A 40,791-nucleotide genomic window follows, 5' to 3' on the forward strand; every position below is an offset into this window, starting at 1 on the left:
ACATTCAGCGCAAGTGAACGCCGTCAGCGGAGGGTCGGCGGCAAGGGCGTCAGAGCGGGGGAGCCTGGCACCACGAGATCGACGAGCCGTTGAGGGCGACGACGGGTTCGCCGTCGGCGACCTGGAGGATGCGCGTCTCCGGGCGCTCGGGGAGCGGCAGCTGGTAGGTGTCGTAGCGGTTGCCCACGGCATCCGGCGCCATCAGCACCGCGACATAGCGCGCGCTGGGCGAGACGCAGACCTGGATCACGGCGTCCGTGTCGGCGGTCTCGGTGAGCACCGTCGCCGCGCCGTCCGCCGCCACCCGGGCGATCGACGTTCGCCCGGTCGGTATCCCGTCGGCGTCGAGCACCGCGGCCGTGCGGATCGTGGAACCGTCCGGGAGGGGTGTGACCGAGCTCGTGCCGCCCAGGTCGGGGTCGGGCGTCACCAGCGGCTGCTCGCTCGCGTCGGTGAGGTCGATGACCGCAGGCTGGTCGACCCGGTCGACGACGGCCTCGCTCGACCCGCGCGCGATGCCGTTGATGGCGATGGCCGCACCCAGGGCTGTCGCCCCCTCGCCGGCGGATCCGGTCAGCAGCAGCGACCCGTCGAACGACAGCAGCAGGATGCTGTCGGTGTCGGGCACGAACCGCCACTCGGCCACGCGCGGGTCGGCCCCCTCGACCTCGATGGCCACGGCGTCTGCCTCGGGGTCTCCGAGCGAGGCCGTGAACAGGCGGCTCTCACGGCCGGAATCGGCGTCGAGCTGCGCGTCCGAGAACGTGTAGCCGATGCGCTCGCCCCGGTCGGCCGTCTGCAGATTGGAGACGTACCCATCGCCGCCGTCTTCTACCGGCAGCGGCAGATCCTGCGGGTTCTCGCCATCGAGATCGGTGACGATGAGCCCCGCCCGGTCCTCGTCGGTGCGCACCGACATCACCAGGTGATCGGCGGTGGCGCGGAAGTCCTCGATGTGCGGGTGACGGAACACCGGCACGGCATTCTGTCCTGTGAGATCGGTGCGGTAGACCAGGTCACCGTCATTGGCGCCGCGCTGCAGCAGGAAGACGTGCGTCGACGGCGTGCGGAATGTCTCGGTGATCGTCGCGGTGGGGCCCCCGCCGAGCGATCCGACGCCGTCGATGGTGACCGTGTATTCGGTGTCGTCCCACAGCGGCAGCGTGAACCGCACGCCGACGCTGCGGCCCGAGGTGTCGACCACGAACGGCGTCGCCGGCGTGATCGTCACCTGCGACGCGTCGACCTCGGCGAGCGACTGCGTCGTCGTCACGATCAGACGGGACCCGGATGCCGCAGCCGCCGCCTCCGGATCCACCGACGTCTCGGTGACCCGCGGCCCCTGCGCGACGCTCGCCGCCGCTCCGGCCAGGCCGAGCACCGCGAGCAGTCCCACGACGATGCCGAACGTGGCGACGAACGCGCGGCTGCGACGGCGCCCCGACCGCGTACGGCGCGTGGCGGCGTCAGTACTCATACGGGTCCTCGGGCTCCGCGATCTCCTCGACGGCGGCCGCGTCGACGACGAGACGCCCGTCCGACGAAGAGCGCACGGTGCCCGTGATCGTCACCCACTGCCCGGTGCCCGGCGACGCGACGGCGCCGACGATGGGCAGGCTCGCCGGCTGCGCGTCGATCACGCAGTGCGTGATGACCAGGCGCGTGAGGTCGAAGGCGCTGTCGGCCGCGGCGGCATCCGCGGGGGTGACGAAGCCTGTCAGCTCGATCGTGTCGCCGTCGAACGCCTCCGGATTGGTCGCCGTCGCGAACACCGTCGCCCAGTCACCGACGCCGAACGACGCGGTGTCGCCGGTCGAGGCCAGCTGCACCGTGTCGGCGCCGCCGAAGAGGGGCGTCGCCCCGACGTCGCGCGACATGGCGAGCTCGGCCGAGAGCGACGCCGGCGGCAGCACCAGCGTCAGCACGACCACGCCGGACGCCGCGACCCCGCCGAGCACGGTGGCCGCCACCGCCGCGGGGTGGCGGGCGTCGTGGTCGTGGTCGTGCGTCGGCGCGGGCGTTTCGTCTCGCTCGTTCCTCGCTCGCTCAACGACCGGACCTCCGGTGGTCGAGCGAGCGGAGCGAGACGAAACGTCCCCGCCTCCGGTCGTTGTGCGAGCGAAGCGAGACGAAAAGCCCGGAGCCTCCGCGGAACCGTGGTCGTGGCCGTGGTCGGCCTCGGCGCCCAGCGGCAGCGCGAACGACGCCACGGCGCCGACGAGCACCAGCACGGCCATCGACACTGCGAACCAGGTGGAGTCGGGGTTGATGTACAGCGCGAGCCGATCGGTGATCGCGAGCGAGATGGTGACCACGGCGAGCGCGGCGGCGAGCCCGACGCCCAGCCACCGCGTGCCCACGAATCCGGCGTTACGCAAGGAGGTTCACCGCCGTCCCGATGACGAAGGCCGACAGCAGCACCACGACGACGATGCCGCCGAGCGTCCGCCACGTGAACGTCGTGCGCATGAGGGCGAGCATCTTGACGTCGACGAGCGGGCCGACGAGCAGGAACGCCACGATCGACCCCGGCGTGAACGTCGAGGCGAACGACAGTGCGAAGAACGCGTCGACGTTCGAGCAGATCGACACCACCATCGCGAGGGCCATCATCGCCACGATCGACAGGGCGGGGTTCGAGCCGATGGCGAGCAGCGCCTCGCGCGGAATCAGCACCTGCACCGCCCCTGCCAGCGCCGAGCCGATGACGAGCGCCGGCATCACCGCGCGCAGCTCGATCACGAACTGCGCCAGCGTGCGGCGCCACTTGCCTCCCGGCTCGTGGGTGACGAGCTCGCACGTGTCGCGGAAGCGATCGGTGAGCAGGGCGTCGGGAGACGGATGCCGCGAGTACAGCCATCCGATGAGGTTGGCGATCGCGTACCCGCCGAGGATGCGGGCGACGAGGATGCCGTCGCTGAAGCCGAACGCCTGGTGCGTCGTGAGGATCACGATGGGGTTCACGATCGGCGCCGCGATGAGGAACGTCAGCGTCTCGGGCACCGAGAAGCCCCGCATCAACAGGCCGCGTGCGAACGGCACGTTGCCGCACTCGCAGACCGGCACGATCATGCCGAGCAGCGACAGCACCGCGCGGCGCGCCCACGCGCGGCGCGGCATCCATCGCTCGATGACCCCCGGCGGCACCCACACCTGCACGACGATCGACAGCACGACGCCGAGCGCGACGAACGGGAGCGACTCGATGAGCACGCTGATCGCGAGCGTGAGCCCGTCCTGGGCACGGGTGGGGAGGGATGCCGTGAACAGCGTGGGGGCGAGCCAGTCGATGAGGAACAGGCCGGCCACGAGGGCGAGCCCCACGCCGAGCCACAGCAGCGTGCGCGCCCGTGCGGACGGCCGCGGCGCGGCATCCGTCATCGTCGCGTGATCGTGCCCCGCAGAGCGCGCCCGCGTCGTCGGGTCAGATCGCGTCACGCTCGGCGTCACGCTTGTCGTCGGCGGCCGCCGCACACGACCCGCAGAGCCCGAAGATGTCGACGACGTGCTCGGCGTCGCGGAATCCGTGGCGCTCGGCCGTGTGCTTCGCCCACTGCTCGACGTCGGTCGCCTCGATCTCGACGGTCAGCCCGCAGGAGCGGCAGATCAGGTGGTGATGATGGCCGGTGCTCGTGCAGGCGCGGTAGAGCGCCTCGCCCTCGGGGCTCTGCAGCGAATCGGCGTCGCCCTGGGCGGCGAGCCCGGCGAGCGTGCGGTACACGGTCGCCAGCCCGATGCCGGTGTTCTCGTCGCGGAGCGCGGCGTGCAGCGACTGCGCGCTCACGAATCCGCGGGCGTCCGAGAGCGCTTCGCGCACGCGCTCGCGCTGCCACGTGTTGCGCTGGACCATGCCGGCGATTCTACCGACGGGGCCTGGACGTCGGCCGGACGCGGCCCGCGATCACGCGGCCGCCCTCGTCACGCGGTCGCGGCGGGCTCCGATGACCCGGCACACGACGTAGATGGCGAACGAGATCGTCGTGATGTACGGGCTCACGGGGAGCGTCCCCATGATCGCGAGCAGGATGCCGCCCACCGCCGACACGAAGCCGAACAGCGCCGAGAGCAGGGGCACCGACAGCGGTCCCGACGCGATCCGCATGGCCGCCGCGGCAGGGGTCACGAGCAGGGCCATGACGAGCAGCGCGCCGATGATGTGCACCGCGACGGCCACGATGAGCCCCAGCAGCAGCATGAACGCGAGCGAGACGGCCGTGGTCGGCACACCGCGCGCGGCGGCCGACTGCGGGTCGAGCGAGTCGAACCGCAGCGGCCGCCAGATCAGCAGCAGACCCAGCAGCACGACGGCGCCGATGCCGATCAGCCAGCCGAGCTGATCGGACTGCACCGACACGATCTGTCCGGTGAGCAGGCTGAAGCGGTTGGCGCTGCGGCCGTCGTAGAGCGAGAGGAACAGGATGCCGAGCCCCAGCCCGAACGGCATCAGCACGCCGATGATCGAATTGCGGTCGCGGGCCTTCGCCCCGAGCACTCCGATGATCGCCGCGGCGATGAGGGACCCGACGATCGACCCGGTGACGACGTCCCATCCGATGAGGAGCGCCGCGGCGGCGCCCGCGAACGACAGCTCGCTGATGCCGTGGACGGCGAACGCCATGTCGCGCTGCATGACGAACACGCCGACGAGCCCGCCGACGAGCCCCAGCACGGCACCCGCCCACACCGAGTTCGACACCAGTCCGAGGATCTCGCCGTAGAAGGGCAGCCCGCCGAACATCGCGTCCGCGATGTCTTCCCAGTTCATTCGTGCACCCCGCTCACTCGTGCACCGGGCCCTCGTGGTGGTGATGGGATGCCTCGGCATCCGGTGCGCCGACCACCACGAGCCGGTCGCCGGCGCGCAGCACGAAGACGTGCGCGCCGTAGAGCGCGGTGAGCACGTCGGAGCGCAGCACCTCCTGCGGCGTCCCCAGCGTGAAGCGGCCGTTGGCGATGTACAGGATGCGGTCGACCTTGCCGAGCACCGGGTTGATGTCGTGCGTCACGAGCAGGACCGCGGCATCCTTCTCGCGGCGATGGCGGTCGATGAGCCCGATGACGGCCTGCTGGTTGGCGAGGTCGAGGCTCGTGAGCGGCTCGTCGCACAGCAGCAGCGGCGGATCGTCGGCGAGGGCCTGGCCCGCGCGCAGGCGCTGCTGCTCGCCGCCCGAGAGGAGCCCGACCGGCCGGTCGGCGAACTCGCGCGCGCCGACGGCGTCGATGAGCGCCTCGACGCGGGCGCGGTCGCCCCGTCGCGGGATCGGAGGGCCGAAGCGGTGGCCGTCGATCCCGAGGGCGATGAGGTCTCGCCCGCGCAGCGAGGTGTCGCGCGGCAGCGGCCGGGCCTGCGGGATGTAGCCGATGCGCCGGTTGCCGCGGCTCGAGACCTTCTCCGGTGGTTGACCCTGTCGAAACCCGACGGTGATCTCGCCGCGCGAGAGCGGCTCGAGTCCCAGGATCGCCCGCAGCAGGGTGGTCTTGCCCGAGCCGCTGGGCCCGAGGACGGCGACCATCTCGCCGGCGTGCACGTCGAGGTCGAGTCCCGACCACAGCTCGCGATCGCCGCGCTGCAGCGCGGCATCCCTGATGCTCAGCACCACGGGGGTACTCGGCGCGACGGGCCGAGCGGGGTGCGCAGAAGCGGGTGTCACGCCTGCAGCGCCGTGTTCAGCGCCTCGATGTTCGCCTGCATCCACGAGATGTAAGTCTCCCCCTCGGGCAGCGTTTCCGAAAACGCGATCACCGGGATGCCGAGCCCATCGGCCTCGTCGACGATCTCCTGTGTCTCGGCGCCGCCGGTCTGCGCGTTCGTGATCACGACGCTGACGTCGCCGCCCCGCACGAGCGCGAGCGATTCGAGCAGAGTCGCGGGCGCGACATCCTGCCCCTCCTCGACGGCCTCGCTGAACGCCTCGGGGGTCGTGTTCTCGAGCCCGGCGGCCTCCATCAGGTACACCGGCACCGGCTCGGTGACGAACACCTTCTCACCGCCGTGCGCGGCGCCGATGTCGCCGAGCGTGGCCTCGAGCGTCTCGACCTCGGTGCCGAACGCCTCGGCGTGGGCGATGAACGTCTCGGCGTCGGCCGGGCTCAGCGCGCCGAGCTCGTCGGCGATCGCGGAGGCGACGTGCGCGATCGTGTGCGGGTCGTACCAGACGTGCTCGTTGAAGCCCTCGACGTGCTCGTGGTCGTGCTCGTCCGCCTCGTGCCCGTCGGCCTCTTCGGTCGCGGCATCCGTCTCGGCCGCGTGCTCGTCCGCTGCGTGGTCATCCGCCTCGCCGGCGGGCGGGTCGGCGTGGCCGGCGTTGTCGGGCCAGTCGTGCGAGTACTCGACGGCGGTGACGACAGGGGCCTCGGTGCCGCTCGACTCGATGAGCGCGTCGATGAACGCGTCGTAGCCGCCGCCGTTCTCGATGATGAGGTCGGCCTTCGACACCGCGAGCTGGTCGCGCGCGCTCGGCTCGAACGAATGCGGGTCCTGCGACTCGTTGGTGACGATCGACGTGACGTCCACGAGGTCGCCGCCGACCTCCGCCGCGATCTGCCCGTAGACGTTCGTCGACGCGACGACCGCGAGCTTTCCATCCGCGTCATCGCCCGCCCCCGCGGTGCCCGCGCATCCGGCCAGGACGAGGGCGGATGCCGCCCCCAGGCCGAGCACGGGCAAGAGGCGTCGCAGCGAAGTCATGTGAGCGACTCTAACGCTAATGAGAATCGTTCTCAAATCAGCCGCGAAGCATCCGGGGGAGCGCGCAACGCAGCCCGCGTCGATGGCGCTGATATCGTCGGGCCGTGAATCTGCAGGCCGTCCGCCGCTCGATGCTGCTCGCCCTCCCGTTCCAGGCGGGAGCCCTCATCGTGGCCCTCGCGCTCTGGGCGGCCGGTCTGCCTGCCCAGGTGCTGCTCACGGTGCTCCTCGCGCTGTCCATGTGGGCGCCCGCGGCCGCCGAGCTCGTCTTCCGCACGACACTGCCCCGCGCGCTGCAGCTGCACTACCTGATCTTCATCACCCTCGGCCCCTACGCGGGGAGCGCGCTGAACGTCTACGTCGCGATCGCCGACTGGGACACCCTCATCCACTTCGACTCGGGGGTCATGCTCGCCTGGCTCGGGATGCTGTGGGTGCGGCGCATCGAGGAGCGCTCCAGCATCTCGCTCCCGGCGTGGTTCTCGCTGACAGTCATCCAGCTGACCGCCATGGCGTTCGCCGCCGCATGGGAGATCTGCGAGTTCGCGAGCGACCAGCTCATCGGAACCGTGTCACAGGGGAGTCTGGAAGACACCATGGCCGACATCATGGCGGGCACGATGGGCGGCCTCTTCGCGATCACGCTGCTGCTGATCCTCGGGCGCCCGCGCTCGATCGCGCCCGCCTCGCTCCTGCGCGACGCGCACCGCGCGGCAGTCCGCAACGGCCGCTGACGACTGAGGAACGGGGGCACTCCCGTTCGGGGGATGCCGGAGCGGTAGCTCGCGGCATCCACCGCGTCAACCCCGGCGGCCGCACGAGCGACCGGACCTACGGTGGCCCGCATGTCGGATCCGTCGCTCACGAGCGGGCTGCCCTGCCGACGGCAGCTCGCGGTGACGTGGGGAATCCCCGACCGCTACGGCGGCATGACGGCGGCGCTCCTGCACCGCTCCCGGCTGTTCGCACGCGCGGGCGCGAGAGCCGATGTCGTGACCTTCGAGTCACGGCCCGACTACGACGTCGTCCGCGCCGTCCTCGAGGAGCGCGGCGAGCTCGCCGGCGGGGTCGTGCTGCGCAACATCTATGAGGACTTCCGCGCGGACAGCCGCACCCCGATGCGGGCGCCTTCGCGGCCGTCCCCGCCGCCCGCCGCGCGGCCGCCCGACGACGACGTCGTCAGCGCCGCGGGCACGGTGCGTCGCTGGAGGACCGGCGACGTGCTGGTGCGGGTCGAGCACCTCCGCGCCGACGGCACCCTCGCGGTGCTCGAGGAGCTGCCCCACCCGGATGCTCCGACCCGCGCCGTGACCGCCGTCGACGTCGAAGGCCGCATCACGGGCCGGTGGTCGTCGCTGCGGCGCTTCCGCCTCGCGTGGCTGGACCAGGTGCTCGCCGGCGAGCCCGCGGTGGCGGTCGTCGACAGCAAAGTCGCGGCCCGCTCGCTGCAGCACTACCGCCGCGCGAACGTCGCTTGCGTCCACCTGGTGCACGGCGCGCATCACGACGCCGCGGGGCGGCCGACGGAATCGCGTCGCGAGCTGTTCGAGCACCTCGACCGGTGGGATGCGGTCTGCTTCCTCACCGAGCGCCAGCGCGCCACGGCGATCGCCGCGCTCGGTGACACCGGCGGACTCCACGTCGTCCACAACCCGGTGAGGGTACCGGATCGGATGCCGCCGCTGCCGCCCGACCGGCTGCACGGCGTGATCGTGTCGCGGCTCAGCCGCCTCAAGCGCCTCGACCAGGCCCTGGAGGTGATGGCGCGCGTGCGGGCGCTCGGCGTGCCGGTCACCGCCGAGATCGTCGGTGACGGCCCGGACCGCCGGCGTCTCGAGAAGGAGGCGATGCGGCTCGGGCTCGACGGTGCCGTGCGGTTCACCGGGTATTCGCCGGACGCCGCGGAGCGCTTCGCGGACGGCGCGTGGACGCTCCTGACCAGCAGATCGGAGGGCGAGTCGCTGTCGCTCCTCGAGGCGATGGGCGCCGGCTGCGTGCCGGTCGCGTACGACATCCCCTACGGCCCTGCCGAACTGATCCGGCCCGGCCGCACAGGTCACCTCGTGGCGGACGGCGACATCGCCGGCGCGACCGCGGCGCTCGTCGAGCTCTGCACGCTCGACGACGACGCCTTCGCCGAGCTGCGGCGCAGCGCGCGGCGCGTGGCGGAGGTGGGTCACAGCGATGACGCGGCACTCGCCCGGTGGGCCGAGGTCGAGCGCGCCGCGATCCGGCGGCACCACGAGAACCACCGGCGGGCCCGCCGCTCGCTCGTGCGCCGCGCGGTCGGTCGCGCGGTGCGTGTCAGTCGAGGAGCAGTGCGGGCTCTTCGAGGATCGACGCCACATCCGCGATGAATCGCGACATCCCGTCGCCGTCGACCACCCGGTGGTCGAACGAGCCGGCGACCGTGGTCACCCAGCGCGGACGCACCTCGCCGTCGACGACCCACGGCTTCTGGCGGATCGTGCCCAGCGCCACGATGCCGGCCTCGCCCGGGTTGATGATCGGGGTGCCTGCGTCCATGCCGAAGACGCCGATGTTGGTGATGGTGATCGTGCCGCCGTGCTGGTCGGCCGGGGTGGTCTTCCCCTCGCGCGCGGTCAGCGTGAGCTTCTCCAGCGCCCGGGCGAGTTCGCGCATCGAGAGGTCCTGCGCGTCCTTGATGTTCGGCACCAGGAGCCCGCGCGGGGTCGCCGCGGCGATCCCGAGGTTGACGTAGCGCCGGACGCGGATCTCTGCGCCGCCCTCGGCATCCACCCACGCGGCATTGACCATGGGGGTGCGCCGCGCGGCCCAGATCACGGCGCGCGCCATGATGAGCAGCGGCGAGACCTTGACGTCGGCGAAGTCCGGCGAGGTCTTGAGCCGCTTGACAAGCTCCATCGTGCGACTGGCGTCGACGTCGGTCCACACCGAGACGTGCGGAGCCGAGTACGCCGACTGCACCATCGCCGACGACGTGGCCTTGCGCACGCCCTTGACCGCGATGGTCTCCTCGCGGCCGGCGGCGTCGGGAGCGGGCGTCGACGGCGCGACCTCCGCGGGGCCCGGCGCCGGGCGGGCGGCGGTCGCCGGCGCCGCGACCGAGATGGTCTCTTCGCGCACGTCGCCCCACTCGGGCGTCTCGATGTTGCGGAACACGCTCGCCTGCGATGCGTGGCGCACGACGTCGTCGCGGGTCACCTCGCCGGCCGGGCCGCTCGGCGCGACCGCGGCCAGCTCCACCCCGAGATCGCGGGCGAGCTTGCGGATCGGGGGCTTCGCGATGATGCCGACGGATGCCGCGACCCGCTCGGCCGCTGGCACCGCGGGCCTGCGCCGGCGCGACTGGACGTGACCGCCCGTGCCGTACCCGACGAGCACGGCGCCCGCACCCTCGGCCGCTTCGGCGGGTTCGCCATGCTCGGACTGCCCCACGGTCGCCGGGGATGCGGCATCCGTTGTCGAGGCGATGGTGATGATCGCCGTACCGACGTTCACCGTGTCACCCTCGGCGGCGAGCAGCTCGCCGACGGTGCCGGCGAACGGCGAGGGCAGCTCGACCAGCGACTTCGCGGTCTCGATCTCGACGAGCACGTCGTTGACCGCGACGCTGTCGCCCGGGCCGACCCGCCACTGGACGATCTCGGCCTCGGTGAGGCCTTCGCCGACATCGGGGAGGACGAACGTCTGGGTCGAGCTCATGGAGTGTCCTTTCGAAAGACCCGGTCGTTGAGCGAGCTTGCGAGACGAAACGCGCGTGACGTTCCGGCCGGTCCGAGGCGTTTCGTCTCGCTCGTTCCTCGCTCGCTCAACGACCGGCTCCCTCTCAGTAGGCGAGTGACCGGTCGACGGCCTCGAGGATCCGGTCGGCGTCGGGCAGGAAGACGCCTTCGAGCTTGGCAGGGGGGAACGGGGCGTCGAACGCCGACACGCGCAGCACGGGCGCCTCGAGCGCGTAGAACGCGCGCTCCATCACGGTGGCGGCCACCTCGGAGCCGAGCGACGTGAAGCTCGGCGCCTCCTGCGCGTAGACCATGCGGCCGGTGCGCCGCACCGAGTCGAGGATCGGCCCGTAGTCCACGGGCGACAGCGAGCGCAGGTCGACGACCTCGATGCTGGTGCCCTCGGCCTCGGCGAGCACGGCGGCCTGCAGCATCGTCGTCACCATGGCGCCGTGGCCGACGAGCGTGATGTCGGTGCCGCGGCGGACGATGCGCGACGCGTGCAGTGGCAGCGCGCGGGCCGACGTGTCGACCTCGCCCTTCTGCCAGTACTTGCTCTTGGGCTCGAGGAAGATGACGGGGTCGGCCGAGGCGATCGCGTCCTGGATCATCCAGTAGCCGTCGTTCGGCGTCGACGGGCTCACGACACGCAGGCCCGGGGTGTGCGTGAAGTACGCCTCGGGGCTCTCCTGGTGGTGCTCGATGGCGCCGATGTGCCCGCCGTAGGGGATCCGGATCACGATCGGCATCTGCACCGCGCCCTCGAGGCGGTTGGTCATCTTCGCCAGCTGCGAGGTGATCTGGTCGAACGCGGGGAACACGAACCCGTCGAACTGGATCTCGACCACCGTCCGGAAGCCGGCCAGTGCCAGCCCGATCGCCGTGCCCACGAGGCCGGACTCGGCCAGCGGGCTGTCGATCACGCGCTGCTCGCCGAACTCCGCCTGCAGGCCCTCGGTGATGCGGAAGACCCCGCCGAGCTTGCCGATGTCCTCTCCCATCAGCAGCACGCGGTCGCTGCCGGCGAGGGACGCGCGCAGGCCCGCGTTGATCGCACGGCTGAGCGGCATCGTCTGCACGGCGGATGCTTCGGGCTCGGTGTCCACGGAGGGCTCGGCGCGTTTCGTCTCGCTCGTGCCTCGTTCGCGGGGCGGCCGGGTGTCGGTCACGATGCGCCTCCCTCGAAGGATGCCTCGTACCCGGCGAGCCACTCCCGCTGCTCCGCCATGAGGGGGTGGGGCTCGGAGTACACGTGGGCGAACATCTCGTCGGGCTCGAGTCCCCCCAGCGCGTTGGTGCGGGTGCGGATGTCGTCGGCGAGAGCCGCGCCCTCCGCGTCCACGTCGGCGAAGAACGACTCCGACGCGCCGCGCGCGAGGAGGAAGGCCTTCATGCGCGCGAGGGGATCGCGGCGGCGCCACGCGTCTTCCTCGCTCGAGGGCCGGTACTTCGTGGGATCGTCGCTCGTCGTGTGCGCGCCGAGCCGGTAGGTCATCGCCTCGATCGCCTGCGGCCCGCCACCGGCGCGCGCGTCGTCGAGTGCGGCGCGCGTGACGGCCCAGCTCGCGAGCACGTCGTTGCCGTCGATCAGCGTGCTCGGCATCCCGTAGCCCGCGCCGCGCTTGTACAGCGGCGAGCGCGACTGCGTCGAGACCGGCACGGAGATCGCCCACTGATTGTTCTGCAGGAAGAACACCTCGGGGGTGCGGTAGCTCGCGGCGAAGACCATAGCCTCGTGCACGTCGCCCTGGCTGGAGGCGCCGTCGCCGTAGTAGACGATGACGGCCTCGTCGCGATCGGCGTCGCCGGTGCCGCAGCGGCCGTCGAAGACGAGACCCATGCCGAACCCGGTGGCATGCAGCGTCTGCGACCCGAGCACGAGGGTGTAGATGTGGGTGTTGCCGTTCTTGGGGTCGGTCGGGTCCCACCCGCCGTGCGTCAGTCCGCGCATCACCCGGATGATGTCGATCGGGTCCACGCCGCGGATCTTCGTGACGACGTGCTCGCGGTAGGACGGGAAGATGTGGTCCTGCGTGCGCGCCGCCCGTGCGGAGCCGACCTGTGCGGCCTCCTGGCCGTAGCTCGGCGGCCAGAGGGCGAGCTGTCCCTGGCGCTGCAGGTTCGTCGCCTGCACGTCGAACGCGCGGATGACGGCCATGTCGCGGTAGAACGTCTCGAGGTCGGCGTCGGTCAGCGCATCGACGGCGGCGCGATATCGCTCGGCCGCGGGGGTCGGAGCGAAGGTGCCGTCGGCTTCGAGGAAGCGGACGAGTGCGGGGTCTTCGGGCACGGTGGTCTCCGAAGGTGCCGGGGCGCCAGTCGTCATCAAGTCTTCAGGCGGGGTCACCGTTCTACGCTAGCCCGCACTCCTGGGTGCCCTTCGGGGAGGTTCTTCACAACGGATGCTGCAATCCCTAGGACCTTCTCGACAGATTCCTCTTCGCCGACCGAGATGCGGATGCCGTCACCCACGAATGGGCGGACGATCAGGCCGGCCTCTTCGAAGGCTGCCGCGAAGGTCGCGGTCTCGTCGCCGGCCGGCAGCCACACGAAGTTGCCCTGCGCCTCGGGGACGTTCCAGCCGGTCTGGCGGAGGCCGTCCGCGAGCCGGTCGCGACGGTCGGCGATGACGCCGACCCGCTCGAGCAGCTCGCGCTCGGCGTCGAGGCTCGCCAGCGCCGCCTCCTCGGCGTGGGCGGTGACCGACAGCGGGATGGCGGTGCTGCGGGCCGCGTCGAGGACGCGCGGGTGGCCGACGGCGTAGCCGACGCGGAGCGCCGCCAGCCCGTAGGCCTTGGAGAAGGTGCGGAGCACCACGACGTTGGCGGGGGCGTCGGTCGCCAGCACGCGGGCTCCGTCGACGGCATCGGGGTCGGTGACGAACTCCGAGTACGCCTCGTCGAGGATCACGAGCACGTCGGAGGGCACACGGGCGACGAACCCGTCGAACTCGGCCTGGGTCACGACCGGGCCGGTGGGGTTGTTCGGGCTGCACACGATGATCGCGCGGGTGCGCTCCGTGATCGCAGCGGCCATCGCGTCGAGGTCGTGGCGGGCACCGGGGGCGAGCGGCACCTGCACTGCGGTGGCACCGGCCACGACCGCGAGCCACGGATAGGCCTCGAACGAGCGCCACGCGTAGATGACCTCGTCGCCCGGTCCGGACGTCGCCAGCACGAGCTGCGCCAGGATCGAGACGCTGCCGGCGCCGATGTGGATGCCGTCGGCCCTCACTCCGAAGCGCTCGGCGAGGCGCTCCCGCAGGCGTGCGGCGCTGGCATCCGGGTACCTGTTCAGCGCCGTCGCCGCCTGCACGCGCTCGAGCACGCCGGGCAGCGGGTCGAACGGGTTCTCGTTGCTCGACAGCTTGAACGCCTCTGCGCCGGCCTGCCGGCCCTGCTTGTACGGCGGCAGCGCGGCGACTTCGGGGCGCACGCGGACGGGGATCTCGGGAGCGTCGGTCACGGTCCCGAGTCTACGAGCGGCAGGAGATCCCGCCACCTGTGCGAGCTTGATACCGCTTCGGTACCGAGATACCATTTCGGTATGGCCATGACGGTTCGGCTGCCCGAAGAACTGGACGCGCAGCTCGAAGAGCTCGCCCGCGCCCGCCACACGTCGAAGCACGCGCTCATCATCGAGGCGACGTCCCAGCTCGTCAGCGCCGAGAGCGCGGTCGAGCGCGCAACGCGGGTGGCAATGGGCGTACGGGAACGCTACGCCGATCTCCTCACCCGCCTCGAGGATGCGTGACCGAGTATCTCCGCCTTCCTGAGGCCGCCGCGATTGCGGCGGACATGGGGCTTCACGTCAGGGATCTCGGACTGCTGTCGTCCGCGCTTGCACGGCCGGAGAGCGCGATGTTCGGTGTGGAGGCATACCCCGACCTGTTCGCCAAGGCGGCTGCCCTCATGTCCTCGCTCGGGCAGAACCACCCCTTCTTCGACGGCAACAAACGGTTCTCCTGGGTGGCGACCTTGACCTTCCTCGAGCTCAACGGCGCCGTGATCGACATGCCTGTCGACGGTGCGTTCGACTTCGTGCTCAATGTGGCTCAGAGCAAGATCGACCTGCCGGAGATCGCGCTCGCCCTGCGCGGAGCGGCGACACCCTAGATCCGCCGTTGGCGGCACCGGGTGCCCGTGGAAGACTGGGCGGACTATGGGCTTCCTCATCCGCGTCGTCATCAACGCCTTCGCCATCTGGGTCGTCACCCTGATCCCGGCGCTCCAGGTCTTCGTCGTCCCCTTCCCTCCGGGGGAGACGCTCCAGATGGTGCTGACGCTGCTCATCGTGGCGGCGATCTTCGCGCTCGTGAACACGATCATCGGCACCGTCATCAAGGTGCTCGCGTTCCCGCTCTACATCCTCACGCTGGGTCTCATCGGCCTCCTCATCAACGCGTTCCTGCTGTGGCTGACGGCCTGGCTCACGCACTGGTGGAACTGGGGTCTGCGCGTCGAGGACTTCTGGTGGGGCATCGTCGCGGCGATCATCATCACCGTCATCAACTGGGTCTTCGGCATCATCCTGCGCCCTCGCAAGGACTGACTCAGCCGGCGCCGCGCGTCGCGGCGTACTCGGTGACCTCGACGGACTCCGCGCCGGCCAGTTCGTCGAAGACGCCGCGAAGGCCGTCGACGCGCGGATCGGCCGACCCGTCGACGAGGGCCGCCGTCTCGGCGTACACGGTCAGGCGGTGAGCGGGCAGCCGCGTGTCGTCGAGTTCGACCTGGGGGTCCGCCACCCGTTCGACGATGAAGCTGCCGGACGCGCCGACCGGTTCCGCGTGCCCGCCGCCGGCGAGCGCGACGACGGGATCGTCGGTATGGCGCACCGACACACTCAGCGTGCCGGGTCCGACGTCCGCGTCGACGGGCGAGCCCAGCGACACGAGCGTCTGCGTGTCGTACGGGCTTTCCAGCGCCAGGTGCGCTCCGATCATCGCGCCCTGCGAGAACCCGAACACGTGGACGGCGTCGCCGGGCTGCGCCCCGGCCGCGGCGAGCGCCGCCTCGGTCGCGGCGTAGGAGTCCGACATCCTTCCCGCGTACAGGTCGAGGTTCGAGGCGTTGTCCCACGGGTCGTCGCCGCCCATCGAGCCCGATTGCATGCCGGCGATGTAGACGGCGTACCGCTGGGACCCGTCGGCCATGGCGTAGCGCTCGACCCGCACCCGCGCGTCGCCGTCGCTAGGAATCCGCGCGGTCGCCGCGGCCAGGCTCCGCGGCGCCACCGACGACGGCGCCCGCGATGACGGCGTGACCGGCATGCCCCCGGGTCCGACGGGCGGCGGCGCCACGACCGGTCCGGCGCTGCCCGGTGCCGCCGGTGCGACGGGCGTCAGGGTCACCGGACCGGCGGCACCCCAGAGCCGCGCCTCCCGTGAGAGCCGTCCCGTGCCGGAGAGACCCGCCGCGACCGCGCCGCCGAGAGTGAGCAGGCCGGCGCCGGCGCCGGCCGCGATGGCACCGGCGTCGTGGACCTCGCTGCCCACGCCGACGCCCCACTGCGTCGCCTGCCGCACGAGCTCGGACGGCCACATGACCCCGTACCCGAACTCCGCGCCGAGCGCCGTCCGCCAGGCGTCGGGATGCTGCTCGACCAGCATGCTCAGCCGTGCGTCGAGGCGCTGCGCGCGAGCGCCGTCGCCGGCGAGCACGGCGGCCCGGTGCGCTGCCTGGATCTCGACCATCTCGTAGGCGTACGCCGCCTCGCGCAGCGCGAGGGCGATCGCCTCCGCCTCTGCCTGCACGGCTTCCAGCTTCGCCGCCAGCACGGATGCCGACGCCCGGACGTCGTCGGCATGCACCGGCTGCGTCCGCAGTTCGCTCTGCAGGGCCCGCACGCTCCCGGCCACCTCGGCGAGCGCCTCCCTGGCGGCGTCGAAGCGCACGGCGGCCGCCGACAGGGTCGCCGTATCAACCGCCACGGCCCCGCCGCTGCGGATCTGCAGGCCGTCGTCGACGCGGGGCCAGTGGTCCGCGAAGAGGCCGATGATCCCCTCGTTCGGCCCGACCCGCCCCGGTTGCTGGGCGAGGTCGGGCGCCAGCGGGCCGGGTGCGGGCGAGGCGCCGTCCCCCGCGGCGCTTGGCGGGAACTGGTCGTCGCCCGGCCGCATCTCGCTCATCGACCAGCTCCCGGGAGCAGGCTGGTGAGGGACTCCGCGAACGCCGCGCGATCGCGAGCGCGTGCGGTGTCGTGCCGCGCCGTCTCTGCGAGGCACGACAGGCCCGACACGTCGCCCGCCCACGCGGTGGCGCGCTCGTGGAAGGCGCTCGCGGCCTTCGCCTGCCAGTCGACGGCGTCGGCGAGACCGCGGGCGACGTGCGCAGCATCCGTGATCCGCGTGAGGAGTCGTGAGAACTCGCGCTCGATCTGGGACAGCTGGTGGGCCGCCGAGTCGGCGGGCGGGAAAGCGAACGTCACCCGTCGATCGTCGTCCTCGGCGGAGCGCGATCGAGCGCGTCCGTGGGAGTCCGTGGAGACTCGCGCGCACCCGGCCGGCTGTGGAGGAGGGGCGCAGTGATGGAGGAGGGGGCACTGCGACGGAGGAGCGCCGTTCCGCATTCGGAACGACGCTCCTCCAGGTGCCAGCTCGCGGGCGGCTACTTGCCGACGACCACCTCGGCGCTGTCCGTCGCGGTGTTGCCCGCGGCATCCGTCGCCGTCCAGGTGAAGCGGTAGACCGCACCCTTCACGGCCAGGACCCGGAAGGTGTCCTCGTCGATCTGCTCCCAGCGCGCCTTCGAGGAGCCCGTGACACCGACTCCGTCGAACGCGACGGTGACGTCGCCACGGTCATCATCGGCGTCGATCGTGAACTCCACCGTGCGGAGTTTGTTGTTCGGCGGGAAGACGACCGACGGGTCGGCGGTCACCTCGATGGTGGGGTCCGTCGTGTCTGGCGGCGTGAGGTTCAGCCCGACGATCACCGGGTCGTGGTCGCTCGACCGGTAGGGGTCGGGCGCCCACAGCGCGTCCTGTGCCGGCTGCTTGAACGACATGTCGTAGTCGATGAGGCTCGGCTCGTCGGCGTTGATGTGCCACGCCGCTGCGCCCGACACGTCGGCGAGCAGCGCCGGCTGCGCCAGTGCGTAGTCGAGGTAGCCGATCTGCCCGTCGAACACGTACGAGTACGCGTGCTCGCCGTTGAACTTCTTCTCGAGGTCCGTGAAGCCGCCCGCCACGAAGGCGTCGATCGCGTCCTCGTGGTCGTACGCGTTCAGGTCGCCGATCACGATCGCGCGGCCGTCGGGCGCCACGGTGTTGTTCAGCCACGCGGTGAGCGCCGTCGCCGCGGCCGTGCGAGCCGCACTGCAGTTGCCCTGGCCGTCGCCGAGGTCGGGACTCTCGGAGCATGCCGAGCCCTTCGACTTCAGGTGGTTGACCGAAACGACGAACTCCTCGCCGGTCTCGGTCGACGCGAACCGCTGCGTGAGCCCCGGCCGGTGGCGCTGGTCCGACCAGGCCGGGTCGACCGCGCTCGTCATCAGCAGGTGTGCGCCCACCGGGCTGACCGTCGACGGCTTGTAGATGATCGCCGTGGTGATCGCGTCGGTGCCGATGACGCCGGTCATGACGGGCACGTACGTGCCGGCGCCGACGCGCGCGTTCAGCGCGTCGGCGAGCGCCTGCACCGCCGTGCCGTTGTTCTCGATCTCCAGCAGACCGAACACGTCGGCGTCGATCTCGGCGAGCGCGGAGACGATCTTGTCCTGCTGCCGCTGGAACTCCTCCGCGGTGTCGGCACCCCGGTGGTAGTCGTCGTCGTCATCATTCGTCGGGGTCGGGTCGAGCGACGTGAAGTAGTTCAGCACGTTGAAGCTCGAGATCTTCAGGTCGCCGCCGACGTCGGGAAGCGCCGGACGCGCGTTCGCGACGGTGAAGTCGGCACCGTCGGTCGGCTGCACGCCCCACGTCGAGAAGCGGTAGTCCAGCACGCCGATCGCGTTCTGCACCAGGTCGCCGCTTCGGAACGAGTGAGCGAGCGTGAACACCTCTCCGTCCGGGTGGATCGCCGGGTCGGGGTTCTGGGTGCCTCGCCCGTCGTCGAGCGTGATGCTGTTCTCGAGGTTCGCCGCGGCGAGGGCGTTCGCCGCAGCGCCCGGCTCGACGACCGCGGTCGGCGTGTCGAGGCGCCCGTTCGTCAGGGTGATGGTGCCGAAGCGGCCGTACTCGAACGTCTCGCCGATCGCGAGGTTCTGCGGAAGCGCGACGTACATGCCCTCGAGCGCCTCGCGCTGCGTCTCGGTCGCCGGCAGCGTCAACGGCGCGGCCGGCGGCAGGGGCTGACCCGTCGCGCACACCTCGAGGTCGAGCGCCTTGAGCTCGGTGAGGCCGAAGAACTCGTCCACCTCGCCTGCCACGTTCACCACGTCGCCCACCGCGACGTCGGGCCCCGCCGGGTGGTGCACGAAGATCCCGTCGGAGGTGGCGGTGTCGCCGTCGCCGGCATCCTGGAGGTAGAAGCCCTCGAATCCGCCGGTCTGGAAGTCGCCCACCACGGTGCCCTCGAGCCGCAGGAACTCGCCGTCGCGCGGCGATGCCGCACCCGACCCCTGCACCGAGCTGACGGTGGCGACATCGAGGTCGCAGCCCGCCTCGATCGGCGGGGGCGGCGGGACGGCGCCGTTGACGGCGCCCGGCGTGTTGAACGCCTCGCCGAAGGCCGGCGTACCGGCGGTGCCGTTGTAGCCCGCGAGGTCGAAGTCGTTGCGCACCCAGTCGGCCGCGGCGTTCGTGTCGGCGCCGTCCGGAATGCGGGACGCTCCGCCCGGGTCGAAGGGGAGCCCGTCATACGACACGCCGAGCACGGCGCCGCCGTAGGTGAGATCGGTCGTGCCGCCGTCGCTGACGGCGACCGCATCCACGACGGTGAAGCCGAGGCCGTCGTCGACGACGCCGTCGTCGTTCGTGTCGATGTCCGTGCCCAGGGAAGGCGCGCTGCCGGTCACCAGGAGGAGGCTGACGGTGCCGTTCTCGAGCGCGCCGTTGCCGAGCGTGGCGAGGGTGCGACCCGACGCATCAGCCGCGCCGAACGAGATGACCTCGTCCACGGTGCCGGTGACGGTGCCGTTGAAATCGCCCTCGATCTCCAGCACCCGGTAGGCGGACAGATCGGTGGTGGCAGGGTTCGCGAGCAGCTCGACGTATTCGACGTCGGCCGTGCCGACCGTGTCGGCCGAGAACTCGTTGATGACGACGCGCGGCGCGGGCGGCTCCCCGCCGCAATCCGCGGTGTGGGTGCCGAGGCCGTCGAAGGTGTTGCTGGCATAGCCGACCCAGCCGGCCGTCGGGTCGAACGCGTCCGCGCCGTTCTCATCGCCGACGCACGTGCCCGCAGCGCGGCGGAGCGTGTTGTCCTGGGTGGAGTTGGTCCCGGTGCCCCATTCCGTCCCCGGATCGGTGCCGATCTGTCCGAAGACGTCGACGATCGCGCCGTTCTTCGCCAGTGCGATCGCGTCGTCGCCGTTGAACAGCGACGCCGTCGTCGTCTGATCAGCGACCGCGCCGATCGCGGGATCCACCGGGTTCGAGGCGGTCGGTCCCTGCGCGAAGACGAAGACGTCCCCCGCCGCCACCGTGCCGGTGAGTGGGAACGACGTCGGCGTCGACGAGCCGTTGAAGAACAGCTGCAGTGCGTACCCGGCGGCGGCCAGGTCGACGGCGGCCGCACTCGGGTTGTAGAGCTCGATCGCCTTGTTGAACGAGCTGCCTTCGACGTACTCGCTGATGAACAGATCACCGGATGCCGCGGCCGCGGGTGCGGCGAACGCCACCACCCCGGTGGCGGCCAGCGCGGCGGCGGCCAGGGCGGCGGTCAGTCTGCGGGGAGAATGGGACACGGAACCTCCACGTGGGATGCGCGGATGGTGTGCCGCGCATGCGAAGGGCAGGCCGGTCGCCTCCCCGTGAGAGCAAAGCTAAGGGAGCAGCATCCGTTCACGGAAGAGTCCAGGCGGAGAGATCCTTAACGTTCGGTGTCGGCTCGGGCCAGAATGGACCCCATGACCGCGAGCGACGTGGCGCCCTTCCGCGTCGTGTTCGTGTGCACCGGGAACATCTGCCGCTCTCCGATGGCGGAGGTGGTGTTCCGGGAGTTCGCGGATGCCTCGGGCCTGGGTGCCCGCGTGGCGTCGACGAGTGCCGGGACCGGCGACTGGCACGTCGGCGAGCAGGCGGATCTGCGCACCATCGCGGCGCTCGAGCGCGCCGGGTACGACGGAGCCCACCACCGGGCGCGCCAGTTCACGCACGCCGACTTCGCCCACAGCGACCTCGTGGTGGCGCTGGACCGCAGCCACGAGCGGATCCTGCGCGGATGGGCCCGCACCGAAGGCGACGCCGACAAGATCGCCCTGCTGCTGTCGTTCGATCCGTCGGCCCAGTCCCTCGACGTCCCTGACCCGTACTATGCCGGGCCCGGAATGTTCGACGAGGTGCTCGGTATGATCGAGAGCGCGAGCCGGGCGCTCTTCCGGCAGCTCGAACCCGCCATCCGCCCGGCGCCATGACCTCCGCCGTCATGTCGCCGATCGACGGTCGCCCCCTGATCGCCGCCACAGGATCCTCCGAGACCGACGGGAGTCACCGTGACCGCTCCTTCCCCTGCTGACCTGCCCTGGCAGCCCCTGAGCCCCCTCGACGGGCGCTACCGCGCCGCCGTGGGCGAGCTGGGCGCGTACCTCTCGGAGGCCGGGCTCAACCGCGCGCGCGTCGAGGTCGAGGTGGAGTGGCTCATCGCCCTCACCGACCACTCGCTGTTCGGCACCGCGCCGTTGGAGGACGCCGACAAGGCCAGCCTGCGCGCGCTGTACCTCGAGTTCGGCCAGGCCGAGATCGACTGGCTCGCCGAGAAGGAGGCGGTCACCCGCCACGACGTCAAGGCCGTCGAGTATCTGGTGCGCGACCGGCTGTCGGCGCTGGGCCTCGACGCCATCGCCGAGCTGACCCACTTCGCCTGCACCAGCGAGGACATCAACTCGACGTCGTACGCCCTCACCGTGCAGCGCGCGGTGCAGCGCATCTGGCTGCCGAAGCTGCGCGCCGTCATCGCCGCCCTCACCGAGCTCGCGGTGGAGCACCGCGACGCCGCGATGCTGTCGCGCACGCACGGGCAGCCCGCGACCCCGTCGACGATGGGCAAGGAGCTGGGCGTGTTCGCGTGGCGCCTCGCCCGCGTCGCCGACCAGATCGAGGGCGGGGAGTACCTCGCGAAGTTCTCGGGCGCGACCGGCACCTGGTCTGCGCACCTCGCAGCCGCTCCGGAGGTCGACTGGCCCGAGGTCTCCCGCGCGTTCATCGAGGGTCTGGGGCTCGACTTCAACATCCTCACGACCCAGATCGAGTCCCACGACTGGCAGGTCGAGCTGTACGACCGCGTGCGGCATGCCGGCGGCATCCTTCACAATCTGGCGACCGACATCTGGACGTACATCTCGATCGGCTACTTCACCCAGATCCCGGTCGCCGGGGCCACCGGCTCGTCGACGATGCCGCACAAGATCAACCCCATCCGGTTCGAGAACGCCGAGGCGAACCTCGAGATCGCGGGCGGGCTGCTCGCGACGCTCTCGCAGACGCTGGTCACGAGCCGCATGCAGCGCGATCTGACCGACTCCACGACGCAGCGCAACATCGGCGTCGCGTTCGGGCACGCGCTGCTCGCGCTCGACAACCTGCAGCGCGGGCTGCGCGAGATCTCGCTGGCCGAGGACGCGCTGCTCGCCGACCTCGACGCCAACTGGGAGGTGCTCGCCGAGGCGATCCAGACGGTGGTCCGCGCCGAGATCGCCGCCGGCCGCTCGCAGATCAGCGACCCCTACGCGCTGCTCAAGGACCTCACCCGCGGCCGTCGCGTCGGCGCGCCCGAGCTCGCCGAGTTCGTGCGAGGCCTCGACATCGGCGACGACGCGAAGGAGCGCCTGCTCGCGCTCACCCCCGCGACATACGACGGCCTCGCTTCGAAGCTGGTCGACGAGCTCGGTTAGTCGTTCCGCTCAACGACCGGGAGCCAGGTTCCGGTCGTTGAGCGAGGGAGCGCCAGCGACCGAGACGAAACGCCTCGAGCCGACGTCTGGCGCCGGGTTCGGGGCGTTTCTCTGCGTTTCGACTCGCAAGCTCGCTCAACGACCACGTTCCTCGCTCGCTCAACGACCGAGTCAAGGGTTCCGGTGCGGAGCCTGGGTCAGGGTTTCGGGTCTCCGGATGCGGCGGCATCCGGATTCTCGCCCGGCTCCGGCTTCTCGGACTCGTCGTCGAAGAGCACCGGCCGGTCGATCTGCTTCGTCACCTGGGCGGGGTCGACCGCGAGCAGCAGCAGCGAAACGATGAGCAGCACCGCGATGAAGCTGACGCCCGCGATGACCAGGGCGGTGATGATCGCACGCTGGGCCTCTTCGGCGGTGCGCTGCTGGAAGAAGCCCATCGACACGAGCGTCACGATTCCCGCGAACAGCGCGGCGCCGAAGGCCATCCCGAGCAGCTGCAGGGGCTTCATCAGATCGCGGCGGGTGGGGCTGTCGTGGCTCACGCGGAGTCCTTCTGCGGGGTGGGGTCGGCGGATGCGGGTGCATCCTCCGTGAAGTTCTCGGCTGTGTCCGGCTCTGCGGGGCGCGGTGAGAAGCCGGCGATGCCGAGGTACACCGCGACGATCGCCGCGTAGCCGCCGAACAGCCCGACGCCGATGGTGATGCCGGTGAGGGTGAACGTCGCGCTCGCCTCTTCGATCGTGTAGTCCAGCGCGTAGGCGGGCTGGACGAAGAGCAGCGCGATGCCGAGCAGCGCCGTGATCGCGCCGATCACCGCGGCGTCGCGGCTCTCGGATCGCGGTCCGACGGGCGCGGCGGGGCGGGCGTCGGGAATGCCGGGTGCGATCTCGCGGCGGGTGCCCCGGCCGGCGAGGCCGCGCCACCCGGCGATGAGCTCGATGACGCCGCTGATGAGGGCCCACGCGATCACGATGGTGAAGTAGCCGGCCACCGTGCGCAGCGGGTGGAGGCCGCTCGCCATGCCCGCGACGACGGTCACGCCGCCGAGTGCGGCGGCCGGCCACCGGCGGCCGGCCGGGTAGACCAGCCACACCGAGAGCAGCAGCACGAGGCCGGTGGCGATGGCGAAGCCGCTGAAGACCGCGCTGCCGACCAGTGCCGAATGGTCCGACGAGAACGTGATCATGATCGCCGCGATGGCCGCGAAGGCGGCGCGCGCGAGTTGCACGTGGCGCACGGCGAACGTGCGGGAATCGGCTGAGGTCACGGTGGTCCTGCGGAGAGGCGGGTTCTCGGGAACGAGAACGGATGCCTCCAGTCTACGTGCGTCATAGGTGACAGCATCCTGAACCCGCTTCCCGGTCAGGCATCCGTCACCCCAGCGTGTCGAGGATGCCGGTGAGGAGCTCGAACGTGGTCAGCGGCGAGATGATCGCGAACCGCAGCACCGGCTCGCCGGCGTGGGAGCTGGGCACGACGAACGCGTGCTGCTCCTCGAGGAGGCGGTCCGACCAGGCCTCGTACTCGGCGAGCGTCCAGCCCTCGCGGCGGAACACCACCACCGACAACTGCGGGTCGCGCACGAGCGACAGCCCCTCGCGCGCCTCGATCTCGTCGGCGATGCGCCGGGCGAGATCGATGCCGTACTCGATCGTGGCCCGGTACGCGTCGGTGCCGTGGGTGGCGAGCGAGAACCACAGCGGCAGACCGCGGGCGCGGCGGGTCAGCTGGATGGCGAGATCCGACGGATTCCAGTCCGGCTTGCCGGTGAGGGTGTCGAGGTACTCGGCCTTCTGCGTGTGCGCCGACAGCGCCAGCGCGGGCTCTCGGTAGATGAGGGCGCACGCGTCGAACGGCGCGAACAGCCACTTGTGCGGATCGACGATGACCGAGTCGGCGAGCTCGACGCCCGCGAACACCGGGCGCATCCGCTCGACGAGCATCGCCGCCAGCCCGTAGGCGCCGTCCACGTGGAACCACACGCCGCGCTCGCGAGCGACGGCGCCGACGCCCGCGATGTCGTCGACGATGCCGAAGTTCGTCGTGCCGGCGGTGGCCACCACCGCGAGCACCGCGTCGCCGTGCTCGTCGAGCGCACGCGCGACGGCATCGCCGTGCAGGCGCCCGTCGGCGTCGACCTCGGCGGTCGCGACGTCCACGTCCATGACGGCCGCCGCCGACGCGATCGACGAGTGCGCCTCGGCGCTGCAGACGACCACCCAGCGCGCGGGAGCAGGGCGCCCCTTTTCCGAGAGCCGCCGGCGGGCGGCATCCCGTGCGGTCACAAGCGCCGAGAGGTTGCCGATCGTGCCGCCCTGCACGAAGACCCCGCCTGCGCCAGGGGGCATCCCGAACTCCGTCGCGAGCCAGTGCAGCACCTCGTTCTCGGCGTAGACGGCGCCGGAGCCCTCCATCCACGAGCCGCCGTAGATGGCGGATGCCGACACCACGACGTCGAACGCCAGCGAGGCCTTGGTGGGGGCCGAGGGGATGAAGGAGAGGTAGCCGGGGTGATCGGTGGATACGCAGGACGGCGCGAGCACGTTCTCGAACAGCGCGATGGCGCGCCGCGAGCCGATGCCGTCGGCGGTGATCGACCCCGACGCCAGCCGCTCGAGATCGCGGGGCGTCATCGGCTTGTCGAGGGGCACGTCCTCGTACAGGGCACGGCGCCGGGCGTATTCGAGCACGTCTTCGACCGTGTGACGCGTGTCGGGCGAGATGGCGTGCATCTCGTGCGGGGATGTCGCGGACATTGCGTCTCCTCGATGGTCGGGCTCCAGATCACGCTAGACCACCGCGATCCCCCCGGAGCGAGCGAGTTCGGGGCGCACCGCGTGCGCCCGGGGCGTGCGGCACGCGCCCCGAACGGACGCGGTGCGCCCCAATCCAGGGAGACGCTCGTTCGGATGATCCAGCAGGAATGGAGAAGCGCGGCCGCCGGCCGCGTCGTAGCGTGAGGATCACAAGCCGCGAGGCTGCCCCACGAACGCAAAGGAGAACGGACATGGCCGGCAAGACGACGTCGGACGGACTGAGTGAGATCGAGCGCCAGGCCGTCAAGGACCGCGCCCAGGAGCTGCGCGCCCAGGCCAAGGCGGGAAAGAACCGCGAAGCGGGCACGAAGCAGGTGCTCGAGGCGATCGGCAAGCTCGAGGGCACCGACAAGGCGCTCGCCGAGGGCCTGCACAAGGTCGTCTCCGAGACGGCACCCGACCTGGTGCCGAAGACGTTCTACGGCTTTCCCGCCTACGCGAACGGCGACGGCAAGGTCGTCGTGTTCATCCAGCCTTCGTCGAAGTTCAAGACGCGCTACGCCACGATCAACTTCGACGAGCCTTCGCACCTCGACGACGGCGACATGTGGCCGATCGGCTTTGCGGTGCTCGCCTGGACCCCGGAGGTCGAGAAGAAGGTCACGCAGCTGGTGAAGACCGCCGTCGCACCCGCGTGACGTCTAGCTCGTCGCCGCCGCGCCGCCGTCGACCCCCGAGCGGGCGGCGGCGCGGTCGGCGTGACCGAGCTGGCGCCCGGGGGCGATGCGGTCGCGCACCCGGCGCTTGAGCGCGACGATGTCGGGGAAGCCGCCGTCGGCGGCGCGTGACCACACCAGCTCGTCGTCGGCGTAGACCTCGAAGATCCCGCCGGTGCCGGGCTCGAGGGTGGCGCCGCCGCCCATCAGCTCGGCCTGGAAGGTCGTGAGCAGCTCCTGGGCGACCCATGCCGCTCGGAGCATCCATGCGCATTGCGTGCAGTAGACCACGCGCACGTGATGAGTCATGCCGGTCCCCCGTCCGGCGAGAGGTCCGGTGAGAGGAACTCCAGCGCCGCCTCGCGGAACGCGCGCGAGCCCGGTGTGTTGAAGTGGTGTCGTCCCGGGATCTCGAGGAACCTGCCGTCCGGCGCGGTGGCCGCGAGCGTGCGCGAGCGTTCGAGGATCGCGTCCTCCGATCCGGTGGCGAAGAGGACGGGCTGCGTGGGTGGATGCTCCGGGTCCGGGTCCGCGTCGCCGAAGCGCATGCCCTCGGCGAGCGCGATCAGCGCACGTAGGTCGTTGTCGGGCACCCGCTCGGCCAGCCGGACGTAGTTCTGGGTCACCGCGTCGGTGACCGGTATGCCCTCTTCGGCATACGCGCGAGCCTGATCGATCCGCAGACGGCCGAGTGGACGGCCGTCAGGGATGCCGCCCAGCACGGCACGACTGATGTGCTCGGGCGCATCCACCGCGAGCTGCCAGCCCACACGCGCGCCGAGGGAGTATCCGACGTACCGCACGGCGTCGACCAGGTAGGTGTCGAGCACCACGATGAGGTCGGCGACGAAGGCGGCCATGGAGTACGCGAGGGCGTCGTACGGCTTGTCACTGGCGCCATGACCACGCTGATCGACGCCGATGACGCGGTATCCGGCCGCGGTCAGCATCCGCACCCAGCCGGTGTCGACCCAGTTGTCGCGGCAGCTCGAGGCGAATCCGTGCACGCACAGCACGGTCTCGGCGTCGGGCTCGCCCCACGCGTACGTCGCGAGCTGGTACCCCTCTGCCGACATCACATAGCTGGGCGGCGGCATCTCGGTGCGCACGAGGGGGGCGACGGCATCCATACCCGCCATTCTGCTCTTCCACCTACCCGCACGGCCTCACGGCCTCGGATGGTGTCCCACCCGTACAGCGTGGCGGAGCCACTGACGCCCGGGCGCGAGCGGAGGAGATTACGCCCTTCGGCACGGATTCGCAACGGGCTGAGTCATCGGCGCTGTTCCGCCTAACGTCGCTGCATGAGCACGGACGACACCCGAGGTGCACGCCCGACGGAGCCGCTGGCACCGCGGCGCACCGATACCGACCTCGATCACGACGGCGTGGCCGATCACCGCGAAGCCGTGGCCGATCGCAGCGACGCGTCTCTCCGCGAGACCGTCGTGGCGCGTGAGCGCGAGCGTTTCGGCGGCATCAAGTTCGGCGCCGCCTTCTTCGGCTGGCTCACTGCCCTGGGCGCTCTGGTGGCCCTGACCGCTGTGGTGGCCGCGATCGGCGCGGCGACAGGTCTTGCGTCGCCGGCGACGGTCGAAGACGCCGTCGACGCCGCCGACCAGAACATGACGGCGGCGACCATCATCGGCGCGATCGCCATCGCGGTCGTGCTGTTCGTCGCCTACTTCGCCGGCGGATATGTCGCGGGGCGCATGGCCCGGCTGAGCGGGGCGAAGCAGGGTCTGGCGGTCTGGCTCTGGGCCATCGCCATCGCCATCCTCGTCGCCGTCGTGACGGCGATCGCGGGTTCCCAGTGGGACATCCTGGCAAACGTCGATATCTTCCCGCGCATCCCGGTGACCGTCGAGACCGCCACCTGGACCGGCATCCTGACCGCGATCGGCGCTGCTGTGATCACGCTCATCGCGGCGATCCTCGGCGGCGCGGCCGGCATGCGCTACCACCGCCGCGTGGACCGGGCCGGCTTCGGCGACGACCGGGTCTGAACCTCAACCTCTAACCACCACGAGAAAGGAGATCCACCATGGGTCTTGACGATGACATCAAGCACAACGCTGAAGACATCAAGGGCAAGGCGAAGGAGGCGGTCGGTGACGCGACCGACAACGAGCGCCTGCAGGCCGAGGGCGTGGGCGATCAGGCCAGCGCGAAGATGAAGAAGGCCGGCCAGGACGTGAAGGACGCGCTCACCGACGATCGGTGATCTGCCGCGACGGTGCCCCGGATCCCCGGCGGATCCGGGGCACCGCCGTGTCCGGCCGGCGGCGGCGCGGACGGACTCAGAAGACGTCCCACTCCCGCGCGCGTTCCACGAGCACATCGATCACCCGCGTCGTCGCGGGCGTCGGGGGCTCGCCGGCGCGGATCGCCAGGTGCAGGGTGTTGATCGGCGCTTCGTCCGCACGGTGCAGCACCTCCACGGTGCCCGCGCCGATCGCCGGTTCGGCGAGGTAGCGGGGCAGCGCCGAGATGCCGGCGGCGGCCACCACCGCCGCGAGCACGGCCCTCAGGTCGGGCACCGTGATCGCGACCGCGTTGGCCGGGCGGCGCCCGAACTGGCTGCGCCAGTAGCGCCGCACGATCGACAGGTCGGCGTCGTACGCGACGAGCGGCAGATGCTGCAGGGCGCCTGCGGGATCGGCGGCGAGGCGCCCACGGTCGATGGTCCGCGCGAGGGACGGCGCCCCGACGAGCACGAACTCCTCGTCGACGAGGCCGCGATACCGGATGCCGCGCAGCGGCGTCCGCACCGACGACACGACGACGTCGAGGTCGCCGTCCGCGAGCCGGGCGAGCAGGTCGTGCGCGAGACCGAGGCCGAACTCGACGCGGACGCCGGCGCTGGCGAGCGGCGCCAGCGCGGGGACCACGCGGAGTGCGACGACGTCGCTCGCGCCGCCCACCCGCACCGTCTCGACCGGACCCGGCGCCGGCGCCGTCCACACCTCGCGCAGCCGGTCGACCGGCGACGCCACGCGCACGGCGAGCGCGTCGCCGGCAGGGGTCGGCGTGACCCCGCGCACCGATCTCGTGAAGAGCGGCATGCCGAGCTCGCTCTCGAGCCGGGCGATGCGCTCGCTCACCGACGGCTGACTCAGTCCCAGGCGTGCGGCGGCTGCCGTGATCGACCCGGCGCGGTGCACCTCGACGAACGTGTGCAGCAGATCGAGCTCTTGCATGCGGCATCCGTCCATCAGAAAATCTATGGCTGCTACCCAGCATAGGAAATGAGGGCGATGGATGCCTCGTTCCCTCCCACAGCGGCTCGCGCGAGTCGTCGAACAGGAGAGACAGACATGGCACACGTACTCATGGCGGTCACCGGCGCGGACGCCATCGTCCTCACGGACGGCACGGCGCACCCCACCGGGTTCTGGGCGGAGGAGCTCGTCGAGCTGCACCGGGGACTCGTGGCGGCCGGACACGACGTCGACATCGCGACTCCGGGTGGCGTGCGCCCGACCGTCGATCCCGGCAGCCTTTCCGGAGACACCGCAGTGCTGACCGACTACCTCGCCTCGATCGAAGAACTCCTGGCGCATCCGCGGGCGCTCGCCGACGTGACAGACGGGGAGTACGACGCGATCGCGCTGCCTGGTGGCCACGGCCCGATGGTGGACCTCGCCGTCGACGCCGATCTGGGTCGGCTGCTCGTGGACGCGCTGGACCGGGACGCGGTCGTGGGCGTGCTGTGCCACGGGCCGGCCGGACTGCTCAGCGCCGTGCGGCCGGACGGGTCGTTCGCATTCGCCGGCCGCCGGCTGGCCGTCTTCACCGACGAAGAGGAGCGTCAGGGCGGACTCGGCGACGGCTCGCCCTACCTGGTGGAGTCGTGCCTGCGCGAACTCGGCGCGGTCGTCGAGCCGGGCGAGCCGTGGTCGGTGACGGTCGTGAGCGACGGCTCGCTCGTGAGCGGTCAGAACCCGCAGTCGAGCGTCGCGACCGCAGAACGCCTCGTCGAGGTGCTCGCCGGGCGCTGACGGGCGTCGGAAGAACGGACGACGGATGCCGCGGAGCGTGGCCGGGCGACCGGCATCCGTCACCGGACACGAGGATGAGGGCGCTCTCACGCGCCGCTCGCCGCCCGTTCACCGAGCCGTCGCACGCGCGTCGCCGGCCGGTCAGCGGGCGGTGCGGCGTCCGCGATTGCGTCGGAGGCATGAGTCGAATCCCCACACGACGCGTCCTGCCGCGCCTTCTCGCCGCGGCAGCAGCGACGGTCACCGCCGTCGCGCTCCTTCCCGCCACCGCCGCCTCCGCCCAGCCGGCCGCGGCCGCCGCTCCCGCGGCGTCGCAGTCGCCGTACGTGCAGACGCACGTGCCGACGCTCGTCGCCCGCGCGACGCTGTCGGCCGATCACCTCGAGCCAGGCCCGGCCTCGGGCGCGCTCGCGAGCCCGGCCAACGGCCGCACCGGACCCTGGGACGGCCAGGTCATCCCCGGGTTCTCGGCCGCGATCGACAACGGTGACGGCACGTTCTGGGCGCAGCCCGACAACGGCTTCGGCGCCAAGGGCAACTCCGCCGACTTCCTGCTGCGCAACTATCTCGTTCGTCCGGCCTGGCAGACCGCCGAAGGCGGCGCAGGCGAGATCCAGATCGAGCGGTTCATCTCGTACAACGACCGCAACGGCGTCCTCGACTTCCCGATCGTGAACGAGGGCACCGCGGAGCGCCTCCTCACCGGCGGCGACTTCGACATCGAGTCGGTCGTGAGGGCCAAGGACGGCACCTTCTGGGTCGGCGAGGAGTTCGGGCCGTTCCTGCTGCACTTCGACACCGACGGCACCCTGCTCGAGAAGCCGTACGCGCTGGAGGGCGCCAAGTCGCCGGCGAACCCCTACCTGCAGCCGGGCGAGACCCCGCGGGTGCGCTCGAGCCGCGGGTTCGAGGCGATGGCCGCCTCTGCCAACGGACGCTACCTCTACCCCGTCGTCGAGGGCTCGTACGCCGACGACCCCGACCTGCGCCGCCGCGAGATCCTCGAGTTCGACACGCGCGCCGGGCAGTACACCGGTCGCACCTGGAGCTACCAGACCGACCAGGAGCCGAACGTCATCGGCGACGCGTTCACCGTGCGGGGCGACGTGCTCATCCTCATCGAGCGCGACGACTTCGAGGGCGAGCAGTCCGTCACCAAGCGCGTCTACGAGGTGGACCTCCGCCGCACCGACGCCGAGGGCTACCTCGAGAAGACGCTCGTGCTCGACGCACTTCGCATCGCCAACCCCCACGGCATCGGCGCCGGCGACGGCTACGGCACGGGCGAGATCTACTCGCTCCCGGTGCAGTCGTTCGAGACCGTCGTGCAGCTGAAGGACGGCAGCCTCCTCATCGGCAACGACAACAACTACCCGGGCAACGACGCGCGCATCCCGGGCACGCCCGACGACACCGAGTTCGCGATCATCGATCTCGACAAGACCAAGCTCGAGCCGTCGACGGTCAGCCTCATCGGCCACCGCGGCGCGAGCGGGTCGCGCCCCGAGCACACGCTCGCGGCGTACGAGACGGCGATCGTGCAGTGCGCCGACTACATCGAGCCCGACGTCGTGTCGACCAAGGACGGCGTGCTCGTCGCGCGACACGAGAACGAGATCAGCGGAACGACGGATGTCGCGACCCGGCCCGAGTTCGCCGCGCGCAAGGCGACGAAGGTCATCGACGGAGCGTCGATCACCGGCTGGTTCACCGAGGACTTCACGTTCGCCGAGCTGCGCACGCTCCGCGCCAAGGAGCGCCTGCCGCAGACGCGTCCGGCCAACACTGCGTTCGACGGGCTGTACGTCATCCCGACGCTCGACGAGGTCATCGACCTCGCCCGCCACTCGGTCAGCTGCGACGGCCGCACGGTCGGCGTGTACCCCGAGACGAAGCATCCGTCGTACTTCGACTCGATCGGGCTCTCGCTCGAGGAGCCGCTGGTCGCGGCGCTGCAGGCGAACGGCGTCGACCGCGCGGACGCGCCCGTCATCGTGCAGAGCTTCGAGACGGCGAACCTGCGCGACCTCGCCGGCCTGACCGACGTCACCCTGGCGCAGCTCGTGAGCAACTCCGGTCGTCCGTACGACTTCACCCTCGCCGGCGACCCCCGCACCTACAAGGATCTGGTGACGCCGGCCGGGCTCGCAGAGATCGCGTCCTACGCCGATGGCGTGGGCCTCGAGAAGTCCGTGATGATCCCGCGCACCGCCGACGGCCGCCTGGGCACGCCCACCCCGGTCATCGCCGACGCGCACGCGGCGGGACTCTCGGTGCATGGCTGGACGTTCCGCGCCGAGAACCAGTTCCTGCCCGCCGACTTCCGCTCGAGCGCCGACCCGAATGCCTACGGTGACCTCGCCGGCGAGCTCCAGGCCTTCATCGGCGCCGGCATGGACGGGGTCTTCAGTGACCACCCGGGCATCGCCGCAGTGACCATCGACACGGTCACGCTCGCGGGCTGAGCCCTCGGGGCGTCGGACCGGGCGGGGGATGCTGCGGCATCCTCCGCCCGGTCCGGTCGTTGAGCGAGCGAGGAACGTGGTCGTTGAGCGAGCTTGCGAGTCGAGACGCCGAGACGAAACGCCCCCGACACGACGCACACGAGCGGCTCGGCGCGTTTCGTCTCGTTCGCTGGCGGTCCCTCGCTCAACGACCGCGCATCCGGCGCGGGGTGACGAGGAACGAACCCGAGGCCGCACTGGCCCGCGGCATCCGTTCCCGTCCGGTGTCAGCGCACGCGACGCCCGTGCGCGATGTCGATGAGGCGCGAGAGCACCTCGCCGCCCGACCGCAGCCCGTTGTGCTCGTGCTCGCTCGTGATCCAGGGTGTGACGCCCGGGAGGAGACGGGCCGTCTCCATCGAGAACTCGAACGGCACGTACAGGTCGTTGGCGTAGACGGCGGCGGCTCCGCGGGCGCCGGATGCCTCGATCGCGGCCGCGTCGTACAGTCGCGGCCACGCGAACCCGGCGAGCTCGAGCGTCACGTCGCGCCAGGGCTGGAGCCCGGGAACGGTGTCGGCCCACTCGCGGCGCACGTGCTCACCGGTGAAGAGCGTCGGGTCGTCGCGGAAGTCGTCGGGCTCGGTGCGCTCGGCAGACCACTCGGTGGCGTAGCCGTCGGCATAGCTGGACTCGTGGAAGACGTAGTACAGCGGGTTGCGCGCATCGAACGGCATCGCCGAGGCGAGGTCGTGGCGGAAGGCGTTGGTGTGCGGCTCGAGCTCGAGCAGGCTCCAGAGCTTCTGCCACCCCTCGTTGGTGCCGAGCGCGGAGCCCGCCGAGCGCACGCGGGAGACCGAGGCAACCTCGCCGTCGGGCAGCACCAGGGCGCCCGCATCGGCGAGGTCGACGATCCGGCGCATCGCGTCGCGGTGCGCGGGGAAGCGCCGGTAGTAGCGCTCGGACGCCTCGCGCATCTTGTCGTACGTGAGGGAGTAGACATCGTCGGGATGCCGCCCCACGGCGCTCAGGCCGCCGGTGATGTAGACGTGCTCGAGGGAGTCGGCATCCGTCGACAGATAGGCCAGGGTCGTGAACCCGCCGAACGACTGCCCCAGCACGCTCCACCGCTCGGCGCCGAGTTCGGCGCGCACGGCCTCGCAGTCGCGCACGATCGCATCGGCGCGCAGGTGCGTGATGTACTCGGCGAGCTCAGCCGTGCCGCGCTCGAGGTCGCGGTCGCTGACCGGGGTCGAGCGTCCGGTGCCCCGCTGGTCGAGCAGCACGACCCGGTAGTGCTCGAGCGCCTCGTCCAGCCACGACGGCGCTTCCGGTGCGTGGAACGGGCGCGGCGCCTCGTGCCCCGGCCCACCCTGCAGGAACACCAGGTAGGGGAGGCCGCCGCCGCCCTCGCGCGTGACCACGGCGGCGTGGATGTCGATCGTGCGGCCGTCCGCCGGATCGCCCCACACCAGCGGCACGGTGACGGTGTGGTCGTCGATGGTCAGGTCCTGCATCCGGCGCGTCGTCACGGGCATGCGTCCGAGCCTAGGCGCTGCCGCCGACGCGGCGTGAGCCGCCCTGGGGTCCCCACACGCGGCAAGGTCATGCCCGGTCGTTGAGCGAGCGAGGAACGCGGTCGTTGAGCGAGCGAGGAACGTGGTCGTTGAGCGAGCTTGCGAGTCGAAACGCAGAGACGAAACGCCCCGAGCCGCCGAGCGGACGTCTTACGGCGTGTGCGTTTCGCCCCGGTCGTCGAGCATCCTGAGACCATGTGCAGTGACGACGAAGTCGTCGACGTTGCGGAGGTGCGCGCGCACGCTGCGCTCGGCGTCGAGGGCGCTCGCCTCGGCGTCGGCGTCCGCCTTGACGGCGACGAGAGCGTCGCCCTGGAGGCGGTGCCCGACCCAGCGGAGGCGGACGCGGTCGATCCGCGCGATGCCCTCGACATGTTCGAGGGCGTGCTCGGCGCGGTCGACGAGCTCGGGCTCGACGCCGTCGAGGAGGCGGCGGCCGACGCTGCGCACCGTGCCGATGAGCAGCACGAAGATCGCCGCCGCGATGACCAGGCCCACGATCGGGTCCGCGAGCGGGAAGCCGAGCAGCACGCCGATGCCGCCCAGCACCACCGCGAGCGACGTGAAGCCGTCGGTGCGGGCATGCACGCCGTCCGCCACGAGCGCGGCAGACCCGATGCGCTTGCCCACGCGGATGCGGTACACGGCGACGATCTCGTTGCCGGCGAACCCGATGACGCCCGCGGCGATCACCCACCCGAGGTTGTGGAGCGGCTGCGGGTGCAGCATCCGATCGATCGCCTGCCAGGCCGCCACGATCGCCGAGAGCGCGACGACGAACACGATGAAGAGGCCCGCCAGGTCTTCGGCGCGGCCGAGCCCGTAGGTGTATCGACGGGATGCCGCACGCCGGCCGAGCACGAACGCGATCCACAGTGGCACGGCCGTGAGGGCGTCGGAGAGGTTGTGGACGGTGTCGGCGAGGAGCGCGACCGACCCGCTGAACGCGACGACGATCGCCTGCAGCGCCGTGGTGGCGAGCAGGATCACGAGGCTGATCTTCAGCGCGCGGACGCCGGCTGAGCTGGCCTCCATCGCGTCGTCGATCGCGTCTGCCGCGTCGTGCGAATGCGGCACGAACAGCTCATGAAGGATGCCGCGCAGCCCGGTGGGATGGGAGTGACCGTGGTCGCCGTGGTCGCCGTGGCGGTGGTCACCGTGGTCGTGGTTGGCGTCGTCGGGCGCGTGGTGGTGAGGGTGACCGGCGTCGTCATGCGCATGGTCATGGTCGTGCGGCGCGGCAGGCTCAGGATCGTGCGGATGCGGGTGCTCGTCGTGGTCAGGATGCCCCGCGGTCTGCGCGCTCATTCGGCGCCCTGTTCGGCGTGGTGGTGGCGGGGCGTGCCGCCGAGCGAGTGCTCGGCCTGGTGGATCGCGTCGGCGACGAGGCGGGAGGCATGCTCGTTCTCGAGCCGGTAGAACACCCGCTGCCCCTCCTGCCGGGTCGAGACGATCCGCGCGAGCCGGAGCTTCGCGAGATGCTGCGAGACCGCGGCGGGCGACTTGTCGACGATGTCGGCGAGGTGGTTCACCGACAGCTCGCCGGCGTCCTGCAGGGCGAGGACGATCCGCACGCGCGTCGCGTCGGCCAGCATGGCGAACACCTCCACCGCGAGTTCGACGAAGCTGCTGTCGACCGCGTATCCGCATCCCTGCTTATCTGCACTCATACGCAGATAGTACGTCATTCCTCGGTCGGGAACGCACCCGGCCGTACTGCCGCCGGACCGGTGGGAAGCTGGCGGCATGCCGATCCTTCCCACCGTGCGTGATCCGCGGTTCATCACGATCCGGCGAGGCGGAACCCTCACCGACGAGGACCATCGCCTGCTCGCCGAGTGGGCGGCGCTGTGCGCCGAGCGTGTACTGCCTCTGTTCGAGCGCGAGCAGCCCGGTGACAGCCGCCCGCGCGATGCCATCGAGCTCGGTCGCGCATGGATTCGCGGCGAGGTTCCCATGAAGGAGGCTCACCAGCGGGCGTTCGTCGCGAATGCCGCGGGCAAGGGTCTGCCCGATCCTGCGAAGTTCGCCGCACTCGCGGCCGGGCAAGCCGTCGCCGTGGCGCACGTGGCAGCGCATGAGCTCGGCGCCGCGGCGTACGCGATCCGCGCGGTGGCGGCTGGGGCCACGCGCCCGGAGACTCCGGGCGACGCGCCAGCGGCGCATGGAGGGGGCGTGGGGACCGATTCAGCCGGCGAAACAGACGCGGCACGGCTGGCCGAACGGGACTGGCAGCGCTCGCAGCTGCCGGCACAGATCCGAGAGTTGGTGCTCGACGACCAGCGTCTCCGCAGCCCGATCTGCTGGAACGTCTTCGACGACTGAACCCAACCGCACCCGCCCCCCACGAGACAGGGGATCCGCGGCGAGATCGAGGGCACCGCCCCCTGGTTCGGCGCGAATCTCCGGGCTCGGCGAAACCCGGTCTCCACGAAACCGGCCACCCCGGCGCAGCGAACCGCGGTCCGGCTCAGCCGCGGGCGCTGCGCCGTTCGCGGTCGGCCGCGCGCAGACGCCGGCGCCGGCGGCGCGGCGGGGTGGGCGTCGCCGTCTGCGCTGCGGTCGGCAGCACGATCGGCTGCGTGACCACCGCGTCGACGACCATCGAGCCGTCGGTCGGACCGATGACCGCGATCGGCGTCGTCGGCGTCATCACCATCGGCGACACGGCCGCCGACGCGAGCTGGCGGTGCGCCACGAGGTAGGCGGGCACGAGCACGACGACAGCGCCGAGCCACGCGAGCGGGTTGCTCGCCGCCACGCCGATGAAGCCGAACATGCTCCCCAGCACGACGGCCGCGCCGACGCGCATGACGAGCTCGATCACACCGGTGACGGTGGGGATGAGGGCGTGGCCGAGTCCCTGCAGCGCACCGCGCAGGACGAAGAGGATGCCGAGGATCCAGTACGTCGCCCCGTTGATCGCGAGCATCTGCGCCGCCATCCCCACGACCTCGCTCGACCCTTCGCCGACGAACAGCTGCACCAGCACCGCACCGAACGCGATGAGCAGTGCCCCGAGCACGATCGCGGCGGCGACCGACATCCAGGTCGCCTGGGTGACGCCATGGCGGATGCGATCTGGCCGCCCGCCGCCGTGGTTCTGCGCGACGAACATCGACACCGCGAGTCCGAGCGACTGCAGCAGCGCGACGGCGAGACCGTCGACGCGGGATGCCGCGGTGTAGGCGGCGACCGCGTCCGCGCCGAGCCCATTCAGTGCGACCTGCACCGACAGCGTCCCGATCGCGATGATCGACGCCTGGAAGCCCATCGGAAGCCCCAGGCGGAGGTGCTCGGCGAGCTCGGCGCGGCGGACACGCCAGTCGGCGCGGCGCACATGGAGCACCGGCATCCGTCGACGGACGAACTCGAGGCACAGCAGCACCGAGATGGCCTGCGAGACGACGGTGGCGAGCGCGGCGCCGCCGACGCCCCAGCCGAGCGGGCCGACCATGAGGATCACCAGGACGACGTTGAGACCGCAGGCCAGCGTGAGGAAGACGAGCGGCGTGCGCGAGTCGCCGATCGCGCGGATGATCGCCGACAGGTAGTTGAAGAACATCATCGCGCCGGCGCCGAGGAAGCTGATCTGGGCGAAGACGACGGCGTCGTCCATGAGTTCGGCGGGCGTCCGCAGCAGCACGAGCAGCGGGCCGGCGAGCAGGGGCGCACCGACCGTGAGCAGCAGCGTGCACGCGCCGGTGAGGATGGTGCCGACCGCGACCGAGCGGCGCACCGCCGCGAAGTCGCGTGCACCGAACGCCTGCGCGGTGGGAATCGCAAACCCCGACGTCAGGCCCCACGCGAACCCCAGCAGCAGGAACAGCATGCTGCCCGTCGCGCCGACCGCTGCCAGCGCGTCGACGCCGAGATGGCGCCCGACGACGATCGCATCGACGAACTGGTACAGCTGCTGCACGACGTTGCCGATGAGCAGGGGGACGGCGAACACGACGATGACGCGCCACGGGCGGCCCGTCGTCAGGGCGGTGGTCATGAAGGCGGCTCTCGAAGGAGAAGGCGAGGAGGGGGACGGATGCCGCGGCAGCGGGTGGAGCGCGAAGGCGAGGGATGCGCGGGTGCGAAGCGACAGTCGCCTAGTGTATCGAATCGATTCGGCCTTTACCTGACGGTGTGCGCTGAATGACACGCCGACCGGGCAAACCGGTGACGAGCACTCCGCCCACGAGCAGGACACCGCCCACGATCTCCGCCGGCGTCGGGATCTGCCCGAGCAGGAGAGCGGCCGACGCCATCGCGACGACCGGCGCGAGCAGCACCCACGGCACGACGGCCGCGGAGCGGTTGCGAGCCAGCAGGCCGTTCCAGATCGAGTAGCCGATGATCGTGCACAGCACCGCGGTGTAGAGCGTCGAGACCAGCGACTGCCAGCCGAAGGCGGTGATCCCGGCGGCGATCGCCTCCGGTCCTTCGACCACGAGCGACAGCGCGAGCGCGGGCACCGGCACGACGAGGGCCGACCATACCGTGAGCGAGAGCGAGCCGAGCCGTCCCGACCCGCTCACCACGCCGGCCCCGCGCGAGATGACGTTGCCGATGCCCCACGAGAACGCCGCGGCGAGTGCCAGTGCCACCGCGAGTGCCGGAGCATCGCCGCCGCGTCCGGTCGCCACGATCGCGAGTCCGACGACGCCGACCGCGACGCCGACGGCCTGCGGGATGGTCGGGCGCTCCCGCAGCACCGAGGCGGCGATGAGGATCGTGAACACCGCCTGCGCCTGCAGCACGAGCGCCGCCAGGCCCGGCTGCAGCCCCAGCGCCATCGACGTGTAGAGCAGGCCGAACTGCCCGAGGCTCATGAAGAGCCCCACGCCGATCACGGTGCGCCAGGAGGTGCGGGGGCGAGGGACCACCACGACGGCGAGCGCGACGACCAGGAAGCGGATCGCGACGAACAGCAGGGGCGGGACCCCGGTCATGCCCCAGTCGATCACGACGAAGTTGAACCCCCAGAAGGATGCCACGGCCGCCGCCAGCACCATGTCGCGTCTGTTCACGCTTCTACCTCAGCGGGTTCGTGGATGAAGAACAAGCGATGCTTTTCTCATGGAACCGTGTAGCTTTGCTTCATGATCGATCTGGAAGCGGTGCTGTCACTGCGCGCGGTGGCCACGCAGGGCAGCGTCGTCGCTGCCGCGACGAGCCTCGGGTACACGCCGTCCGCGGTGTCGCAGCAGGTCAAGCGACTCGAACGCGAGACGGGCATCACTCTGCTCGAGCGCGCCGGGCGCGGGGTCATCCTCACCGAGGCGGGCACACGCCTCGTCGTCGCGTCCACGCCGATCCTCGCCGACCTCGAGCGCCTGCGCGCCGATCTGCAACTCACGGCGGGTGCCGATGACCAGGTCGTGGGTGAGATCAGGCTCGCCGCCTTCTCGACCGTCGTACGCGGCCTCGTCATCCCGGTGCTGAGCGACCTGGCGGTGCGGCATCCCGATCTGGCGCTGCCGCTCCGCGAGAGCGAGCCGTGGGAGTCGATCGCACTCGTCGCGTCAGGCCAGCGCGACCTCGGCATCGTGCATCGCTGGGGCGGCGTCGCCCTGGCGATGCCCGACCATCTCGTCTCGACACCGCTGTTCACCGATGTCGCCGACGTCATCCTGCCGCGCCACCACCCGCTCGCCGGTCGTACCGCCCTGCGCCCGGAAGAGCTCGCGGGCGAGAACTGGGTGGCGACGTTCGAGGCGACGATCTGCCGCCAGTGGCTGCGGCGGCTCTTCGACGGCGTCCCCAACGCACCGCGCATCGTGCACGAGTCGATGGAGTTCCAGAATCACCTGGAACTCGCCCGCGCCGGACGCGCGGTCGCGCTGGTGCCGCGCCTCGGCCGCGGTGACATCGGCCCGGACCTCGTCGCGATCCCGACCGTCGAGCCAGCCTCCACCCGCGACGTCCTCGCGGTGCACCGCCGTTCGCAGGAGGATTCGCCCGCCCTCCGCACCGCGCTGGACGCGTTCGTGGAGCATGCGCGCGTGATGTGATGGTGCGGGGCGACGAGGCGATGACCTGGGACTCAGTCCGAATCGGGAAGGACTCGCATCCCCCGAAGCGGGGCTGAGAGGACCGCCACGAGCGCGGCGATCGCGAAGACGACCATCACGACGACGAGCGTCCACTGATCACCGACGAGACCGACCGCCGCACCGCCCGCGAGCGCGCCGAGGGCCGCCGCGGTCCGGTTGGCCGAGCGGATATTCGCATTCACGCGTCCGAGCAGGGCATCGGGGGTGACCGCCTGTCGGAGGCCCATCTCGTTCGCGTTCTCGACGCCGGCCGCGAGCCCGTGGATCGCGAGCGCTATATAGAGGAGTACCGGCCCCGCCGACAACCACGCCGTCACAGCGACCAGCAGCCACGCGATCGGGTAGGCCGCGCGGGCGACGATGATCGCCGGCCCGGTGCCCAGCCACGACCCGAACCGGGCGGCGAAGGTCGCGCCGAGCAGAGCCGCCGATCCCGAGACGGCCAGCAGCAGCCCGAAGGTGAAGGCGGTGAACCCGAGGGACCGCAGCGCCAGCAGCGAGAGCACCGTGAACGCGATGCCGTTCGCGAAGAACCAGACGTGCGTCGACACCGCGAGCGGGCCGAGCGTCCGGTGCGCGTACGCCCAGCGCAGCCCCTCACGGATCTCGCGGCCGAGATTGCGCTCGAGGCGGCGCTCGCGAGGCTCATCCACGCGGATGCCCGCATTCAGCAGCGCATCGACGAGGTAGCTCCCCGCGTCGACCAGGAGCGCGATCGGCGCGCCGAGCAGGCCGACGAGCCCGCCGCCCAGTGCCGGACCCACCGTCTGGGCTGCGGCATCCGTCTGATCCAGGCGCGCGTTCGCGACCACGAGTCGCGACCGCGGAACGAGCCGGGGCAGGAACGACTGCGTCGCCGCGA

40 protein-coding genes are annotated in these 40,791 nt (G+C 71.2%); 14 read left to right on the plus strand and 26 right to left on the minus strand.

What is annotated here, in order from left to right:
• Window positions 1-49: 49 nt before the first annotated feature.
• From B1729_RS11595 to B1729_RS11625, 7 genes are read right to left on the minus strand one after another with little or no spacing between them, the layout of a single operon-like run.
• A complete protein-coding gene (locus B1729_RS11595; protein ID WP_163632813.1) occupies window positions 50-1,477 on the minus strand; it encodes a hypothetical protein in 1,428 nt (475 codons plus the stop codon).
• Entirely contained in the window at window positions 1,467-2,360 is an 894-nt protein-coding gene (locus B1729_RS11600) for a TIGR03943 family protein (protein ID WP_239539603.1), read from the minus strand. Before B1729_RS11600 ends, B1729_RS11595 begins: the two co-directional genes overlap by 11 nt.
• Before the next feature lie 10 nt (window positions 2,361-2,370).
• Entirely contained in the window at window positions 2,371-3,381 is a 1,011-nt protein-coding gene (locus B1729_RS11605) for a permease (RefSeq protein WP_163632855.1), read from the minus strand.
• A gap of 43 nt (window positions 3,382-3,424) precedes the next feature.
• A complete protein-coding gene (locus B1729_RS11610) occupies window positions 3,425-3,850 on the minus strand; it encodes a transcriptional repressor (RefSeq protein WP_163632815.1) in 426 nt (141 codons plus the stop codon).
• Between the two features lie 51 nt (window positions 3,851-3,901).
• Complete coding sequence (locus B1729_RS11615; RefSeq protein ID WP_163616123.1) at window positions 3,902-4,765, minus strand: metal ABC transporter permease; 864 nt, start codon at window positions 4,763-4,765, stop codon at window positions 3,902-3,904.
• A 13-nt stretch (window positions 4,766-4,778) separates the two neighbouring features.
• The gene (locus tag B1729_RS11620; RefSeq protein ID WP_163616125.1) at window positions 4,779-5,600 is read right to left on the minus strand and encodes a metal ABC transporter ATP-binding protein; all 822 of its coding nucleotides are present in this window, start codon (window positions 5,598-5,600) and stop codon (window positions 4,779-4,781) included.
• Between the two features lie 47 nt (window positions 5,601-5,647).
• Window positions 5,648-6,688, minus strand: coding sequence for a zinc ABC transporter substrate-binding protein (locus tag B1729_RS11625; protein WP_204318909.1), 1,041 nt, complete (start codon window positions 6,686-6,688; stop codon window positions 5,648-5,650).
• A 104-nt stretch (window positions 6,689-6,792) separates the two neighbouring features.
• On the opposite strand from B1729_RS11625, the gene B1729_RS11630 reads away from it, so the two are divergent.
• Window positions 6,793-7,422, plus strand: coding sequence for a hypothetical protein (locus B1729_RS11630; RefSeq protein WP_163632817.1), 630 nt, complete (start codon window positions 6,793-6,795; stop codon window positions 7,420-7,422).
• A gap of 111 nt (window positions 7,423-7,533) precedes the next feature.
• Complete coding sequence (locus B1729_RS11635; RefSeq protein WP_163632819.1) at window positions 7,534-9,045, plus strand: glycosyltransferase; 1,512 nt, start codon at window positions 7,534-7,536, stop codon at window positions 9,043-9,045.
• Here B1729_RS11635 and B1729_RS11640 read toward each other — a convergent pair.
• From B1729_RS11640 to B1729_RS11655, 4 genes are all read right to left on the minus strand, one after another.
• The gene (locus B1729_RS11640; RefSeq protein WP_163632821.1) at window positions 8,993-10,375 is read right to left on the minus strand and encodes a dihydrolipoamide acetyltransferase family protein; all 1,383 of its coding nucleotides are present in this window, start codon (window positions 10,373-10,375) and stop codon (window positions 8,993-8,995) included. The genes B1729_RS11635 and B1729_RS11640 overlap by 53 nt on opposite strands.
• Before the next feature lie 124 nt (window positions 10,376-10,499).
• Window positions 10,500-11,465, minus strand: a complete 966-nt coding sequence (locus tag B1729_RS11645; protein WP_163632861.1) for a transketolase C-terminal domain-containing protein — start codon at window positions 11,463-11,465, stop codon at window positions 10,500-10,502.
• A gap of 95 nt (window positions 11,466-11,560) precedes the next feature.
• Window positions 11,561-12,721: a thiamine pyrophosphate-dependent enzyme gene (locus tag B1729_RS11650; protein WP_163616377.1), complete on the minus strand. Its 1,161-nt coding sequence runs from the start codon at window positions 12,719-12,721 to the stop codon at window positions 11,561-11,563.
• 17 nt (window positions 12,722-12,738) lie between these two features.
• Entirely contained in the window at window positions 12,739-13,860 is a 1,122-nt protein-coding gene (locus B1729_RS11655) for a histidinol-phosphate transaminase (RefSeq protein WP_239539604.1), read from the minus strand.
• Between the two features lie 81 nt (window positions 13,861-13,941).
• Between B1729_RS11655 and B1729_RS11660 the strand changes: the two genes are divergently transcribed.
• The 3 genes from B1729_RS11660 to B1729_RS11670 are packed head-to-tail and all read left to right on the plus strand — an operon-like array spanning window position 13,942 to window position 14,946.
• On the plus strand, window positions 13,942-14,148 hold the full coding sequence (locus B1729_RS11660) for a ribbon-helix-helix protein, CopG family (RefSeq protein WP_163632825.1): 207 nt from the start codon (window positions 13,942-13,944) through the stop codon (window positions 14,146-14,148).
• A complete protein-coding gene (locus B1729_RS11665) occupies window positions 14,145-14,510 on the plus strand; it encodes a type II toxin-antitoxin system death-on-curing family toxin (RefSeq protein ID WP_239525579.1) in 366 nt (121 codons plus the stop codon). The genes B1729_RS11660 and B1729_RS11665 overlap by 4 nt, the downstream gene beginning before the upstream one ends.
• A gap of 46 nt (window positions 14,511-14,556) precedes the next feature.
• Window positions 14,557-14,946, plus strand: a complete 390-nt coding sequence (locus tag B1729_RS11670) for a phage holin family protein (RefSeq protein ID WP_163632827.1) — start codon at window positions 14,557-14,559, stop codon at window positions 14,944-14,946.
• 1 nt (window position 14,947) lies between these two features.
• Here B1729_RS11670 and B1729_RS11675 read toward each other — a convergent pair whose 3' ends face one another.
• The 3 genes from B1729_RS11675 to B1729_RS11685 all read right to left on the minus strand — a co-directional run bounded on the left by B1729_RS11675 (window position 14,948) and on the right by B1729_RS11685 (window position 20,243).
• Complete coding sequence (locus B1729_RS11675; protein WP_239539605.1) at window positions 14,948-16,525, minus strand: hypothetical protein; 1,578 nt, start codon at window positions 16,523-16,525, stop codon at window positions 14,948-14,950.
• Window positions 16,522-16,824, minus strand: coding sequence for a hypothetical protein (locus B1729_RS11680; protein WP_163616138.1), 303 nt, complete (start codon window positions 16,822-16,824; stop codon window positions 16,522-16,524). The genes B1729_RS11675 and B1729_RS11680 overlap by 4 nt, the downstream gene beginning before the upstream one ends.
• A 179-nt stretch (window positions 16,825-17,003) precedes the next feature.
• Entirely contained in the window at window positions 17,004-20,243 is a 3,240-nt protein-coding gene (locus tag B1729_RS11685; RefSeq protein WP_163632829.1) for an ExeM/NucH family extracellular endonuclease, read from the minus strand.
• Window positions 20,244-20,405: 162 nt separating this feature from the next.
• Here B1729_RS11685 and B1729_RS11690 point away from each other — a divergent pair, with 162 nt between their 5' ends.
• Together B1729_RS11690 and purB are read left to right on the plus strand one after the other, a co-directional pair.
• Window positions 20,406-20,912: a low molecular weight protein-tyrosine-phosphatase gene (locus B1729_RS11690; protein ID WP_163616142.1), complete on the plus strand. Its 507-nt coding sequence runs from the start codon at window positions 20,406-20,408 to the stop codon at window positions 20,910-20,912.
• Between the two features lie 78 nt (window positions 20,913-20,990).
• Window positions 20,991-22,388, plus strand: coding sequence for an adenylosuccinate lyase (gene purB / locus B1729_RS11695; RefSeq protein ID WP_163632831.1), 1,398 nt, complete (start codon window positions 20,991-20,993; stop codon window positions 22,386-22,388).
• Between the two features lie 197 nt (window positions 22,389-22,585).
• On the opposite strand, the gene B1729_RS11700 is transcribed toward purB, so the two are convergent.
• From B1729_RS11700 to B1729_RS11710, 3 genes are all read right to left on the minus strand, one after another.
• Complete coding sequence (locus B1729_RS11700) at window positions 22,586-22,930, minus strand: amino acid transporter (protein ID WP_163616146.1); 345 nt, start codon at window positions 22,928-22,930, stop codon at window positions 22,586-22,588.
• Window positions 22,927-23,655, minus strand: a complete 729-nt coding sequence (locus tag B1729_RS11705) for an acyl-CoA synthetase (RefSeq protein WP_163616147.1) — start codon at window positions 23,653-23,655, stop codon at window positions 22,927-22,929. Before B1729_RS11705 ends, B1729_RS11700 begins: the two co-directional genes overlap by 4 nt.
• Before the next feature lie 106 nt (window positions 23,656-23,761).
• Window positions 23,762-25,144: an aminotransferase class V-fold PLP-dependent enzyme gene (locus B1729_RS11710; protein ID WP_163632833.1), complete on the minus strand. Its 1,383-nt coding sequence runs from the start codon at window positions 25,142-25,144 to the stop codon at window positions 23,762-23,764.
• Window positions 25,145-25,395: 251 nt separating this feature from the next.
• Here B1729_RS11710 and B1729_RS11715 point away from each other — a divergent pair, with 251 nt between their 5' ends.
• Window positions 25,396-25,842 carry a hypothetical protein gene (locus B1729_RS11715; protein WP_163632835.1) on the plus strand — a complete coding sequence of 149 codons (447 nt, stop codon included), beginning with the start codon at window positions 25,396-25,398 and terminating at the stop codon, window positions 25,840-25,842.
• A gap of 3 nt (window positions 25,843-25,845) precedes the next feature.
• On the opposite strand, the gene B1729_RS11720 is transcribed toward B1729_RS11715, so the two are convergent.
• Complete coding sequence (locus B1729_RS11720) at window positions 25,846-26,169, minus strand: SelT/SelW/SelH family protein (protein WP_163616156.1); 324 nt, start codon at window positions 26,167-26,169, stop codon at window positions 25,846-25,848.
• On the minus strand, window positions 26,166-26,990 hold the full coding sequence (locus B1729_RS11725) for an alpha/beta fold hydrolase (protein WP_163616158.1): 825 nt from the start codon (window positions 26,988-26,990) through the stop codon (window positions 26,166-26,168). The genes B1729_RS11720 and B1729_RS11725 overlap by 4 nt, the downstream gene beginning before the upstream one ends.
• Before the next feature lie 174 nt (window positions 26,991-27,164).
• On the opposite strand from B1729_RS11725, the gene B1729_RS11730 reads away from it, so the two are divergent.
• The gene (locus tag B1729_RS11730; protein ID WP_163632837.1) at window positions 27,165-27,866 is read left to right on the plus strand and encodes a hypothetical protein; all 702 of its coding nucleotides are present in this window, start codon (window positions 27,165-27,167) and stop codon (window positions 27,864-27,866) included.
• A 38-nt stretch (window positions 27,867-27,904) separates the two neighbouring features.
• Window positions 27,905-28,084, plus strand: coding sequence for a CsbD family protein (locus B1729_RS11735; protein ID WP_163616163.1), 180 nt, complete (start codon window positions 27,905-27,907; stop codon window positions 28,082-28,084).
• Window positions 28,085-28,160: 76 nt separating this feature from the next.
• Here B1729_RS11735 and B1729_RS11740 read toward each other — a convergent pair whose 3' ends face one another.
• Window positions 28,161-29,060, minus strand: coding sequence for a LysR family transcriptional regulator (locus B1729_RS11740; RefSeq protein ID WP_163632839.1), 900 nt, complete (start codon window positions 29,058-29,060; stop codon window positions 28,161-28,163).
• Window positions 29,061-29,177: 117 nt separating this feature from the next.
• Between B1729_RS11740 and B1729_RS11745 the strand changes: the two genes are divergently transcribed.
• Entirely contained in the window at window positions 29,178-29,861 is a 684-nt protein-coding gene (locus B1729_RS11745) for a type 1 glutamine amidotransferase domain-containing protein (protein WP_163632841.1), read from the plus strand.
• Between the two features lie 179 nt (window positions 29,862-30,040).
• Window positions 30,041-32,326, plus strand: a complete 2,286-nt coding sequence (locus B1729_RS11750) for an esterase-like activity of phytase family protein (RefSeq protein WP_163632843.1) — start codon at window positions 30,041-30,043, stop codon at window positions 32,324-32,326.
• Window positions 32,327-32,592: 266 nt separating this feature from the next.
• On the opposite strand, the gene B1729_RS11755 is transcribed toward B1729_RS11750, so the two are convergent.
• The 3 genes from B1729_RS11755 to B1729_RS11765 all read right to left on the minus strand — a co-directional run bounded on the left by B1729_RS11755 (window position 32,593) and on the right by B1729_RS11765 (window position 35,552).
• Window positions 32,593-33,843, minus strand: coding sequence for an alpha/beta fold hydrolase (locus tag B1729_RS11755; RefSeq protein ID WP_163632845.1), 1,251 nt, complete (start codon window positions 33,841-33,843; stop codon window positions 32,593-32,595).
• A gap of 189 nt (window positions 33,844-34,032) precedes the next feature.
• Window positions 34,033-35,190 (minus strand): cation diffusion facilitator family transporter, encoded by a 1,158-nt coding sequence (locus tag B1729_RS11760; protein ID WP_239539606.1) that lies wholly within the window; start codon window positions 35,188-35,190, stop codon window positions 34,033-34,035.
• Window positions 35,187-35,552, minus strand: coding sequence for a metalloregulator ArsR/SmtB family transcription factor (locus B1729_RS11765; RefSeq protein ID WP_163632847.1), 366 nt, complete (start codon window positions 35,550-35,552; stop codon window positions 35,187-35,189). The genes B1729_RS11760 and B1729_RS11765 overlap by 4 nt, the downstream gene beginning before the upstream one ends.
• A gap of 76 nt (window positions 35,553-35,628) precedes the next feature.
• Between B1729_RS11765 and B1729_RS11770 the strand changes: the two genes are divergently transcribed.
• Window positions 35,629-36,207, plus strand: coding sequence for a putative immunity protein (locus tag B1729_RS11770; protein WP_163632849.1), 579 nt, complete (start codon window positions 35,629-35,631; stop codon window positions 36,205-36,207).
• A 145-nt stretch (window positions 36,208-36,352) separates the two neighbouring features.
• Here B1729_RS11770 and B1729_RS11775 read toward each other — a convergent pair whose 3' ends face one another.
• A complete protein-coding gene (locus B1729_RS11775) occupies window positions 36,353-37,882 on the minus strand; it encodes an MATE family efflux transporter (protein ID WP_163632851.1) in 1,530 nt (509 codons plus the stop codon).
• Between the two features lie 100 nt (window positions 37,883-37,982).
• Entirely contained in the window at window positions 37,983-38,903 is a 921-nt protein-coding gene (locus B1729_RS11780) for an EamA family transporter (protein ID WP_163616180.1), read from the minus strand.
• Between the two features lie 72 nt (window positions 38,904-38,975).
• Between B1729_RS11780 and B1729_RS11785 the strand changes: the two genes are divergently transcribed.
• Complete coding sequence (locus B1729_RS11785) at window positions 38,976-39,887, plus strand: LysR family transcriptional regulator (protein ID WP_163616182.1); 912 nt, start codon at window positions 38,976-38,978, stop codon at window positions 39,885-39,887.
• Window positions 39,888-39,919: 32 nt separating this feature from the next.
• Here B1729_RS11785 and B1729_RS11790 read toward each other — a convergent pair.
• A partial coding sequence (locus B1729_RS11790) for an MFS transporter (RefSeq protein ID WP_163632853.1) occupies window positions 39,920-40,791 on the minus strand: 872 nt, incomplete at its 5' end.

It is taken from the genome of Microbacterium sp. B35-04, from assembly GCF_010634885.1.
In the GTDB taxonomy this organism is placed as follows: Bacteria; Actinomycetota; Actinomycetes; order Actinomycetales; family Microbacteriaceae; genus Microbacterium.

What these genes read in the sequence shown, in the direction of transcription:
- B1729_RS11595 (WP_163632813.1), bottom strand. Translation starts at nt 1,477, where the DNA reads ATGAGTACTGACGCCGCCACGCGCCGTACGCGGTCGGGGCGCCGTCGC.
- B1729_RS11605 (WP_163632855.1), bottom strand. Translation starts at nt 3,381, where the DNA reads ATGACGGATGCCGCGCCGCGGCCGTCCGCACGGGCGCGCACGCTGCTG.
- B1729_RS11610 (WP_163632815.1), bottom strand. Translation starts at nt 3,850, where the DNA reads ATGGTCCAGCGCAACACGTGGCAGCGCGAGCGCGTGCGCGAAGCGCTC.
- B1729_RS11615 (WP_163616123.1), bottom strand. Translation starts at nt 4,765, where the DNA reads ATGAACTGGGAAGACATCGCGGACGCGATGTTCGGCGGGCTGCCCTTC.
- B1729_RS11625 (WP_204318909.1), bottom strand. Translation starts at nt 6,688, where the DNA reads ATGACTTCGCTGCGACGCCTCTTGCCCGTGCTCGGCCTGGGGGCGGCA.
- B1729_RS11635 (WP_163632819.1), top strand. Translation starts at nt 7,534, where the DNA reads ATGTCGGATCCGTCGCTCACGAGCGGGCTGCCCTGCCGACGGCAGCTC.
- B1729_RS11640 (WP_163632821.1), bottom strand. Translation starts at nt 10,375, where the DNA reads ATGAGCTCGACCCAGACGTTCGTCCTCCCCGATGTCGGCGAAGGCCTC.
- B1729_RS11645 (WP_163632861.1), bottom strand. Translation starts at nt 11,465, where the DNA reads ATGCCGCTCAGCCGTGCGATCAACGCGGGCCTGCGCGCGTCCCTCGCC.
- B1729_RS11650 (WP_163616377.1), bottom strand. Translation starts at nt 12,721, where the DNA reads ATGACGACTGGCGCCCCGGCACCTTCGGAGACCACCGTGCCCGAAGAC.
- B1729_RS11660 (WP_163632825.1), top strand. Translation starts at nt 13,942, where the DNA reads ATGGCCATGACGGTTCGGCTGCCCGAAGAACTGGACGCGCAGCTCGAA.
- B1729_RS11670 (WP_163632827.1), top strand. Translation starts at nt 14,557, where the DNA reads ATGGGCTTCCTCATCCGCGTCGTCATCAACGCCTTCGCCATCTGGGTC.
- B1729_RS11675 (WP_239539605.1), bottom strand. Translation starts at nt 16,525, where the DNA reads ATGAGCGAGATGCGGCCGGGCGACGACCAGTTCCCGCCAAGCGCCGCG.
- B1729_RS11690 (WP_163616142.1), top strand. Translation starts at nt 20,406, where the DNA reads ATGACCGCGAGCGACGTGGCGCCCTTCCGCGTCGTGTTCGTGTGCACC.
- B1729_RS11710 (WP_163632833.1), bottom strand. Translation starts at nt 25,144, where the DNA reads ATGTCCGCGACATCCCCGCACGAGATGCACGCCATCTCGCCCGACACG.
- B1729_RS11715 (WP_163632835.1), top strand. Translation starts at nt 25,396, where the DNA reads ATGGCCGGCAAGACGACGTCGGACGGACTGAGTGAGATCGAGCGCCAG.
- B1729_RS11720 (WP_163616156.1), bottom strand. Translation starts at nt 26,169, where the DNA reads ATGACTCATCACGTGCGCGTGGTCTACTGCACGCAATGCGCATGGATG.
- B1729_RS11725 (WP_163616158.1), bottom strand. Translation starts at nt 26,990, where the DNA reads ATGGATGCCGTCGCCCCCCTCGTGCGCACCGAGATGCCGCCGCCCAGC.
- B1729_RS11730 (WP_163632837.1), top strand. Translation starts at nt 27,165, where the DNA reads ATGAGCACGGACGACACCCGAGGTGCACGCCCGACGGAGCCGCTGGCA.
- B1729_RS11735 (WP_163616163.1), top strand. Translation starts at nt 27,905, where the DNA reads ATGGGTCTTGACGATGACATCAAGCACAACGCTGAAGACATCAAGGGC.
- B1729_RS11740 (WP_163632839.1), bottom strand. Translation starts at nt 29,060, where the DNA reads ATGCAAGAGCTCGATCTGCTGCACACGTTCGTCGAGGTGCACCGCGCC.
- B1729_RS11745 (WP_163632841.1), top strand. Translation starts at nt 29,178, where the DNA reads ATGGCACACGTACTCATGGCGGTCACCGGCGCGGACGCCATCGTCCTC.
- B1729_RS11750 (WP_163632843.1), top strand. Translation starts at nt 30,041, where the DNA reads ATGAGTCGAATCCCCACACGACGCGTCCTGCCGCGCCTTCTCGCCGCG.
- B1729_RS11755 (WP_163632845.1), bottom strand. Translation starts at nt 33,843, where the DNA reads ATGCCCGTGACGACGCGCCGGATGCAGGACCTGACCATCGACGACCAC.
- B1729_RS11760 (WP_239539606.1), bottom strand. Translation starts at nt 35,190, where the DNA reads ATGAGCGCGCAGACCGCGGGGCATCCTGACCACGACGAGCACCCGCAT.
- B1729_RS11765 (WP_163632847.1), bottom strand. Translation starts at nt 35,552, where the DNA reads ATGAGTGCAGATAAGCAGGGATGCGGATACGCGGTCGACAGCAGCTTC.
- B1729_RS11770 (WP_163632849.1), top strand. Translation starts at nt 35,629, where the DNA reads ATGCCGATCCTTCCCACCGTGCGTGATCCGCGGTTCATCACGATCCGG.
- B1729_RS11775 (WP_163632851.1), bottom strand. Translation starts at nt 37,882, where the DNA reads ATGACCACCGCCCTGACGACGGGCCGCCCGTGGCGCGTCATCGTCGTG.
- B1729_RS11785 (WP_163616182.1), top strand. Translation starts at nt 38,976, where the DNA reads ATGATCGATCTGGAAGCGGTGCTGTCACTGCGCGCGGTGGCCACGCAG.